The sequence below is a fragment of the Actinophytocola sp. genome, from assembly GCF_035762905.1.
In the GTDB taxonomy this organism is placed as follows: Bacteria; Actinomycetota; Actinomycetes; order Mycobacteriales; family Pseudonocardiaceae; genus DASYTH01.
This window is the reverse complement of record NZ_DASUCC010000159.1, coordinates 1-57,671: the sequence shown is the minus strand read 5'-3', so window position 1 is coordinate 57,671 and position 57,671 is coordinate 1. Positions and strand designations below refer to the sequence as shown.

Genomic DNA, 57,671 nt, shown 5'->3' with positions numbered 1-57,671 from the left:
GCTCCGCGAGCCCGACCCGGACGCCCACCGCACCGATCCCCTGATCAGTGGCGGCAGCGGCCCGAGCGCCGGCCTGATGCAGGGCAAGGCCGGGCAGGCGCTGTTGCTGATGCGGATCTACGACGAGACCGGCGATGACGCGTTCCTCGACGCCGCGGCCGAGGCGCTGCGCCGTGACCTGCGGCGCTGTGTCGTCCGGTCGTCCGGCACGCTCGAGGTCAACGAGGGCTGGCGGACCATGCCCTACCTCGCCGCCGGCAGTGTGGGCATCGGCCTGGCTCTCGACGAGTACCTCATGCGGCGGCCCGACGAGCAGTTCGCCGAGGCGGTCAGCCGGATCGAGCTGACCTGCCAGCTTCCCATGTACATCCTGCCGGGGATGTTCACCGGCCGCGCCGGCATCCTGCAGTACCTGGCCGGGCGGTCGGCGGCACCGGCCACCGACCCACTCGTGACCGTGCAGCTCCGCAACCTCGGCTGGCACGCGCTGCCCTACGCCGACGGGATCGCCTTCCCGGGCACCGGTTTGTTGCGGCTGTCGATGGATCTCGCCACAGGCACGGCCGGCGTGCTGCTCGCGATCGCCGCGGCCCTGCACGACCAGCCGATACACCTTCCGCTGCTCGCGCCGACCCGGAGTCGCGCGGCGGCGGAAGTCCAAGCTCCCGCACCTACCGGTGCGGGTTTGTGAATCACCGATTCAAAGGAGTGACCATGTCGGTTCTCGACCTGCAGGGTATGGAGTCCGCGGCGCCCGAGGCCACCGCCGGTGGCAGCAGCTCGTCCGGGCACAGCTGCCCGAGCAACCTCTCCGTGACCCTGTGCGACGGCACCAGCGGCCTGTCCGTGCTGATCTGCCACTGACGTTCTCGTCGAGTGCGTTGACAAGCAGGCGCGGTCCCGGACGAGTCGCGTTCGTCCGGGGCCGCTGCCCTATTTTTCCATGATAGTTGGGCACTCCACGGGCCACCGGAGTCTTTGTGCTCTGTTAGGGGAGGTCTTGTGACCACGTTCGGCGCGGCCGTCCGCCGGGCCGGCGGCTGGCTGCCGCTGATCGGGCTCGGTGCGCTCGCCGGAACCTTGGGTGCGCTTGCCTTTCCGGCCGTGCTCGGCCGGGCGGTGGACGAGATCGTGGCCGGCGGGGACAGCGGCCGCTGGCTGGCCGTGGCGGCCGCATTGGTGGCCCTCAGCGTGCTGGTCGACCTGACCGGCACGTTCGCCGGGGTCGCGTGCGTGGCAAGTACGACGGCGTGGCTGCGCGATCGCCTGATCCGCCACCTGCTCGCGGTCGGACCGGCCGGCGGCCGGCGGTTCGACACCGGCGACCTGGTGAGCCGGGTGTCCGGCAACGCCGGTGAGGCCGCGCACGCCGGACCGAGCCTGGTGTCCGTCGGCACCGCCCTGCTACCCCCGGTCGGCAGCCTGGTGCTGCTGGCCTACATCGACATCTGGCTGGCGGTGGCGTTTCTGGCCGGCGTCGGGCTGGTGATCCTGGTACTGCGGACGTTCACCCGCCGCACGGCCGCGATCGTCCTTTCCTACCAACAGATCCAGGGCCGGATCGCCGCCCGGCTCAGCGAGTCGCTCGGCGGCGCGCGCACGATCGCCGCGGCCGGCACGGTCGAGCGCGAACAGACGCGGGTGCTCGAACCGCTGCCGGAGCTGCACGCGGAAGGCCGGCGCACCTGGGAGGTGCTGTCCCGCACCAGTGCACAGGCCGGCGTGGTCGGTCCGCTGGTGCTGGTCGCCGTGCTGGCCGCAGGGGGGCTCGCCCTCTCCGCCGGCCGGATCAGTCCCGGTGAGCTGTTCGCGGCCGGCCAGTACGCGGTCCTCGGGGTCGGACTCGGCTCGCTGACCGGGGTGTTCGGCGGGCTGGCCCGGGCCAGGGCGGGCGCGCGCCGGGCCGGGGAGGTGCTGGAGGTCGAGCCGGTCGGCTTCGGCACCCGGACCCTGCCGGACGGTCCCGGCGCGCTGGAGCTGCGCGGGGTCGTGGTACGCGCCGGTGACGTCACCCTGCTGGATGGCGTCGATCTCACCGTTCCGGGTGGTTCGGCGGTCGCGGTCGTGGGGCGGTCCGGCGCCGGCAAGTCGATGCTGGCCGGGGTCGCGGCCCGGCTGCGTGATCCGGACGAGGGCCGGGTGCTGCTCGACGGCGTGCCGCTGGCCGAGCTGACCCGGGACGAGCTGCGCGCCGCCGTGGCCTGTGCGTTCGAGCGCCCGGTGCTGGTCGGCGACTCGATCGCCGACGCGATCGGCCCCGGGCTCGACCCGGACCGGATCCACGCCTGTGCCAAGGCGGTGCACGCACACGAGTTCGTCAGCCGGCTGCCCGAGGGGTACGGCACGGCGTTGGCCGACGCCCCGATGTCCGGCGGCGAGCTGCAACGGCTGGGGCTGGCCCGGGCCTGGCCGGCCGAACGGGTGCTGGTGCTCGACGACGCCACGTCCAGCCTGGACATGGTGACCGAGATGCAGATCGGGCAGGCGCTGACCGGCGGCGACCGGCGCACCCGGCTGATCGTCACGCACCGGGCGGCCACCGCGGCGCGCGCCGATCTGGTGGTGTGGCTGGACGGCGGCGTGGTCCGCGCCACCGGACCGCACGAGCGGCTGTGGGATTCGCCGGACTACCGGGCGGTGTTCCAATGATGCGGGAGATCCGGTACGGGCTGGCCGCGCTGCGCCGCCGGCCGTTGCTGGGCCTGGTCGGGTGGTCGGTGCCGGAGGCGCTGCCCGCCGCGCTGTCCGGGGTGGCCATCGCCCGGGCCGTGGACGACGGGTTCCTTGCCGGGCGGCCGGTGGTTGGCCTGCTGTGGCTGGCCGGGTTCATGGTGGCGTCGGCGATCGGCGCGGTGGGTTCCCGGTTCGTGTTCCGGCGGCTCGGCGAACTGGTCGAGCCGATGCGCGACGACCTGGTCAGCCGGGTGGCCGGCGGTGCGCTGCTCGGCGCGGTCGCCGGGCGGCCGGAGTCCGGCGCGCTGGCCCGGCTGACCCGGCAGGTGGAGACCGTCCGGGACACCTACGCCGGGCTGATCCTGATCGTCCGCGGGTTCCTGGTCGCGGTGGTCGGGGTGGCGATCGGCCTGCTGTCCGTGGCTCCGGTGGTGGCGCTGCTGATCTTGCCGACGTTCCTGCTCGGGTTCGGCCTGTTCCTCGGCACGCTCGGCATGGCCGCGGCCCGGCAACGCGCGGCGGTGCTGGCCGACGAGCGGCTGGCCGCGTCGGCGACCGCGGTGCTCGGCGGGATCCGGGACGTGTTCGCCACCGGCACCGAGGAGCACGCGGCCGGGCTGGTGGCCAGGTCGATCGACGAGCAGGCCGCCGCCGAGCGGGCGCTGGCCTGGGTGTCGGCCCTGCGCACGCTGTGCTTCGCGGTCGGCGGCTGGCTGCCGCTGCTGACCCTGTTGTTTGCCGGTCCGTGGCTGGTCCGGCAGGGGCTGACCGCGGGCGCGATCATGGGCGGGCTGACGTATGTCCTCTTCGGACTCCAGCCCGCGCTGCGCAACGTGATCTCCGGCCTGGGCGGCAGCGGACTGCGGTTCGTGGTCACGCTCGGCCGCATCCTGGACGCCTGCGTTCCGCCGCACACCGCGCCCCGGCCGGCCGAGCCGCCCCGGCGGCACGACCTCGAGCTGCGCGGGGTCACCTTCGCCTACGGCCCGCACGCCGAACCGGTGCTGCACAACCTGAATCTCTCCGTGCCCGAGGGCGATCACCTGGCGATCGTCGGGCCGAGCGGCATCGGCAAGTCCACCCTGGCCGGACTGCTGTGCGGGCTGTTGCGACCGGTCGGGGGAGTGGTCGACGTCGGCGGCGTACCGGCGGCCGACCTCGCCCCCGACCGGTTGGCCGGGATCCGGGTGCTGATCCCGCAGGAGGCGTACGTGTTCGCCGGGACGGTCTGGGACAACCTGACCTACCTGCACCCGTCGGCGAGCCCGGAGCAGGTGCGGGCGGCGGCCGCGGCGGTCGGCGCCGAGGCGCTGGTCGACCGGCTCGGCGGGGACCGGGCCGAGCTGGTGCCGGCCGAGCTGTCCGCGGGTGAGCGCCAACTTCTCGCGCTGGTCCGGGCGTATCTCGCGCCGGCGCCGCTGGCGGTGCTCGACGAGGCGACCTGTCATCTGGACCCGGCGGCCGAGCGGCGCGCCGAGGAGGCGTTCGCCGCCCGGCCGGGCACGTTGATCGTGATCGCGCACCGGGTCAGCTCCGCGCTGCGGGCCCGGCGGGTGCTGGTGCTGGACGGCAGCACCGCGGTGGTCGGCGACCACGCGACGCTGCGCTCCACCTCGCCGCTGTACCGGGAGCTGCTCGGCCACTGGCAGCTGGAGCCGGCCCCCGCCCCGGGCTAGATCCAGCCGGACTCGCGCGCGATCCGGACCGCGTCGACGCGGGTGCGAGCGCAGGTCTTGTTGATCACCTTGGACAGGTAGTTGCGAACGGTGCCGGGGGACAGGTGCAGCCGCTCGGCGATCTCCGGTCCGGACGCTCCGTCGGCCGCCAGCCGGAGCACCTCGAGCTCCCGGGGGGTGAGCGGGTTGGGCTCGACGGCGAGCGCCGCGACGGCCAGGTTGACGTCCACCACCAGCTCGCCCTTGGCCGCACCGCGAATGGCCTCGAGTAACCGGGCGGCGGGGGCGTTCTTGTCCACCGCGCCGAGCACGTCGGCGGCGAGCAGCCGCTGCACAAGGCCGGCCGGTTTGGCGGCGGCGAGCGCGACGATCTGCGTCTCCGGCAGCCGCCTGCGCAGGTCTCGAACGGTGGACAGGCCGTTGGTGCACGGGAGATCGACATCGACCACGATGACGTCCGGCCGCAGCCGCATCGCCACCTGGATCACCTTGTCGTTGCATTTCAGCGCGGCGACCACTTCGATGTCCTGCTCCTCGGACAACAGGCTCACCAGGGCACTTCGCAACAGATCCAGATCCTCCGCGAGCAGCACCTTGATCGTGCCGATCCCGTGGCCTGCCGATGAACTGGTGTGGTCGACGGGGACGATCTGTCCCTCGACCGGCTGCGACCGTGATACGCGCATGGTGCCTCTCTCTGCCGCGGAGCCCCGATCACCGCCTCCCTGCACTGCGGCCGGGCAGATCCGCAGCACGCCCGTCGGACTGACGGGGCGACGCGATTTGCCACGTGCCGATCACTAGATCCCGTATGAGTAGTTGCCCGTTACGGCGCCACGCGGTCGAGTTGGCGAACTGTAATCCCATTGGGTGAATGTCCTTGCTCAAGTACTACTAGTGGGCGTCAACTAGCTAACGCCTCGAGGGCGGAATTGGATACTGATCCGCGGCCCGATCGCTCTGCTGATCTTCGGAACGGCGTGTTCCCAGGTCCGCTGGCACGATCCACCCATCACGATCAAGTCGCCGTGACCGAGCGCGTGCCGCACGATCGGCCCGCCGCCGCGCGGCCGGAGCAGCAACGGACGGGCGGCGCCCACGGACAGGATCGCCACCATGGTGTCCTCCGTCGCGCCCCGCCCGATGCGGTCGCCGTGCCAGGCGACGCTGTCCCGGCCGTCCCGGTAGTAGCACAACCCCGCGGTCCGAAACGGCTCGCCGAGTTCGGCGGCGTAGTGCCGGCTCAATGCGTCCCTGGCCGCGCCGATGATCGGATCGGGCAGCCGCTCACCCTCGCCGTAGAACTTCAACAGTCTTGGCACATCGACCATTCGGTCGTACATGGTGCGCCGTTCGGCGTGCCACGGCACCCCGCGGGCCAGGCGCTGGAACAGCTTGTCGGCGCCGCCGCACCAGGCGGGCAGGACGTCCACCCAGGCGCCGTGCGCGAGCGGGGTCCGGCGCAGCCCGGCCAGCGATCCGAGGCTGGGCGGCGCCCCCTCGTCGCCGGCGAACAGCGAACCCTGCAGTGGCACGGACACGGGACCGAGCATAGCCGGGTATCGCACACCTGTTCCACTCGGCACGCCTGTACGCATTCCGGCGACGCGTGCCCGCGGCTGAATTTTGAGTAATTCAAAATAGGCTCATTGCCTGATGCAATCGAATCCAATATGTGGAATTCAACGGCGAGGGGACGTGTTGATCATTTTGTCATGACGACCGCCAACGGGGCGAATGCCCGGGTCAGAACCCCCTAGGGGGTATGGAACGGCGTGAACGAATTCAGGCAAACGTATGGATCCGGCCGCAGCCGTGCGATGTTGGCTCGCGGTCTCAACCATGTCATTAGGAGCAGGTATTGATCCATGTGTTGGTCTATGCCCCTATACCCAAGTATGGGAAGATAACTGTCAGCGTCCACGCGAGTGGGCATAGTCACGGGCCAACGGGGAACTGGTGTCGGGAGGCCGGGGGAGCAGAGGGCGATGAAGTGCGCACCGGTTCTTGATGATCGTCATGAACCGAGGTTGGGGCATGGAGGGGACCAATTCCGTAACAGTCGTACTGCAGCACCAGAACCGGCTGGTACGGGAGATGCTTGCCGGGCATCTGGTGCGGGAGCCGGGCATCGTCCTGGCCGGGACGGCGCCATCCGGACCTGAGCTGATTCAGCTGTGCAACCTGCGCAAACCAGCGGTGGCGCTGTTCGAGGCCGATACACCGCGGTGGAGCAACGAACGGCTGGTCAGCCTGCTCGCCCAGGCGGGCCGGGACATGCGCTTGGTCGGCGTGCATGACGCACTGCCGACGGCGTATGTCATCCGCGCCTACGACTCCGGGGTGAGCGCGCTGGTCTCCTACACCAGCGGGCTGGAGGCGTTGCTCGACGCGGTCAAGAACCCACTGCTCCCGGTGGAGGCCGCCCGGGCCAAACGGGTGGACGGGCACACGCTCACCGAGCGCGAGCTGCAGGTGCTCTACCTGATCAGCGCCGGGTATCCGCCCAAACAGGTGGCCAGCGAGCTCGGGATCAGCCTGCACACGGTGGAGAACCACAAGCAGCGGATCTTCGCCAAGCTGGACGTGCACAACCAGGCGCACGCGGCGGCCAGCGCCGTCCGGCTCGGGCTGTTGCCGAGGGCGGTTCCGGCGCCCCGCCAGCAGCCGAAGCTGCCGCGCAGGCGCAGGCGGATCCACGTGGTGTTGCGCGACCCGGCCGGCCGGCTCTCCGGGCGAATCCGTGAGGTGCTCGACGAGCAGAACATCACGGTGCTGCAGGACGACCCGGAGAACCGGCCGAGCGCCGGCAGCGACCACGAGGTGGTGATCACCATGCTGGTCGATCCGAGCCAGGAAGACTGGCCGGAGCCGGACGGCCGGCGCACCGACCTGGTGGTGATCGTGACCAGCCGGGAGCCGAAGCGCTCGGACGTCACGAAAGCGCTCTCCGGCGGGATCGCGACGGTGCCGGCGAGCCGGATCGACGACCTGCTCGCGCCGGCCGTCCGGGCCACCGCGAACGGCTACATCATGGTGAACTCCACCTATGTGCGGGCCCTGCTCGGTCCGGCGCACGCCGGCGCCAACGGCGGCTGGCAGCGCTGGGAGCTGGCCCTCACACCGCGGGAGCGGGAGATCCTCACCTCGATCGGCCGCGGCCACGCGACCAAGCAGACGGCTCGGATGCTCGGCATCTCGATCCGGACGGTGGAGAACCTGCAGAGCAACCTGTTCCGGAAGCTGCGGGTGCACAGCCGGGCGGCGGCCCTTGTCGCCGCCCACGACCTCGGCCTGCTCGACGAATGATCAGAGAGTTCATAGTGGACAGTCGCGTTCGGACGGCCGAAGCGCGGGCCGCGGCCGTGCTCGCCATGGTGGCCGGGTTTCTGTTACTGCTCACCGGTTCGGCGTCGGCGCACGCCGAGCTGATCGAGACCAACCCGGCCAACGGGGCGCACCTGGACCGGCCGCCGCCCGAGGTGGTGCTGCGGTTCAGCGAGTCGGTCAACCCGGTGCGCGGCGGGTTCAGCCTGCTCGACGGCGGCGGCCGCAAGCTGGCCCAGCCCACGGCGAGCACCTTCGACGGGGACGGCGCCCGGGTCCGGGTGCCGCTGCCGGACTCGCTCGGCGACGGCGTCTACGTGCTCAACTGGCGGGTGGTGTCGACCGACTCGCATCCGATCCATGGCACGTTCGTGTTCAGCGCGGGCGCCGCGCGGGCCGCACCGCTGGCCGGCGCGGGCGCCCAGGCCGGCGCGGATCCGGTGGTCGGCGTGGCGTTCTGGGTGTTCCGCCTGCTCGGTTACCTCAGCCTGGCCGTGCTGATCGGCGGCGCGTTCTTCGTGCTGGCCTGCTGGCCGGGCGGACGCGGCGACGCCAGGGTGCACCGGCTGATCACCGCCGGCTGGATCGCCGCGGTCGGCTCGGCGGTGCTGGCCCTGCTGTTGCAGGGACCGAACGTGGCCGGATCCGGGCCGCTGACGGTGTTCGACCCCACGCTGCTGCTCGACACGCTGGGGACCAGCTACGGGGTGCTGCTGCTGGCCCGGGTGGTGCTGCTCACGGTGAGCGGCTACGTGCTGATCCGGCTGATCCGCTCCGCGCGGCCGGATGCGCTTTCGGCCGCGTACATCGCCGGCTTCGGCGGGCTCGCCCTCGCGCTGGCGGCGACCTGGAGCGGGGCCGGACACCCGGCCGCGGCCGGCCCGCTGGCCGTGCCGGCGCTGCTGCTCGACGCGACGCACCTGGTGGCCGTGTCGGTCTGGCTGGGCGGCCTGGTGGTGCTCGCCGGGCTGGTGCTCGGGCGGCGCACCCAGGTCGAGGCGGACGAGGCGGCCGGTGTGGTGTCGGCCTACTCCCGGGCGGCCGCCATCGCCGTCGTCGTGCTTGGCGTGAGCGGGCTGCTGCAGGCGGTCCGCGAGGTGGTCGCGTCCGGCGTCGGCACCGAGTACTTCTCGTTGCTGGTCTTCAAGGTCGCCGCGTTCGGACTGGTGGTCTGGGTGGCCGCGATGTCCCGGGCGGCGGTGCGCGCCCGGTTGGCGGGCCGGGGCTCGGCCCGCCGGGACCGCCGGGACCTGCTTGGCCGGCTGCGCCAGTCGGTGCGCTGGGAGGTGGCGATCGCGGCGGTGGTGCTCGGGTTGACCGCCGCGCTGGTGGCCACCCCGCCCGGTGGGCAGGACCTCGGTCCGGTTGCCGCGGCCGAGTCGGCGCCCGCCGGCCCGTACCTGGACGCGCTGGCCGTGCCGGGCGGCGACGTGCAGGTGTGGGTGGACCCGGCCCGCACCGGCAACAACCAGATCGTGGTCAACGTGCGGGACGGGCAGGGGATCAACCGGGACATCCCGGAGGTGCAGGCGCAGCTTCGGTTGCCGGCCAACAACATCGGCCCGCTGGAGGTCGCTCTCGCGCGCACCGCCGCCGGGCAGTTCGTGGCCGACCGGGTGTTGGTTCCGGTCGCCGGGACGTGGCAGCTCAGCCTGCGGGTGCGCAGCTCCGAGTTCGAGGAAACCACGGTGGACACCCAGATCCAAATGCGCTGAGCGGTGGTCGCGCGGCTGCGGGCGGGGAGAACCGCACGACCACCGATCGACGGGTGGATCGCCGTTCTCCCCGCCCGCCGTGCACGGCACGGTGACACCCGTCATTGCCTCGAGATCCTTGGGTGAGCCACGTCAGTCCCGCACGCTACCCCGCGCGAGTCCCGGGCCTGACCTGGGAGAATCCCTAGACGGTGCACCTATCCTGCCGTGTACGTGGAGATATCCGTACCGCCGATCGCAATTCTTTCCGGGGTGTTCCGGATGTCAAAAATATGACATCGTTGATCAGGGCCGGAAATAGGCAGAACTCCCTAGGAGGACACGGACTCACCCAAGTGGCGGATCAGGGCTTGTAGAAAGAAGGATCATATGGCTGACCGAGCGCGGCCCGGCCAATAGTGGCCAAAATGTGGTCGTCATTGTCGTGGCGCACGTAGAACGACAGATCTCGCAGGATTCGCTCGATCGGGCTCGGCTTGACCAGGCAGCGCGCTCCGCAGGCACGCACGCAGTGGTCGACCGTGTCCAGGGCAAGGTGCTCGACCAGATGCCGGGCCCGGGAGCCGGCGATTCTGGCTTCCCTGCGCCGTCCGGCGTCCCACAGGTCGGCGACGTGCCGCAGCCACAGCTCACCGGTCTCCACGGCCACCGACATCGCGCCGATGCGCTGCTGCACGAAGGGATCGGTGCCCTTGTTCTGCCGCATGACGTAGTTCAGCGCGTACTGGTAGGCCGCATCCGCGGCGCCGAGGAAACTCGCCGCATAATGCGGAATGAACACGGTCTGCCATTCCTGCTTCAGGTAGTCGCCGGGTTCGCCGATCCGGTGGGTGTCCGGAATGTAGGTTTGGTCAAAACGGACAAGGTGGCTCGCCGTCGCCCGCATCCCGATCGGGTCCCACCACGACTCGTCCACCGAGACCGACGGGTCGGCCAGCTCGCAGGCCAGCATCAGCACCCGGGAGTCCTTGCCGGCTTCCCGCGCACCGCCGGGGCCGGCCGGGTCGACAAGCAGGATCGCCCAGTCCGCGCCGATCGCGCTGGTGGCGAACACCTTGGTGCCGTCGACCACCCAGCCGTTTCCCTTGCGTTGCACGGTGGTTCCGAACCGCTGTTGCTCGCCCGGCTTGGTCGCCTTCGGTTCGCCGCTCCAGGCCACCCAACGCTGCCCGCGCCGCACGACTGCGCCGAACCAGCGCGCCTTCTGCTCCTCGGTGGCCAGGGCGTCGAGCAGCACCAAGGAGTTCGTATGGCCCTCCCAGCATCTGGCCAGGGACAGATCGGCCGCAGCGAGCTGCCGGGTCATCTGCCACAACCGGTTGGTCTGGCCGTGCAACGGGCCGAGGCCGAGGCCGCCGTGCTCGCGCGGCACGGTCGGTGCGTTCAGTCCGGCGGCAAACAGGTCGTCGAAGTCCTGCCCCGGGAAGGTGGCCGTGCGGTCGTGCACGTCCGCCCGCCGGGCGAACGCCTCGACCAGGATGGACAGGTCGGCGGGAACCGTCGGCCCGAGCGGCTGGCGGTCGAGATCGGTTGTGGTCATCTGGCGAACTCCCTGGACGGTACGGCGGCAAGCGGGCCGCGTTCGTGCATCGAGTCGTTGGCCGGGGGGATGGCCCGGCCGGTCATCAGGCGGAACTGCTGGGCCACCTCCGCCCGCAGCACCGCCCACCCGTCGACGACCGTGAGGCCGCGGCGCCGGGCGGCGGCCACCAGGTCGGTTGGCTCGGGGCCGTAGGCGAGGTCGACCAGGACGGCGTCGGCGGCCACGCGGTCGACCGAGAACGGCGATTCGCCCTTCAGCGGGGTGGCGTGCACGACGAGCGAGTAATCCTCGGGCTGGAACCGGTTCAACGGCATGAAGTCGACGCCGAGCAGCCGAGCGGCGTACCGGCCCCGGGCCGCGCCGCGGTTGACCATCGTCGGCACGGCGCCGGCCCGGAGCAGCCCGGCGGCCGCGCCGCGCCCGGCGCCGCCGCAGCCGACCACGGCGACCCGGCGCCCGACCAGGCCGATCCCGGCATCCCGCACCGCGCCGACCACCCCGGTCGGGTCGGTGGTGTAGGCCCGCCAACCGTTGCGCTTGCGCACCAGGAGGTTCGCCGCTCCGGTGTGGTTGGCGTCGGCGCTGACCGTGTTGGCAAGCACCAACGCGTCCTCTTTGTACGGGGCGACGATCGTGGCGCCCTTGAACGGAACGCCCAGGCGGTCGAACTCGGCGCACATGGACCGCCAGGAGCGGACGAACTCGTTGGCGTGCAGTGGAAGGAACAGGGCCGACAGACCGAGGGTGTGGTAACCGTCGTTGTGCAGCCGGGGCGAGTGCGACTCGCCGACCCGGCGGCCGACGATGCCGTACAGCGTCGAGATTCTCGGCAGGGCGGGGAACGGGTAGTCGCGCAGCAGCCGCTCGACGGTGAGCAGGCCGTGCGCGCCGTTCTGGCCGAGGCCGCCGTACACGACCGGCGCGCCGAGCCAGGGGGCCAGCAACCGGCTGGTGCCGCCCAGTTCCCCGGTGGCGAACGCGGTGACGTCGGTGCGGCCGAGCATCCGCAGCAGGTGCAGCGGTGCCATCGCCTCCTCGACCGTGCCGGCCTCCGGGGCGAGCAGGTACTGCCGGGCCGGCGTGACCGCCATTCCGGCGAACATCCCGGCCAGCCCGGCCCGGTCCCGGCCCGGTCCGGCCCAGCAGATCCGTCTGCGGTGCGCGGGAATGGCTGCGAGCAGCTCCGGAACCAGGTCGCGGTCGTACTCCAGATCGACCAGGTCGTACTTCCGGGCCGCGGCCAGCAGCCGGCGGCGGCGTTCCTCGGCGGTGCCGGTGAACGCTCCGCCGCCGGTCATGCTGCGCAGCGTGTAGATCAGCTCGCCGCCGGCGTGGGCGCGCAGGACGTCCGGGTCGATGTCCCCGGTGAGATCGGCCCGGACCTCGAGGCCGCTCGCTACTCCCCGTAATGCTCGCAGCGCCCGACCCTGCGTCCATACCGTCGTGGTCAGCGTGGCCACGATCGAGCAGGTCCGATCCGGGGAACCATTTCCCAGCGAACAGGGGCTGGACAACTGTCTCATGGCGACGACAATCCCATGGCATGGACGCCTTTCTGTGGAATGGTCTCTTCGCCGTCCTCGGCGCCCGGCACTGCAAACGCGCCTTCACCGACCGGCCGGTCCAGCGCGATCTGCTCGAGCGGGTGCTGCGGGCCGCGGCGCACGCCCCATCTACCCGGAACGGGCAGCCCTGGCAGGTGGCGGTGGTTTCCGGGCAAAACCGAGATTCTTTGGCCCGGCGCCTGTGTGCGGACTTCGACAACGGTGTGGCGGTGAAGCCGGACTACCCGAACCGGCCGGTGCTTCCGGACGAACGGATCGAGGCACGGGCGCGCGAGGCCGGGGCGGGGGTGTTGAGCGCCAAGGGAATCGACCGCGCGGACGCCGCCGGCCGGCGGGCGCATCTGCGGGACAACTACGACTTCTACGGCGCGCCGACGGCGATGATCTTCCACCTGCCCGCGGAGGCGCCGCCCGGAATGTTCCTGGAGATGGGTTTCTTCCTGCAGAATGTCATGCTCGGACTGGTCGCGTGTGGACTGGGCAGCTGCCCGCAGTACAGCGTCGCCGGATACGCCGACAGCATCCGGGCGGAGCTGGGTCTCGGGGCCGACCGTCTCATCGTGTGCGGCCTTGCCGTGGGATATCCGGACGAGACCGTGGCGGTGAACACCTTCCATCCCCGGCGAGCCGAGCTCGAGGACTACGTGCAGTGGCACGATCGGGCCTGACGTGCGCGCGTCAATGTATTCTCCTCCACCTGGCCTTGGAAGAAATCTGAGTTAAACGCGCGGCACGTGCTCACCCAGTCACGTACTCGCGAAGATATGCAGTTGTGTGGCCGCGTAGACATCGGGTCGGAAGATGTCATGCGCAGCCCGTCACAAAGACGTTACCCCATGTTTAGGACGACTCGCTCGCGTAAGGCGCCTGGCAAAATTACCTAGGGGGATTCGGCTGCCCTAGGAAGAACGTCTCATGTCCGGTACTCGAACGGGGGCCTACCGTCGGTGACGAGGAACCCCCGGGAGGCACCTGGTGTGAAAGTGCTCGAGTACGTCCGCGCGGAGGACCAACTTCCGGAACACGTGCCGCCGCCTGGCGGCTCGCTGAATCTGGAACCGCTGGTAGGAACGTGGTTCGCGACGGACGAGCAGACGGCCGGCCTGGTGCGCCTTGAGTTACGTCCGCACGCCGGCCGATTGTTCGTGCGGGCGTTCGGACCGAATGAGCTGGAGCCGTATGAGTGGGGCGAGGCCGAGGCCACGACCTACGGAGCCGACGTCACCGCCGTCGACGCGGTGGCCTTCAATGCCACCTTCGACTTCGGGTTTCTGGTCACGATCCTCGCCGGCCGGGTCGGCGAGGGAATCCTCGTGCTGGACATGTTCAACGCGTTCGTCGACTCCAGCGGGCGGCCGAACTACCTCAGCCGCGAGTTTTTCCATCGCCGAGGGACCGCAATTGCCGATTGATCTTCGGCCACTGCTCGGGAGGTGGGTGAACTACAACAAGAACTCGACCGGCATCAGCCGCGTGGAAATAGACGATTGGGAGGGACTGCCCACCGTCCGCATCACCGGCGCCGGGTGCCCCGATCCGATCGACTGGGGCATGGTCGCCGGAACCGCGTTCGCCGCGGTCGTCGGCGGCAAACGGGCGGCGGGTTTCACCGCCAGTTTCGAGCTCGTCTTCGCCCATGTGCTGCTCACCGGCCGTCTCGATCAGCGCCGGCTGGTCATCGACGCTTACTCGACCTTTCTCGACTCGAGCGGACGAGCCAGCTACTGCCAGCGGGACAGCTTCTATCTCCCCTGACTACGTTCCGTTGACGAACCGCTCTTGGGTGACCGGCCGATTGAACGCCATTGTGGCTCGGTGGAGTACGGGGGTGGCGGCGAGTACGGCGATGATGGCGGCGATGCCGGCGAGCAGGTAGACGAGTTCGGCGGGGAAGCCGCCGAGGGCGAGGCCGGCGATGCAGTAGGCGATGAGGCCGGCGTTGCGGTGCAGGGCGGTGAAGCCGGCGAGTGCGCGGCCGACGGCGGTGTCCGGTGTGCGTAGCAGCAGCAGTGTTCCGACCGCGACGGCGCCGATGCTGCCGCCGATGCCGATCATGATGTAGAGCGGGAAGGTGGCCGGAAGCGATCGGGTGGTGCCGATGAGCAGGATGCCGAAGGACATGGTGGCGGCGGCGACGGGGATGCCGATCAGGATGCCGCGCATGGTGGTGAGTCGGCTGGCGATCGCGGTGCCGACGAGTAGGCCGACGAAGTGGGCTGCTTGGAGGAGGCCGAAGACGAACTCGCTTGCTCCGAGGGTGTCGCGGACGAGGTAGACCTGGGCCACGTAGAGCACGTGTACGACGAGGACGAGCAGGATGGTGAGGATGACGGCAGCGGCGACGGTGCGATCGGCGAGCAACACGGTCATGCCGTCGCGCAGCCGAATTCGGACTCCGCCGTGGTGTGGTCGGCGGCGGGTGCGGATCAGCAGCCCGGCGCCGCTGATGGCGAGGAATCCGGCGGCGGCGAGCAGTAGGGGGATGCGGGCGCTGCCGGTGAGGCCGGTGAGCAGGGCGCTGACCGGTGCTCCACCGAGCTGGGCGAGGATGTGCCCGCTCTGTTGGACGCTGTTGGCCGCGGCGAGGCGGTCGTCGGTCACCATCGCCCTGATCAGCGTGCCGAACACCGGTTGGGCCACCGCGGCGCCGAAGGCGTTGAGGGCGACCAGGGACAGTATCGCGGCCGGATGGCTGACCAGGGTGATCAGCACGCAGGTGGCCGCCTGCCACAGGCCGGTGATGATGATCAGTCCGCGGCCGTCGTACCGGTCGGTCAGCCGACCGATGACGGGGGCGAGCAGCACGATCGGCAGTGTGCCGGCGAACAGCACGCCTGCGACGATCCACGAGCCGGCGTGCTGGTTGTGCAGGTCGAGCAGCAGGGCGGTGACCACGACCACGGTGCCGAGCGTGGACATTCCCCGGGCGACGCCGGTGATGTAGACGTCCCTGGGCAGCGTGGTTGCAGGATCCCGAGCCATAGTACTAAATCCCAGCCCCTTCGACGGATGTAATAGTCACTATAGAGGATTCCGGCTATTCCAATCGGGACAAAATCCATTATGGACAGTCCAATCATGCAGGTGAAGGCCGCAATGTGGACCGAGATGAACCAGGCCATGGAGCGTCTCTCCGTGCAGGTCAGGTCACGGTGATCAACACGAGTTCGGACCCGTCACCTCGGCCAGCCATGGCCAAGATCAAAACCTGACGCCGGATCGGCCCGCGCGCCGCCGCTCGCGTCTGGGCCGGGGCGCGGCACGAATCGCGGGCACGTGGTGTCGACGTCCGCCCCGAGTGCGCTAACCAACACACTTCCGCGTATTACGACCTGGTATCGCCGGTCATCCATGAAATCCCGAGGTTAGGTCCGCCGATCGCGACGCCAAAACGCCACACAAGCGCTAAGTTTGCGAGGCGCTTGTGCGGCGTTGGTACGCGCTGCGGATTGCTACTAAGTATATCTACTAGGCCCGGAGTTTTGCCCCTAGGTAAAATGAATGCGTGAACAGTTGAACTATATTGGTGTAAGTTAGTGGTAAATGTGAGCCGCGAGTGGTATCGGTCACCGGCATCGTCCCATATCGGGAGGAACTGTGGAGCGTACGGTGTACCGCTATTCCTTTGAACAGCCACCGCGCCTGGATCCCGACCCGTTGTATGCCCAGTTACGTTCGGCCGAACCGGTCGCGCGGGTACAGGCGCCCTTCGGGCGGGAAGCCTGGCTGGTCACCCGCTATGACGCGGTCAAGTCGGTGTTCGACGATCCGCGGTTCAGCCGGTCGCTCGCGGCCGGCTCGGACGCCCCACGCCGTTGCCCGGCAATGACCCCGCCGAATGGGATCATCAGCCTGGATCCGCCCGAGCACACCCGGATGCGCAAACTGTTTGCCTCCGCGTTTTCCATGCGCGGCGTCAAGCGGGTGCGCCCGTGGGCGGAGAAGGTCGTCGACGGGCTTGTCGACGAGCTGGTCGGCCACGGGCCGCCCGCGGATATCATTCCGATTCTCACCAAGCGCGTGCCGGTCATGACGATCTGCGAGGTGCTCGGATTTCCCTACAGTGTTAGCGAAGAATTTGGCGGCGCTCCGCAACTGATGGTGTCCATCGGGGCGGACCAGGTCCCCGCGGCGCGTGCTGCCAGAGCGGGGATGCTGGACCGCATTCGCGGTCTGGTCGTCGCGCGCCGCGAGCGCCCGGCTGACGACCTGTTCAGCGCGCTGGTGCGGGAAGCCGACAACGGCGGTCAGATCACCGTCGCCGAGTTGGTGACCATGGCTGAGCTGCTGCTGTCCAACGGCTACGAGACCACGTCGAACGAGCTGGCCAACTTCGTCTTCGCCCTGCTCACCCACCCGGGCCAGGCGGCCTGGTTACGCACGGACCTGTCCCGGGTGCCGGACGCGGTCGAGGAGTTGCTGCGGTTCGTTCCACTGGCGGCCGGCGTGCCGAGCGCCGGTGGGCATTCACGAGTTGCGAGTGTGGACGTCGAACTGGACGGCGTGACCATCGCGGCCGGCGACGCGGTCCTGCCGGCGATCAACTCGGCCAACCGGGACGAGAGTGTGTTTGCCGAGCCGGATCGGCTCGCGCTGGACCGGGCGCCCAACGCGCACCTCGCGTTCGGGCACGGGCCACATCACTGTCTCGGTGCTCAACTGGCCAGGATGCAGGGTCAGGTCATCCTCACCGCGCTGCTGTCCCGCTTTCCCAAGCTGGAGTTGGCCGTGGCCCCGGCGGAAGTGCCGTGGAGAACCGACGGCATTCAGCGCCATCCGACCGAGCTGTTGGTGACGTGGTAGCCACGAACGGATTCGTGGAGAGGCGGTTCAGGTGGGCGGTGAGACAGATCTTGCCAAGCCGGTGATGCCAACCGTCGCAATCGTGGGAGTTGGGCCGAGGGGGCTGTACTGCCTGGAGGCGCTCTGCGCGGCGTATGCCGCCGATCCCCTGCCTACGGGACTCCAGGTAGCGGTCTTCAACAAGTCGACCCACTTCGGTAGCTCGCCGATCTATGACCCCGACCAACCATCATGGTTGCTGTCCAACGGCAGGGCGAAGGAGATCAACGGTTGGGGTCTGGACGCCACGGACGCGACCCGGCCGGCGGGGTCGAGGTTCATCCACTGGAACAACACACAGTTTCGGCCGGCGGCGCCGGTTGACCCGGAAAGCTTCCCGCCGCGGGCCGTTGTCGGTCGATACCTCTGCGACGGGTTTCGACGAGTGGCCGCCAGCATCCCGCGAGGGATGCGACTGTCAAAGTTCACCGCCGAGGTTACGGATATCGTTCCGGGCAACGACGGATACTGTCTGTACTTCGTCGACGCGAAGGGCCGGCGGGACAGGCTCATCGCACACAAGATCGTGCTGACCACCGGTCACTCTTATGTGCGTCTCGGGCGACAAGAACGTCATTACCGCGATTTTGCCGCCCAACATCACCGGGTGTCCTACGTACCATATGCCTACCCGGTGGTGGACAATTTGAGCAGTATCCCGGCCGCGGCATGTGTGGCGATGAAGGGCATCGGACTGACCTTCCTGGATGTGGTGCTCGCACTCACCGAAGGCCGGGGCGGGATCTTCAAACGCGACGCTGACGGACAGCTCCGTTACCTGATGAGCGGACAAGAACCGGAAACGATCTTCCCCTTCTGTCGCACCGGCCTGCCCATGGCACCCAAGTCGTGGGACTATCCGAGCGCCTTGCGGCCGCTGGCATTCGTCACCTCTGACCGGCTGACGGAGTTGCAGCGACATTCGCCAGGGGGACGGCTCGACCTGCAGAAAGACGTCTGGCCGCTTGTCGAGCTCGAGATGGAGCGGCAGTTCTACAGAACAGCCATGTCTGATCCGCGCGACCGGAAAGAGCTTGACGAGTGCGGTGCCGACGCCCGTGCGATGAGGCAGGTCATCGATAGATATGTGGCCCTGCATCCCGACATGGAGCCCTTCAGTTACGGTCGGATATTGGACCCGATCGGTGGGCGCCGATTCAACACCGGAGAGGAGTACAATTCGTTTGTCGAAAACTACCTGAAGCAGGAGATCGACTACGCACGTGCCGGACTGGTTGCCGACCCTGCGCGAGCGGCTGTTTCGATGTGGTACGAGGTTCGCGCCACGCTGAAGCCGTTCGTCGCCTTTGGTGGACTTACGCCGGATTCCCATCGTTTGCTGATCGAATACTACTTTCCGCTCTTCAAGCGGGTGGTTTTCGGTCCGCCCCTTGTCAATATCGAGAAACTTCTCGCCCTGCACAGGGCGGGGCTGATCGACTTCAGTGTCGCACGAAATCCTCGACTGCTCACACGCCGCACCACGGGCCGTTTCGAGCTCAGAACCAGTTCGCCGCCGGCGACGTCGGCGCAGTTCGAGGTACTTGTGGATGCCAGGTATCCAACGGTTGAGATCCTTCGCGATGTAACGCCGCTGTACCAAAGTCTACGCCGGCGAGGAATGATCAGAGAGTTCACGAACGGGTCGGCCGGTGCCGCGGACGGCACATACTGCACCGGTGCGATCGACATGGCCAAGGACTCCCAATATGTGATCGACCAACGTGGCGTCGCGAACGCGGATATCGCCGTGTACGGCACGCCGACCGAGGGAAACCTGATCGCTACCTTCAATGTTAGCCGCGACGGCTATCCAACTGTCTGGGCGGCGAACGTCCTAAAACAACTCAGCATTGGAGCTGAGCAGTTATGACTGACCATAGGCTTCGTGTTCTCGTCTGTGGCACCGGCGCGGCGTCCCATGTTCTGGCCGGCCTGATCTCGTCACAACCCGATGTCGAACTGTGCGTCTACACCCGCAGTCCCGAAAAGGCGCGGGCCTGGACGGACACCCAGCGGCATCATCGCCTGACCGTTGCGATCGCAGGAGGAGGTGACGAGGTCACTTCCCCACCGTTCGTCGTGACGAGCGATCCGGAGCAGGCGGCCCGCGGCTGTGACATGGTCATCGTGTCTCTTCCGGCTTTTGCCCACCACAGCTACCTTTCGGCGCTAGCTCCGTATCTCGAACGCGGCGCCGTGATCGTCGGGCTGCCTGGTCAATGCGGGTTCGACTTCGAGGTGCGAAGGCTGCTCGGTGATCGACAGCACGAGGTTACGCTGATCGACTTCGCCACCCTGCCATGGGCGTGCCGGATCGAGAAGTTCGGCCGGCGCGCCTATGTCTCCGGGGTGAAGCAGTCCATCTCTGGAGCGAAACGGGAGTGCGCAGGGCCCAGCCGGGTCGGAGATCCCGAGTCGATACTGCAGCGACTGCTGGGAAAACGGCCGGCGCTGACGGTGGCCGGGCACCTTCTCGGCATCACATTGGAGTCGATGAACGCCATCGTCCATCCGGCGACCATGTACGGTCGATGGAAGGACTGGGATGGTTCCCCGCTCGACCAGCGGCCGTTGCTCTATGAGGCGATCGACGAGTACGCGGCGTTCCTCATCAGCGAGATCGGCCGGGAAATGATCGCCGTAGCTGAGAAGATCAATGCGACGCATCCCGAAGTGGACTTTTCGAATGTCATCCCGATCCATGATTGGTTCATCAACGCATATGGGCCGGATATCAGGGATAAACGCAACCTGATGACCGCTATCGGCACGAACGCGGCGTACGTGAACATCAGGCATCCTATGGTCGAAGTGCGGCCAGGAGAGTTCGTGCCCAACTTCGAGCATCGGTTCTTGGCCGAAGACCTTCCATTTGGCCTGGTCTGCACGCGCGGTATCTGTGAAATTGTAGGGGTCCCGACGCCGACCATCGACCGGATCGTGCGCTGGGGCCAGGAACAGTTGGGCAAGGAATACCTCAAGCAACATCGCCTGACGGGCCGTGACATCGGCGCGACCCGATGCCCGCAACGGTACGGATTTGGAACGTTGTCCGACCTCCTCGGCCCGGGGGCGAGGCAGACGGTCGCGTCCGGGTACGCGGTCAGCAGAGCGTAGGTGGCGGATACCCGCACGCCACCCGCCGGCCGGCTCCAGGTGCTCCGGCCAGGCCCTCGGTCCCGCCGAGGGGCCTGGCCGGAGCTGACCGTCGGTCGTGCCAGGTGAGCGGTGGCGGTGCTGCCCTGCTTGCCCCATCCTGGGAGGTGCCCCGCGCAGGGGTAGCGTTACGTCGTGTGGTACGTCGTGCTACCACGGTTTGTGGCAGCTACTCCGCAGTAACATGCTTAAGTAGCAATCAACCCGACCACCTGCAGGGGTTTCAGGTGATCGGGTGCCGGAGATTCAGCGGATGCGGGCTGTCGGCCCGCCACGGTGGGTGTCGGCGGGTTCTCTTGGCGCTCGGGGCCGAACGGGATGGGAGAGCGCAGTGCCGATGACCAGCGAATCGGATTCGCGCGTGCCCGCGTCACGATCGCGGTGGCGCCACAGTGACATGCTTTCCTTGGCGTTGGACTGCTGGACCATGGGCCCGGTGGCCGGCATCTCGCTGACCAGGGTGGACGGCGGCAAGCCCGAACAACAACAGCGGTCCACCGACCCCGACCCTGATTTTCCGGTAGCCGTTCAATAGCCCGCACGGTCATTGTCGGCTGTGCGCGAGTATGGAATTGTTGGCGTTGTTTCGGCCGATGGCTCGCCCTCGCTCTCGGGCTCGGATTCCTCGGCCTCGACTGGTCGGCGCCGTACGCCCGGCGCCGTATTCATGCTGTCATGATGATGTTACCCATGGTATGCGTGACTCGCATGTCTATACCGCCTGTCAAAACTACCTAGGGGGGTCCGGTCGTCCTAGGAAGAACGCCTCATGTTGGCCAGGCGAACCGCGGCCTACCGTCGAGGTGGGTTCGTATAGAACTGCGCGAGCAGGAGGGCGCTACTGGTCCGGACCTTCGACGGCGGCTCCGACCCTAGCGGCCGGTCGAGCAATTTCAGCCGCGAGTTCGTGCACAGCTGCGAGGTGTAATGGACAATGTAATGGTGACCAGGACACGCGATCGCGCCGCCTACTTCCAGCCGGAAAACTGCTACCTTCCATGACCGCGCCAAGGCGCGGGTTATCGTCATGTGCACGTTCGGAGCGAACAATGCCAGCCAAAAGTCGACATATGCGCTTTCACTGGAGCCTGCCGGGCTCGGGCGTCGCGAACCGACGCAGAGGTGCCGACCCCAGGAACGAGGTCAACCCGGTCGCGGATCTGGACGGCCAGCGCGACTTCTGCCGGCGGGCCGACGAATTGGGCATCGACTCGCTGCTGCTGCCGATCGGGTTCCAGCGGGCGGACGGGTGCGTCCTGGCCGCCGCGTTCGGGCTGGTGACCAAGCGGGTCAACTTCATGCCGGCGTCTCGGGCCGCGGTCATCTCCCCGACCCACTTCGTGCAGCAGATCAACACCGTGTCCGCCTTCACGAACGGGCGCGTCGAGGTCAACGTCGTGTCCGGCCAGGGCTCCGCGGAACTGCGCTACTACGGCGACTTCTCCACCCACGACGAGCGCTACCAACGCACCGACGAGTTCTGGACGATCTGCCATGCGTTGTGGCGCCGGGAGTTCCCGGTCGACTTCGCCGGGGAGTTCATCAGCGTCGAGGGTGCCCGGGTCAACCAGGCGTTCGTCTCGCCGGATCGGCACCGGCCCTACATCTACATCGGCGGAAGCTCCGAGCAAGCCCAGCAACTCGCGATCAAGCACGCGGACTGCCAGTTGCGCCTGATCGAACCGCCGGAGGAGTTCGCGCCGAAGCTCGAGCCGGCGCTGGCGGGCGGCATCGAGGTCGGGGTCACCTGCAACCTGGTGGTCATGCCGACCCACGAGGAGGCCGTCGACCACGTTTACCGACTGGCCGAGAACGCCGGCGAGGCCGGCAAGGCCGCGGTGGCCGACTGGCGCCGGATGACCAGCGAGTCGGTGGGGTTCGAGTCCATCTACCGGATGGCCGAGGACCGGTCGCCGTGGCTGACCCCCTACCTGTTCTGCGGGCTGGTTCCGTACATGGGCCCCCAGTCGATCTCTCTGGTCGGTAGCCCGGACGAGATCGTCGACGCGATCTTCGAGTACCGGCGGATCGGCGTCACTCAGTTCATGTTCCAGGGCCGACCGGACTTTCCGATGCTCGAGATGTTCGGCTCCGCGGTCCTGCCGAAGATCAGGGAGCGGGAGGCAGCCGAACCACTGGTCGCCACCGGCGACCTCGTCCACGAGGGGCGCTGACCATGAACGGGACATCTCGGCCGGCACGGTTCATGTGGAGCCTTTCTTCGGTGGGCGAACGCCTGCGGCGGTCCCGGACGCTGGCCAGCGTCAGCGGTGTGCCGGACATCGCCGGGCACGTCGACTTCTGCCGGCAGGCCGAGGCCTGCGGGATCGAGTCGCTGCTCATGGCGTTCGGCTTCACCAGGCCGGATCCGGTGGCCTACGCCGCCGCGCTCGGCCGGCACACCGAGAAGATCAAGTTCCTGGTCGCGGTGCGCTCGGGCATCCTGTCGCCGACCTACTTCGTCCAGCAGATCAACACGCTGTCCGTCCTGACCTCGGGTCGGGTGTCCATCAACATCGTGGCCGGGCGGGTTCCGGACGAGCTGCGCTACTACGGCGACTTCCTGCCGCACGACGAACGCTACGAGCGCACCGACGAGTTCTGGTCCGTCTGCCACGCACTGTGGCGCGGGGACGGTCCGGTCGACTTCGCCGGCCGGCACTACCGGGTGGAGAGCGCGCGGCTCAACACGCCGTTCGTGTCCGATGTGGACGGACCGTCGCCGGTGCACGGCCGGCCGGAGATCTACCTGGGCGGCAACTCCGACCAGGCGATCGCGCTGGCGATCCGGCACGCCGACTGCCTGCTCACCTTCCCGGACGTACCGGACCGGTTGGCGCAGCGGATCCGGCCGGTGCTCGACAGCGGGACCGACGTCGGGCTGCTGGTCTCGTTGTTCTGCCGGCCGACGAGGGCCGAGGCGATCGACGCCGCGCACGAGCTGATCGCGTCCGCCGGAGAGCAGGCCAGGCAGCTGCACGGGGCGATGCGCGCCCGGACCGACTCGGTCGGCTACACCGCGACCTACGACATGGCGTCCCGCGAGTCCGACTGGGCCACCCGGTACCTGTGGACCGGGGCGGTGCCCTACCTGGGACCGCCCGGCATCGCGCTGGTGGGCTCGCCCGATGACATCGTCGAGGCACTCGCCGAGTACCAGGCGATCGGCGTGAACCAGTTCCTGTTCATGGGACACCCCGACCTGGAGCAGATGACCTTCTTCGGCGCGGAGGTGCTGCCGATGGTGCGTGCGCGCGAGCGGGCGGGCGTGCGCTGATGCGCGTGCTGTTCTGTCCGTGCCCGGACCGGCGGTGGCTGTACTCGGTGGTCCCATTGGCCTGGGCCTGTCGGGCGGCCGGGCACCAGGTGCGGGTGGCCGCCGCGCCGACCCTTTCGGACGCGATCGTCCACACCGGACTTCCGGTCGTGGTGGTGGAGTCCGGTGTGGACGATGCGATCGCGTTCGCCCGGGACTGGGGGCCGGATCTGGTGGTACACGACCAGTCCGGCTCCGGCGGGGCGGCGGTCGCCTCGGCGCTCGGCGTTCGGAACGTCCGCCACCTCACCGGCTTCGGTCCACCCCCGATGGACACCGGCCCGGACGGGCCGCCCACGATCACCGTGGACCCGGCTCCGCCGAGCCTGCGCGTGCCGGTGCGCACCCCGTGGCGCGAGGTGCGGTACGTCCCGTACCACGGGCCGGGCGCACTGACCGCCTGGCGGGCCAGGTTCACCGGACGCCCGCGGATCTGCGTCACGGCGGGCCGGTCGGTCTGCCGGCTGACCCTCGACGCGCTCGGTGGCGTGGACGCCGAGGTCATCCTGGCCACCACGGACGAGGCGGTGCGGCGGCTCGGCAAGCTTCCGGGCAACGTGACGCCGGTGACCGCCCTTCCGTTGCAGTTGCTGCTGCCGTACTGCGCGCTGGTCGTGCATCCGGGCGACGACGCGACGTCGCTGACCGCCGCCGCGTTCGGCGTCGCACAGTTGATCGTGACCCGCGGTCCCGACTCGGCCTACGTCGGCGACCGGCTCGCCGCCGCCGGTGCCGGGATCCACCTGCGGTACCACGAGTTCGCGGACGAGCCCGGCGCCCGCGCGGTGATTCGCCGGGCTACGCGCACGCTGCTCGCCGGCCCGGCGTACCAAGCCGCGGCCCTGCGCCTGCGTGCCGAGATCATGGCCCAGCCGGCTCCCGCGGCGCTGGTGCCCGCGTTGGAGACACTGGCGCTTCGCCGAAGTCCGGCGACGGTGGCCTGACCGAACGAGAATCAGTCTGAACTCATGGAGGGTGACATGGCACAAGCAATCGGCATGTCCGGGCCGACGATGCGGGCGGACGGCAAGCAGTTGGTTGGCGCCCGGCCGGACCTCGCGTCGGTCCTCGGCACCTGGGAGAACACCAAGCCATACACCGACCACATCGCCATGGCGGAGATCAACGAGCGCGAGGGCCGCCTGTTCGTCCGGATTTATGGTGCGCCGACCGAAGATCCGGTCGACTGGGGTGAGGTGGAGGCCCATCCGTACGCGTTCAGCGGTACGACCAAGTTGGCCGGGTGGGTGGCCAGCTACCAACTCGGTGACGTGCGAACCGAGCTCGCGGCCAACGAGAAGTTCGGCGTCACGGTGATCCAGTCCTTCACGTCGTTCCACGACGGCAGCGACCGGTGCCCCCACTTCGCCCGGGAGTTCTTCGGCCGGCGTGGGCGGGTGGTCGGTCCGGCTCCCGGCCGCCACCCGTTCCAGGGAACCTGGGTCAACACCTATGCGGACACGAAGTGGATCGCCGGGTACACCTTCAAGGAGATCGACGGCCGGTGCTTCGTGCATATCCGGGGGGCGCGCGAGCCGGAGGACTGGGGCGAGGTGGAGGCCGTCGGTTACTGGGACAACATCAACGAACCGGCCTGGCACGCTACCTACGATCTCGGGGAGATCGAGGCGCTGCTCTGCGCGAACTCCAACCACGGTCTGACCATCATCTGCTTGTTCCTGCGGTCCAAGGACAGCGGCAAGACCAATTTCCTGTGCCGGGAGTTCTACTTCCGGAACAGCATCTGAGGGCTCCGTCATGACACAGGTGATTTCGGAGCAGCTGGAACGCTACGAGCGCGACGGCGTCCTCTACCCCCTGCCGGTTCTCGACACCGGGGAGGTCGCCGCCTGCCAGGCGGCGCTGTTGGAGCTGGAGCAGCGGCTGGACGATCCCAAGTGCGTACCGCAGCTGCACCTCGCCTTCCGCTGGGCCGCCGACCTCGTCACCCATCCGGTCCTGCTCGACGCCGTCGAATCGATCCTCGGACCCGACCTGCTGATCTATGCCACCATGGTGCTCACCAAACCGGCCGGTGACCCGGGGGTGGTCACCTGGCACCAGGACGGCACCAGCTCCGGGATCCACCGCACGCCCAACACGACCGCCTGGATCGCCCTCTGGGACAGCACGCCGGAGAACGGCTGCGTGCGGATGGTGCCCGGCTCGCACCGCAATGCCATCCTCCCGCACGTGCAATCGAGCGAAGTGCATGACATGCGGCGTAACAGCGACGAGGTGGCGGTCGAGGTCGACGAGGCTCAGGCCGTGGACGTTGCCCTGCGCGCGGGCGAGATGTCCCTGCACCACAGCAACATCATCCACAGCTCCAAGGCCAACGGCTCGGCGCAGCGGCGCACCGGCCTCATCGTGCGCTTCATCACGCCGGCGATCGAGGCCATCCCCCGGCCGGTGCTGCGGGCGCGCGGCAGCGGCGACTGCTCGCACCTCACGCTGGTCGCGGGACCGCCTCCGGACGACGGGCTGGAGGCCGGGCTGGACCGTCTGACCCGCTTGAGTTAGGGCGGGTTTCGAAGCCGTTCTGGAAAGAGAACCGCCATGACCGCAACAGGGATCGGTTCCAGCTACGATCCGCTCGGCGCGCACCTCGACGACCCGTACTCGTTCTACGCCCAGGCCCGCCGCGAGGAGCCGGTGTTCTACTCGCCGGTGTTCCAGGCCTGGGTCGTCACCAGGTACGAGGACATCCGCCACGTGCTCACGCACCCCGACGTCTTCTCGTCGGCGAACGCCATCCGCCCGCTGACGGCCACCCTGGCGCCCGAATGCATGGCCGAGCTGGAAAAGGGCTACCCGCTGACCCCTGCGTTGCTCAACACCGACGGCGCGGCGCACGATCGGCTGCGCGCCCCGTTCATCAAGGGCCTCGGGGTCAAGGGGGTGCGCCGGATCGAGCCGTTCATCGAAGCGCAGTTCGACGCGCTCGTCGACGAGATGCTGCCCGCCGGAACCGCCGACTTCATGGAGCACTTCGCCCGTCCGGTGCCGTTTCGGGTCCTCGCCCGGCTCCTCGGCATCGACGAGTCCGACTACCAGGTCGTGTACGACGGCAGCCTTGCCGGCTCACCCCTGCTACGCAGCGGCACCCTGTCCCCGCGGGAGCAGGTCGACCACGCCCGCCGGTTCGTCCGCTTCCAGCACATACTGGTCAGCTACGCGCGGGCGCGGCGAACCGAGCCGCGGTCCGATCTGATCAGCAGCGTCGTCGCCGAACTCGCGCCGAAGGACGCGCCGTTCACCGACGAGCGGGCCTGCGAGCTGCTCTGGAGCCTTTCCGGCGTCATCGGATCGACCAACTCCATGGCGTCGATCCTGGGGACCGGCATGTACTACCTGCTCGCCGACTACGACCGGTGGGCGGCCCTGTTGGCCGGACCGGATCTGATCGACAGCGCGGTCGAGGAGATCTGCCGCTACGACCCGCCCGCGCAGACCTTCCCCCGCATCACCACCCGACCGGTCACCATCGGCGGCGTCGACCTGCCGGAGGGCACGGAGCTCATCGTGATGTTCGGCTCGGCGAACCGGGACGACGCACTGGTCGAACGGGCGCACGAGTTCGACATAACCCGGCGGCGGACGCAGCACTTCACCTTCGGGTACGGCAGCCACCTCTGCCTCGGCGCACCGGTGGTCCGCGCCACCCTGCGGATCATGCTCGAAACCTTCGCCCGCCGGGTGCCGGGGCTGCGCCTCGCCGACGGGCAGCCCGTTCGCTTCAAACCGGCGCTCAACCATCGACAACCGGAGCAGCTGTGGATCACTTGGTGATCAGCCCGGACGAGCGGCAGCGGGCCCACCTCGCCGACCTGGCCGACCGGTACACCCGCCGGACGGCGAACTCGAAACGGCTCGCCCAGCGGTACCGGCGGTTTCTCGCCGATCCTCGGGCCGTCGTGGGTTTCCACAGCGCCACCAAGGAGTTGCTGTACCCGATCGCGGCCCGCCGGACCCGGGGCGCCGTCCTGGAGGACGTGGACGGCAACACCTACGTCGACATCACCATGGGCCACGGCACGCTGCTGTTCGGTCACGAGCCGCAGTTCCTGACCGACGCGGTCAACGCCTACCTGGCCGACGGCATGCGGCTCGGGCCGCGCGGGGAGGAGACCGGGCAGGCCGCCGAGCTGCTGTGCGAGATGACCGGGCTGGACCGGGTCACGTTCGTCACGTCGGGCACCGAGGCCAACTCGGGCGCCTTCCGGCTCGCCCGGGCGTTCACCGGCCGCACCGTGATCGTCACCTTCGAGGGTTCGTACCACGGCCACTTCGACCCGGTGCTCGGACGCCCCGTGCCGGACGGCGCGGCACCGCGCACCGTTCCGATCTCGGCGGGCATTCCCGACTCGGCGGTGTCCGAGTCGCTGGTGCTGACCTACGGCGACGAGGCGAGCCTCGAGGTGATCCGCCGCCACGCCGACCGGGTCGCCGCGGTCGTGGTGGAGCCGGTGCCCAGCCGGCACCCGGAGCGCCAACCCGTGGAGTTCGTGCGGGCGCTGCGCGAGCTGTGCGACCGGCACGGCATCGTGCTGATGTTCGACGAGATGCTGACCGGTTTCCGACCCCATCCCCAAGGTGCGCAAGGCGTCTTCGGGGTTCGGGCGGATCTGGCCACGTACGGCAAGGTGATCGGCGGCGGTTACCCGATCGGGGCGATTGCCGGCCGGGCCGACATCATGGACTGGATCGACGGCGGGTTCTGGCAGTACGGCGACGACAGCGCGCCGCGCGACGACACCATCTTCTTCGCCGGAACCTACATCCAGCATCCGGTGTCGATGGTGGCCGCGCGGACGGTGCTCACCTGGCTGCGGGACCAGGGACCCGGGCTCCAGCAACAACTCAACGCCCGGACCGACCGGTTCGCCGGCACGCTCAACGACTTCCTCGCCGCCGAGGAGTTCCCGCTCCGCGTGCAGCACTTCGGCTCGCTGTTCCGCTTGGTGCACAGGGGAGATCTGGAGCTGTTGTTCAAACACATGATCCTGGAGGGTGTGCACGTCTGGGATCGGCGCAACCTCTTCCTGTGCACCGCGCACACCGAAGCCGACGTGGACTTCGTGATCGATGCCGTCCGCAACAGCCTGTCCGACCTGCGCCGGGGCGGGTTCCTGCCCGGCCGCGCGGCCGCCGTTCTGGAACCTGCTGGCGAATGCAATTCCCGTCCGGGTAACCACGGGTGAGTTTACTAGGTGTTCGTGGTCTCCCTAAGTGAATCTGGCCATTCCGGCCGGATCCCCGCCGTGAACTATTCTTATTAGTTAGGTCCGTGGGTGACGGACGATCACTGGCAGGGTAGTCGCGTAACTATAGTCCCATTTCGCCGCAAGTTCAAGGAGGATCTTTAATGACCGACAGTCCAGTGAGCACCTTTACCGAATGGGACCGCCTCCGAGAGGTCATCGTCGGCGATTTTCGGAACTACACAATTCCTAAAAGCTTGGACGACGTGGAACTCTCCTTCCGCTCATTTTACCACGACAACATATTTCTCGGCGTACAGAAACTTCAGAAATACAAGCTGAACGTTTACGCCGAGGACATGCGCACCTATCCGGAGCGAATCGAAGAGGAGCGTGCGGAGGATCTTGACGGCGTCGCCAAGGTGCTTGAATCCTTCGACGTCACCGTCAAGCGGCCCCTGCCGATGACTACTGTCCAGGAGTTCAAGACACCGGACTGGGTGAACGTGACGACACCCTGCGGGAATGTTCGCGACCAATTCCTCGTCATAGGTGACGAGATCATCGAAACCTCACCGATGATGCGCGGTCGCTACTTCGAGAACGACCACGTCAAGCATCTCTTCCTGGATTACTTCAGGCGCGGGGCCCGATGGACCGTGGCGCCCAGGCCCCGGATGCTCGAGGAATCCTTCGATCGGTCATATTTCAACGAAAGCACGCCAGAATCTGATGCGAACAATTTCGAGATCATGTTTGACGGGGCTCAGTGTCTCAAGCTTGGGACCGACATATTGTTCAACGTCTCAACTCAGAACCACATTCTAGGGGCGATTTGGTTGCAGCGTCACCTTGGTGAGCGTTTCACGGTGCACCAGGTGCGGTTCACGGACCACCATATTGATGGGGTACTACTTCCCCTTCGCCCCGGCACCTTCCTCATACATCGGCGCATATACGAAAAGCGCGATCAGTTGATGCCGCCCGCGCTCCAGAAATGGGACATGATCGTCTTCGCCGATGAGCCGCCCGCCACAGCGGTCGACGCAGAAGTCATGTTGGCCAGCAAGAGCATCAGCATGAACGTCTTCTCGATCGACGCGGAGCGGGTCATGATCAACAAGGATGCCGTAAATACCATTCGAGCGCTCGAGCGCGCGGGATTTACGCCGGTGCCTACCCAGCTTCGACACTCACGGCTGTACGCCGGAGCATTTCATTGTTCAACGCTGGACATCCGCCGCGACGGGGGATTGGAAAGCTACCTCTGAATTTCATCCCTGGAACTACCGGTCAGCAGCCGGCTCCTGCGGGGCCGGCTGGGCCTCCGCAACGGCGGCCCGGCGCAGCGCGGGGATGGCGGCGAGCACCATGAGCAGTGCGCCGGCACCGGCCAGTATGAATACCAGCTCGGCGGAGAACAGGTTGAGGGTCAACCCGGCGAAGCCGTAGGCGAGCAGCCCGGCACTGCGGTGCAGGGCGGTGAAGCTGGCCAGCGCCCGGCCGATCGCGGCCTCCGGTGTGCGCAGCAGCAGCAGCGTTCCGACCGACACCGAGAGCACGCTGGTTCCGACGCCGATCAAGAGGTACAGCGGGAAGGTGGCCGCCAGGGACTGGACCACACCGACGAGCAGGATGCTGGCGGACAGCGTGCCCGCCCCGAGCGGGATGGCGATCAGGATGCGTCGCACGGTGGTCATCCGGCTCGCCACCACGACGCCGATGAGCAACCCGACCGTCTCAACCGTCTGGAGCAGTCCGAACACGAACTCGCTGGCGCCGAAGGTATCCCGGATCAGATAGACCTGCGCCACGAAGAGTATGTGCACCACGATGACGAGCAGGATCGCCAGAATGACCGATGCCGCGAGGGCGCGGTCGGCGAACAGCACGGTGATCCCGTCCCGCAGGCGCAGCTTGCCATCTCTGTTGTCCGGCCGGCGGCGGGTGCGGATCAGCAGCCCGGTGACGCTGATCGCGAGGAACGCGGCCGCGGCAAGCAGCAGGGGAATCCGGGCCCCGCCGGTGAGCCCGGTGAGCAGGCTGCCAATGGCCGGACCGCCGAGGAGGGCGAGGATGTGCCCGCCGTTCTGGACGCTGTTCGCCGCGGCCAGCCGATCGTCGGAGACCATCGCCTTGATCAGCGCGCCGATCACGGGTTGGGCCACCGCGGCGCCGAAGGCGTTCAGCGCGACCAGCGACAGCACCGCGAGCGGATGAGTGACGAACGCGATCAGCACGCAGGTGGCGGACTGCCACACGCCGGTGATGATGATCATTGCGCGGCTGTCGTAGCGGTCGGTCAGTAAGCCGATGACCGGAGCGAGCAGCACGATCGGCAGCGTGCCGGCGAACAGGACGCCGGCGACGACCCCCGAGCCCGCGCCACGCTCGTGCAGGTCAAGCAGCAGGGCGGTGACCGTGACCACGGTGCCGAGCGTGGACATTCCCCTGGCGACGGCGGCGATGTAGACGTCTCTCGGCAGCTTGGTCGAAGGATCCCGAGCCATAATGCTAAATCCCATCCCACCCATCCCATCCCATCGCGCCAGGCGGATTATACTAGGTAGTGCTCGGGATCCCTAAGTGATTCTGGCTATTCCAGCCGAAACCCCGACGTCAACTATTCTCGAAGAACCCCGCCCCCGTTACAAAATATTCCCCGACAGGCCCCACGTTACTCGCCCCGTTCGGTGGCCGGCATTCATTCCTGTGTGGTCACCAGTTGCCGGATATCGAGGTGTGTTTCAGATGTGCTCGCCGCGCACCAGGATCGTGCTCGTCGTACTGGCCGCATTGGCATTGGCGGTGGTCGGCGGCGTGCAGCTGTTCGCCGCACCGAACTCCGAGCCGATGGTCGAGGCCGGTCCGGTGGCCACTATGGACAGTCTGACCACGCAGGTGGAGACCGCCACGTGGACCGAGATGGACCACGACATGTCAGGCACCACACCGGGTTACCAGATGCCGGCGGGCATGATGCCCGGCATGCCGGAGGGCGATGACCAGCGCCTAGCCGTGCAGGTCACGGTGACCAACACGAGTTCGGGCACCCGGCCGATGCGTCCGGCCGAGGAGTTCACGCTCCGCGCAGGCAAGGACGGCAGGTCGATCCCGGCCCAGACGGACACGTTCAGTGAACTGCCCAGGTTGCCGGCCGGCAACGCCGTAAAAGGCATCCTCTTCTTCGACCTCCCGCCGGCCGATCTGGCCGAATCGGCATGGATCGAATGGAAGCGCGGCGACAAAATCACCCGACTGGCGCTGCCGATGGATACAGCGAGTGGCGGCCACGGCCATTCGCATGGCCAATGACCTATATCCCCTAGGGGTATCCTGCCACAATTTCGTCGCCGGCGGCGTTAACTTCACGCCGCCGGTAGATGGGAAAGGGGAAAATTGATGAATTCGTCCGACCATAGTGCCCCTAGGGGTGCTATGCCTCACCTAAGCGGCCGGAGACCCGGCCGCCATCCGGCGTTGCCCCGCGACGTCGATCCCGACACGCCGTCCTTCTCCCCCTCGGGGCAGGAGGGCGGCGTCGTTCTCACGCTGATGGTCGCGCTGCTGGTGACGCTGTCCCGGCATGGCGGTGCGATGCTGTCCGGCGGCGTGCAATCCGCTCACCTGCTGGGCGTGCTGCTGGACTTCACGCTGACCGTCCCGCTGGTGGCGGCCGCGGTCTGGCTGGCCGCGCGGAGCGCGGCGAAGCTCGGCCTGACCGCGGGCTGGGCCGCGCCGCTGTCCACGGCGGCGCTGCTTGCGCTGTTCTTCGTCCCGCTGTTCGCGCCGTTGGCCGCGGTGCTCACACCGCTGCATCAGTGGGTAGGCGTGGCCGGGGGCGAGGCGCATGCCGCCCACCACGCGGTCGCGCTCGACCTGGCCGGGCTCGCCTCGCACGGTTTGGCGAACGCGGCCGCGGCACAGCCGGTGGTGCTCCTCGTGGGCCTGGCCGTGCTGGCGATCGTTGGTCGGCCCACTCAGGCATACGTGCCGGCGCCGCGCGAGGGGCGGCGTCGGCCGGTATACCTGGCGACGGCCTTCCTGGCGGTTCCGTTGCTGGTCGCGGGAACCTTCCTCGCGCCGGTGTCGGTCGGCACCGCCTCGGCCGCCCCACCGGACGAGGTGGCCCCGGCCGCCCATGTCGGTGGCTGCGGCACCGTGCCGGTTCGTTCGTTCAACGTGGTGGCGATCAACGTCGACATCACGGTGAACCGGTTCGGCGACCACGACCCGTGGGGCTTCATGTACGTGCAACGGGAAAAGCTCCCCGAGGTTCGGGCGCAGGAGGCCGCGCTGCGGGCGAACGCGGCGGTCGGCTCGGACGGCAGCGGCGCGAAGGTGTCCACCGGCCTCGGCCAGGACCCGATCCAGCCGCTGATCCTGCGGGCCCGGGTGGGCGAGTGCGTGCAGATCTCGCTCGAGAACCAGCTCACCCAGCCACCACGCTGGGGCCCCGGCATCACCGGGAACCCTGTGGTGACCCAACCCGGTGGGGTGCCGTCGGTCTCGATCGACGTCGCCGGTGTGGCCTTCGACGCCGCGGCCGGTGACGGCGGGCAGGCGGTCGGCAACAACCCGACCAACGTGATGGTGCCACCGGGCGGTTCGCACACCTACCGGTTCTTCCTCGACCCGCTGATGGGCGAGGGGGCCAGGGTGTTCCGCAGCGGCGGCGACTCCACGGAGCTGACCCTGCACGGCCTGTTCGGGGCGATCATCGCCGAGCCGGCCGGGTCGACCTTCCTCGACCCGGACACCGGTGCGGACCGGACGAACGACCGGACGTTCAACAGCTTCTCGGCCATCATCCGGCCGGGCAGCGGCACGGCGTTCCGCGAGTTCGCGATCATGTACCACGAGATCGGCAACGAGATGACCAGCCTGCGGCTGCCGCCGCGGGAGTCTGGCGGCGTGCTTCCGGGCTGCCCCATAGCGAGCGACACTTTCGGGGTCGGTGACCCGTTCCCCATGTCGGACGAGAGTCCGGTGGGCAGCTGCGGCGCCGGTACCGAGAGCTACCGGCCGGGCACCCGGGCGCTCAACTACCGCAGTGAGTCGCACTTCCGCCGGCTGCTGCTGCAGGCGAGCCGCGGGCTGCAGGACCAGGCCTCGATCGACGCGGCCGAGTCGCATGCCTACGGCTCGTACACCAACGGCGACCCGGCGACCCCGATGCCGCGGTCGTACCTCGGTGAGCCGACCAAGATGCGGCTCATGCACGCCGGTGCGTCGACGCTGCACGTGCACCACCTGCACGGCGGTGGAGACCGTTGGCCGTTGAACCCCAACGCGGTGGCCAACAACTTCGCCGGTGGCCTACAGAAGAACCCGCCGAACAACGCCTCGTCGGTGATGCTGGACTCGCAGACCCTCGGCCCGGGCGAGAGCTACGACGCCAGGATCGAGTGCGGAGCCGGCGGCTGCCAGCAGGCGGCGGGCGACTTCCTGTGGCACTGCCACATCGCCCACCACTACATCTCGGGCATGTGGTCGTTCTGGCGGGTGTTCGACACCAGACAGTCCAACCTGGCGGTGATCCCCGGCAGATCGGCACCGCCGACCGCGGTCAACTCGCAGGGCCTGGTCGGCCGGACCATCGAGGGTAGAACCGTCATCGCGTCTGGTACCCCGTCGAGCAGCCAGGTGCTGCTGTCCGATCTGGTCGAGCGCCAGATCCCGCCGCGCGGCGTTCGGCTCAACAACAACGACGCGACGGTGTGGGACTGGCAGCGGACCGGCAACGTGTACCAGGGCGAGCCGGAGACGACGCAGGTCTGGCCGAACTACCAGTCGCCGACACCCGGCGCGAGACCGGAAATCCAGTTCAACCCGAACAACGGGAGGCCGGCCTGGCCGATGCTGAGACCCCATCTCGGCATGCGACCACCGTTCTCCGGAGCGGGGCACACCGGCACCGCCTGGCTGGGCGACACCACGTCGTCGACCAGACCCGACGGCCTGTGTCCGGCCGGCGCCCCGGTGAAGACCTACAACGTCACCGGGATCAGCGTTCCGATCAGGATGACCCACCGGGAGACCGATGCCAACGGCACGGTGTTCGTCCTCAACGAGGAAAAGCAGCGGGTGCTCGACGACGCCAGAAACGGTGTGAAGGCGCCGGATCCGCTGACGATCCGGTCCAACACCGGGGACTGCGTCGCGCTCACCCTCACCAGTGAGATGGATCCGGTCCGGCAGCCCAAGGTGAACATGCACACGCACTTCGTGCAGTTCGACCCACAGAGCTCGGACGGCGTGATCACCGGCTTCTCCTACGAGCAGTCGGTGTACCCCAACCAGTTGGAGGCCCGCACCATCACCACGGCGACGGCGGCCAACGCGACCCAGGTCGCGGTCACCAACGTCACCAACCTGCGGACGGGCATCTTCATCGCCGTCGGCAGCGGGCGGGCGAACATCGAGATCCGCAGGATCACGGCGATCAACGGCACCACACTCACCCTCGACCGTGGGCTCGGTTCCACCCACGCGGCGGGCGAGCCGGTGTCCGTCGAGTTCGTACAGTCCCGCTGGTACTCCGATGTGGACAGTGGAACGGTGTTCTGGCATGACCACGTCAACGGCATCCAGTCGTGGGCGCACGGTCTGTTCGCGGCGCACATCATCGAGCCGCGCGGCTCGACGTACCACAACCCGCAGACCGGTGCCGAGGTCCGCAGCGGCACCATCGTCGACATCCGAACCACCAACACCGTCGGTGGGGGGGTGCGCGGCGCGTTCCGGGAGTTCATGGTCTTCCTGCACAACGGTCGCCGCGGTAGAGCAGAGCTGAACAGAACCGACCTCGGCCGCATAACCCGCAACGCCGGGCAGGAATGCGAGGAAGCCTCGATCAACCTGAGAGCGGAGCCGATCGGCGAACGAACACCGCCGGGCACGAACACCATGCAGAGACAGGAGTTCAGCGGCGCGCAGCTGTGCCGCAACGCGACCAGCCGGGTCAACGATCCGACGGCCGCGAACACGGTGACCGCGACGGTGACCGCGGTCGACCCGTACGTGTTCTCCTCGGTCAAGTACGGGGATCCGCGAACGCCGCTGTTCCGGGCGTACGCCGGTGATCCGGTGGTGATCCGTACGATCGGGCTCGGTGAGCGGATCGAAGCGCTGCGGTTCCAGGGTCACCGGTTCGCCAGAGAGCGGTTCAACAACGATGGTGAACTGGTCGACGCCGCGACCACCGGCATATCGGAACGGTTCGACTACGTCCTGGACGGAGGTGCGGGTGGTCCGGCACGCATGGCCGGCGACTACCTGTACTACAGCACCCGCAACTTCGCCTTCGAATCCGGGGGGTGGGGCATCTTCAGGGTGCACGACCGGCGGCGATCGGACCTGCAGCCGCTGCCGGACCGGACCGCACCGCCGAGCGGGACCGGCTTCCCGCTGTTGACCCCGGCCACCGGTGACACGCAGACGACACCCGGCCCGAACCCGCCGGCTCCGTCGTCGAGCAACGTCACGTCGTCGGCGAACCCGTGCCCGAGCACGGCTCCGACGCGCAGCTACGACGTGTCGGTCTTCAACCAGACACTGCCGACGGCCCCCCAGGCCGATACCAACGGCATCATGTACTCGTTGACGTCCGACATGGCTGCCATCAGAGCCGGCACGAAACGGGCCGAACCGTTGGTGCTGCGGGTGAACCAGGGCGACTGCCTACAGGTGACCCTGCGGAACCAGATCGCGGCCGGCACGCTGTACGGAGGTACCAGAGCCGGGTTCGATCTCGGGAAGTTGTTGTACAACCCGCAGACCTCGGCGGGCACCGCGGTCGGGCTCAACCCCGACACCTCGGTGGCCGCGGGTCAGACGATCACGCTGCGGTTCATGGCCGACCGGCAGCTCGGTACATCGGTGTTCCAGAACCTGGGCAGCACGGCGTCCATGCGGCACGGCGGCTACGGCCAGGTGATCGTGGAACCCCGGGGTGCGACGTGGTTCGACAGTGCCACGGGTGCCCAACTCGGCGCGACGAGGACCGCCAGCCAGGCGATCATCCGGGCGTCGAGTGGGAACTTCCGCGAGTTCAACGTGAGCCTCAGCACCAACGCCCAGCACTTCACCCGAAGTATCCACGAGTACCACGACGTGGTTGCTGGGGCTGGTAAGCCCACGGACTTCCCGATATTCAACACGTTCCCGCTGGCCACCGCGCCGGTGTTCACCAACATCAACTACTCCAGCGCGCCGTTGACGACGCGCCTGGGGTTGACGACGTCGCCACCGAACCCGGACCCCGCCTGGGAGTTCGCGTTCAGCTCGACCCAGTTCGGTGACCCGGCAACGCCGATCTTCCGGGCGAACGCCGGCGATCCGATCGTGATGCGGCTGAGCATCGGCGCTTCCGACAGCTTCCACATGTTCTCCGTCGGCGGGCACATCTTCCCGCAGGACCCGAACATGTGGAACGGCGGAAGCGACCGGCGCTCGCAGTTGCTGCCCACCCGGGCGTTCACGGCGGGTGAGACCGGCGAGATCGAGTTGGTCGGCGGTGCCGGTGGCACCACCCGGGCGACCGGCGACTACCTGTACGGCGACATGCGCCAGGCCTTCGCCGAAGCCGGTGCGTGGGGCATCTTCCGGGTGCTTCCGGCCGGGTCGCCAGGCCTCGGCGGACTCTGATGATCAGGCTCTGGTAGCCAGAAAGGAGGTTCGATGCCTCGGCTACTCGCCCGGCTGGGCGTGCTGCTCGCCGTGTCGTTCGGACTGATCGTGGGCACCGGTTCGGTTGCCGGCGCACACGTCACCGTCCACTCCGACGACGCGGTACAGGGTGGTCACGCGGAGATCGCCTTCCGGGTGCCGAACGAGAGCGACACCGCCAGCACGGTGAAGCTACAGGTGGCGTTCCCGACCGATCTGCCGATCGCCTCGGTGTCCGTCCTGCCGCATCCCGGATGGATCTACCGGGTCGGCAAGCGGACCGATGCGGTCAGCGAGATCGAATGGAACGCCGTCGGTCCGGACACGGCCGTCAAGCCGGGCGAGTACGAGGTGTTCCGAATTGTCGCTGGTCCGCTGCCCACGACCGACCGGCTGGTCTTCAAGGTCGTCCAGACCTATGCCGACGGCGAAGTGGTGCGGTGGATCGACGAGCCGGTGACGAACGGGCCGGAGCCGGAGCATCCCGCGCCGGTTCTGGTCATCGCCGCCGGCGGCTCCGCCGATGCGGTTGCACACGCCGGCCACACCGTGGCGGCGTCCGCATCGGCGGGCGGAGCACCTTCGAGCGCCACGTTCTGGGTGCTCGCGGTCACCACCACGGTGGCCGTGCTGGTCGCGCTCTTGGCGGTGGTGCTGGCCATGCGGACCGCTCGGCGTGGAAGGGGTGATGAGGCACCGGCCTAGGTCGGGCACCCCGCCCGAGTTGGGGCCCCGGACCCCGTGCGGTCCGGGGCCCCATTTTCAGCGCAGCGTAACCGACTTACCACATCGGGTAATCGATATTTTTGCTCGACATGCACAAAGCAGTATGCATGATCGCACTTGCGACTCCGGCGGATTATCATATGCGAACCGACGGTTTGTGCGAGGTGCGCTGTGGTGGCTGTTAAGCCAGACTTACCACCGGGTGAGCGGATTCGGTTGTATCGCAGGCGGATCGGGCTGACACAGGAGCAATGTGCGCAGCTCAAGGGCTGCACGGTCTCGGCGTGGCGAAAATGGGAGTCCGGGGAACGGCAGGTGGCCGCGTTCTCCGACTGGATCGAGATCGCGCGCATCCTGCGGGTCCGGGATCTGTACAAGCTGACCGGTCTGCCGGTGGGCGAACTGCCGGAGGAGCCCGCCGGACACGAGACCGTGCCGGCGATCCGGGCGGCCATGGTGTCGTTCGATCCCCGGCTCACCGGGCCTCCCGATGTCGAACGGCTCGGCACCGCGGTACGGACGGCGTGGGGGATCTGGCAGGAGCGCCGGCCGTTCAACCAGGTCGGCGCCATGCTGCCGGATCTGATCACCGAGGTGCGGGCGACGATTCCGGTGGTGGACGGGCCGGAGCGGGCGAGCCTGTTGCGCAGCGCGTCGATGCTGTACTTCCTGACCCGGGCGTTCACCAAGCGGGTGCGCGCGCACGACGTGTCGCTGCTGGCGGCCGATCGCGCGATGGCGGCGGCGATCAAGGCCGACGATCTGGACTTCAAGGCCGCGTCGGCGTGGAACCAGGGGATGATCCTCGCCGAGCAGGGGCATACCGAGGTGGTCGCCGACCTGGCCAGGGGCGCCGCCGCCGAGTTGGAGCCGACCCTGGCGGACGCCCCGATCCAGCGGATGAGCATCTTCGGTGCCCTGCACCTGCTGCGCGCACTGCAGTGCGCGCGGTTGGGCGATGAGCACGGGGTGGCGTGCGCCTTGGAGGTCGCCGATCGGGTGGCGGCGAAGGTGGGGGAGCGCAACGACTTTCGGACCGTGTTCGGCCCGACCAATGTCGGTATCCATCGGGTGCGGCTGGCTGTGGAGCTGTCCCGGCCGGGTGAGGCGATCCGGGCGGGACAGCAGTGTGATGTGAGCAAACTGCCCAGTGTGGAGCGGCGGTTCTCCTACTACGTGGAGCTGGCCCGGGCGTACGGCATCCGCGGCGAGGATGTGGCGGCGGTGCACATGCTGCTGCGTGCGGAGCGCGAGTCCGCTGACGAGCTGCGGTTCAACGTCGAGGTGCGGTCGATGGTGCGGGAGTTGCTGCGCCGGGAGAGCTCGTTGACCCGATCGGACCTACGGCCCTTGGCCGATCGGATGGGTGTGCTCGTACAGTGATTTTTTTTGTACCTAGGAGGTACCCCAGGCAGGGGTAGGGGTACGCCCGGTGGCGCATCGTGCTACCACGGATCGTGGTAGTTACCTTCGAGTAACCTGCTTAGGTAGCAATCATCCGATCATCTGAGGGGGATCAGACGATCGGACCCCGGAAACTCAACGAAGCGGGCGACGAGCACGTATGTGTTGGGTGGCCGTGGTTTCTCCTGGCGCTCGGGGCCGAACGGGATTGGAGAGCGCAGTGCCGATCATCAGCGGTTCGGGTTCCCGTGCGCCTGTTCGGCGAGCGTGGTGGCGTTGTGGTGACACGATGTTGAGCCTGGGTTTCGACTGCTGGACCGTGGGTCCCGTGCCTGGTATCGGGCTGCCGGGTGGGGCTGGGCGTCGGTTCGGCCAGCAGCGATCCGTGGTCGGCAACGGTCCCGACTCTCGATAGCTGTTCAATATCCGCTCTGGTCATAGCCGGTCTCCGTAGGTGTGGGATGGCTGGTGCTGTTCGCGTATGCACATGAGGTAGGGAAGGTGTTGTTTTGATGCGCCGCCGCGGTTTGTCGAGACGGGAGTTTTTGGGTGGCGTGGTGGTGTTGGGGGGTGGCGGTCTGGTTTTGGGGGGATGTTCGTCGCCGGTGGCGCCGCCGGAGTCGGGGCCTGGGGGCGGAGGTGGCCGCGGTGGTGGGCCTCGGGCGGGGTTACCCGATATCGAGGGCGCCGAGGTTGTCCTCGATCCGGCTCGGTTCCCGAAGGCGTTTCGGGAGGCGCCTGAGCTGGCGAAGTTGGTGGCGGAGGGGAAGTTGCCGCCGGTGGACCAGCGGGTCGGTTCGGATCCGTTGGTGTTGAAGCCGGTGCATGGGGTGGGTCGGTACGGGGGGCAGATTCGTCGCGGTTTCATCGGGCAGTCCGATTTTCAGAATGCGGTGCGGTTCTGTTCGGGTCCGGACAGTTTGTTGTACTGGGATTACCGGTTTGAGAAGTTGGTGCCCAATATCGCTCGCGGGTTCGAGTTGAGCGAGGACGGTCGGGTGCTGACGTTGCAGCTGCGCAAGGGGATGAAGTGGTCTGACGGTCAACCGTTGACCGCTGATGACATCGTGTTCTGGTTCACCAGTGTGGCCAGCAGCCGTGAGGTGGGCACCGGGTCGTCGTCGATGAAGATCGGCGGCCAGGACGTCAAGGTGGAGCGGGTCGACGAGTTCACCGTGCGGTATGTCTCGCCGGCGCCCAATCCGTTGTTGCCGCAGCGAATGGCCGGGTCGTCGGATATCGCGGGGATGGCCGGGAACGCGCATCTGGGTGGCGGCGGGTTCATGCCCAAGCACTACCTGTCGCAGTTCCATCCGGAGTACACCTCGATGGACGCGGCGAACAAGTTGGCCGCGGATGCCGGGTTCAAGGGGTGGGCGGCGTACTTCCGCAATCAGGCCTCGTGGCATCGCAACCCGGCGTTGCCGGTGGTGACGCCGTGGGTGCTGACCCGGCCGATCAGCAACCCGCCGTGGGAGTTCGGGCCGAACCCGTACAGCATCTGGGTGGATCACGAGGGCAATCAGCTGCCCTACATCAGCAAGATCACCATGGGCAACATCGAGAACACCGAGGTGCTCGGTCTGCGCGCGGCTGCGGGTGACTACGACGTGCAGGACCGCGGCCTTGGTGTGACGAACCTGCCGGTGCTGTTGGAGAACGAGAAGAAGAGCGCGTACACGATCCACCGGGCGCCGTCCACCGAACTGGACTGTGGGCTGCGGTTGAACCTGGCCTATGAGCAGGACAAGGAGCTCGGTGAGCTGATCCGCACGGTGGAGTTCCGCCGGGCGCTGTCGCTGGGGATCGACCGCGGTCAGGTCAACGAGGCGTTCTTCCTCGGCACCTGCACGCCGTCGGCGACGATGGTGGCCGAGGGCAGCATCTACGATCCCGGCCCGGAGTGGCACACCAAGTGGGCCACCTACGACGTGGCGCAGGCCAACACGCTGCTCGACGGGCTGGGCCTGACCGCCAAGGATGCCGAGGGCTACCGGCTGCGCAAGGACGGTGCCGGCCGGATCCGGCTGGACTTCCAGGCCTTCTCCAACTTCGCCGACTTCGTCGGGGTGGGCGAGATGGTCAAGCGGCAGTGGCAGCAGATCGGGATCGATCTCAACGTGGCCTCGGTGGAGGGCAGCCTGCTCACCCAGCGGGCCAACTCGAACCAGCTGATGCTGTCCTGCCAGCAGGTCGGCAGCGACGACCCGTTCCTGCGGCCCGAGGCCTTCCTGCCCACGGTCACCACCGGCTTCCCCGGCATGATCGGCATCCCCTACGCCCAGTGGTTCGCCTCCGGCGGGGCGCAGGGCAAGGAGCCACCGGAGTCACTGCGCCTCAAAGAGGCCATGGCCCTCTACGACAAGGGCCAGATGGAACCCGACGAGGCCGAGCGGATCCGGATCGGCAAGGAAATCTACAAGCTGCACGCCGACCAGGTCTGGTCCATCGGCCTTGTCGGGTTCGGGCTGTCCGCCAACGGCGTCTACCTCACCAGCAACAAGCTCCGCAACGTCCCGGCCCGCGTCGTCAACTCCCAAACCATGAAGAGCCTCAACAACACCTACCCCATGACGTACTACTACGAATAACGTCCACCAAGGACGGTGACACACACCAGTGCTGAACTACATCGGCCGACGGCTCGCCCTGGGACTGTTCACGGTCTGGGCGGTGTCGGTGCTGAGCTTCCTGATCATCCAACTACCACCGGGCGACTTCGCCACCACCCGGCTCGCCGAGTTGGCCGCGAGCGGCAACACCTCGGCGATCTACGAGGCGGAGCGGCTGCGTGCCGAGTACGGGCTCGACCAGCCGGTGTTCGTGCAGTACTTCACGTGGATAGGCCAGGTCCTGCAGGGTGACTTCGGCATGTCCCTCGATTGGAATCGGCCGGTCGCCGACGTGATCGGCGACCGGCTGGTTCTCACGATGGTGGTCTCCGTCGCGGCGATCATCTTCACCTGGGCCGTGGCGCTGCCGATCGGCATCTACTCCGCCGTGCGGCGGTACTCCTTCGGCGACTACGCGCTGACCTTCTTCGGTTTCCTCGGCCTCGCGATCCCGAACTTCCTGCTCGCGCTCATCCTGATGTACTTCGGGTTCGCCGTGTTCGACGCCAATGTCGGCGGTCTGTTCTCGGCCGAGTACGAGACCGCGGGGTGGAGCTTCGCCAAGGTCTGGGATCTGTTCAAGCACCTGTGGATCCCGGCGATCGTGCTCGGTCTGGCCGGGACCGCGCAGCTGGTCCGCATCATGCGGGCAAACCTGCTGGACGAGCTGAAGAAGCCCTACGTGATCACGGCAACGGCCAAGGGGCTGACCGAGCGCAAGGCGATCAGCAAGTACCCGGTGCGGGTGGCGCTCAACCCGTTCGCGAGCTCCATCGGGTTCCTGTTCCCGCAGATCGTCTCCGGCGCCATCGTGGTGTCGATCGTGCTCAGCCTGCCGACCGTCGGCCCGTTGCTGCTGCGGGCGTTGCAGGCCCAGGACATGTTCCTGGCCGGCGCGATCGTGCTGCTGATCGGAGTGATGACCGTGATCGGCACGCTGATCTCCGACCTGGTGCTCATGTGGCTCGACCCGAGGATCCGGCATGGCCGATAGTGCTACCGCCGTCGCGACCGCGGCGCAGGACGAGGAACGGATCTCCGTCGCCAGCCAGCGCCAGCTCATCTGGTGGCGGTTCCGCAAGCACAAGTTGGCGATGGTGGGCGCCATCGTCGTGTTGCTGTTCTACCTCGTGGCGCTGTTCGCCGACTTCCTGTCCACATCGGACCCACACGCGTCCGAGGGCCAGCGGTCGCTGATGCCGCCGCAGCAGGTGCACTGGTTCGACGGCGGGTTCTCCCCGCACGTCTACGCGGTGCGGGGTGAGCGGGACCCGATCACGCTGCAGCGGACCTACGTGGTCGACCCGACCCAGAAGATCCCGGTCACCCTGTTCGCCAAGGGCTACGAGTACGAGTTCCTCGGCCTGTTCACCACCGACATCCACCTGATCGGAACCGAGGGGGCCAGGGCCGAGGACACCCTGTTCCTGTTCGGCACCGACCAGCAGGGCCGGGACATCTTCTCCAGGCTGATCCACGCCACCCGCACGTCGATGCTGATCGGCCTCGCCGGCGTGGCGCTGTCCATCCTGCTCGGGGTGGTGCTCGGCGGGATCTCCGGATACTACGGCGGAGCGGCGGACACGGTCATCCAGCGCACGATCGAGATTCTGCGCTCGATCCCCACGATTCCCCTGTGGATGGGCCTTGCCGCGGCGATGCCCAAGGACTGGAGTGTGAACCAGGTCTACTTCGCGCTCACCCTCATCCTGTCGGTGATCGGCTGGACCGAGCTCGGCCGGGTGGTGCGCGGCCGGATGATGCAGATCCGCAGCGAGGACTTCGTGACCGCGGCCGAGCTGGTGGGCGGCCGCCCGAGACGGATCATCTTCAAGCACATGGTGCCGTTGTTCGCCAGTCACATCATCGCGGCGACCACGCTGGCACTGCCCCTGATGATCGTGGCGGAGACGTCGCTGTCCTTCCTCGGACTCGGACTGCGTCCGCCCGCGATCTCCTGGGGCGTCATGCTGCAACAGGCCCAGAACGTGCAGGCGGTGGCGCTGTACCCGTGGATGCTGCTGCCCGTGCTGCCGGTGGTCGCGGTGATCCTCGCGTTCAACTTCCTTGGTGACGGTTTACGAGATGCGGCGGACCCTTATGACCTCTAGTGATGTCGCGGTGGTCGAACCCACCAGCACACCCATTGATGACACCACCCTGCTGTCAGTGCGCAACCTGAAGACGCACTTCCTCGCCGACGAGGGCACCACCCGGGCCGTCGACGGGGTCAGCTTCGACGTATCGGCGGGAAAGACGCTCGGCGTGGTCGGCGAGACCGGCTGCGGGAAGAGCATCACGGCCCGGTCGCTGCTCGGCATCGTCTCGCCGCCCGGCAAGATCATCGAGGGCGAGATCCTGCTCCGCAGGGACGAGGGCTGGGTGGATCTTGCCAAGCTGCCGACCAACGGGCCGCAGCTGCGCCAGGTCCGGGGCGGCGACATCGGCCTGGTGTTCCAGGAGCCGATGAGCTCGTTCAGCCCGGTGCACACCATCGGCAACCAGATCACCGAGGCGGTGCGGCTGCACACCGGGCTGCCCAAGCAGCAGGCCGAGCAGCGGACCCTCGAGCTGCTCAAGATGGTCGGCATTCCCCGGCCCCAGGGGGTGACCAACGAGTTCTCCTGGCAGTTGTCCGGCGGCCTGCGGCAGCGCGCGATGATCGCGATGGCGCTGGCCGGCGAGCCCCGGCTGCTGATCGCCGACGAGCCGACGACCGCCCTGGACGTCACCACCCAGGCCCAGATCCTCGAGCTGATCCGCGGCCTGCAGCGGCAGACCGACATGGCGATCATGCTGATCACCCACGATCTCGGTGTGATCGCGGAGATGGCCGACGAGGTGCTGGTGATCTATCTGGGCCGGGTGGTCGAGAAGGGCCCGGTCGAGCAGATCTTCGCCGCGCCGCGCCATCCCTACACCCGCGCGCTGCTCGCCTCGATCCCCGGCGTGCACACGACTGCCCGCGGGACGCTGCCGACGATCTCCGGCTCGATCCCGCACCCGTTCAACCGGCCGGCGGGGTGCGCGTTCCACACCCGCTGCCGGCATTCGCTGATGGACGTGTGCGACGCCCTCGAACCGGCCACCGAAGAGGTCAGCCCGGGTCATGAGGTGACCTGTCACCTGTACGACAACACGATCCCGGGCGCGATACCGCTGCCGATCGTGGAACTGCACACTCCCGAACCGGTTGTCACCGACATTCCGGACCGGACCCGGCTGGAGCTGCCGAAGCTGCTGGAAGTGCGAAAGCTGACCAAGTTCTTCCCGATCCGCGGCGGGATGCTCGGTCGGGTGCGGGCCCGGGTGCGCGCCGTGGACGAGGTCACCTTCGACCTGCGCGAGGGCGAGACGCTCGCGCTGGTCGGCGAGAGCGGATCGGGCAAGACCACGACCGCCCGCGCGATCCTGCGGGCGCTCGATCCCGACTCCGGCCAGATCCTGTTCCGCAAGTCCGACGACTCAATGGTGGATCTGGCGAAACTGTCCCGAAAGCAGGTCCGCCCGCTGCGCTCCGAGCTGCAGATGATCTTCCAGGACCCGTACTCGTCGCTGAACCCGCGGATGACCGTGCTGGACATCATCGCCGAGCCGTTGCTGGTCAACCGGGTCGGCACCAAGTCCGAGCGCGTCGACCGGGTGGCCGAGCTGCTCAAGCTCGTCGGGTTGCGGCACGAGTACATGCGCCGCTTCCCGCACGCCTTCAGCGGCGGCCAGCGCCAGCGCATCGGCATCGCCCGCGCGCTCGCGCTCAACCCGCGTCTGGTGGTGGCCGATGAGCCGGTCTCGGCGCTGGACGTCTCGGTGCGCGCGCAGATCCTCAACCTGTTGATGGAGCTTCAGGACCGGCTCGGCCTGACCTACCTGTTCGTCTCGCACGACCTGTCCGTGGTCAAGCACATCAGCGACCGGATCGCCGTGATGTACGTGGGCCAGGTGGTCGAGCTCGGCGGCCGGGACGAGCTGCTCAGCAACCCGCGTCACCCGTACACCTCGACCCTTCTGGCCGCGGTGCCGCGACCGGACCCGACCGCCCGGATGACGTTCACCCCACCTCGGGGCGAGGTCGCCGACCCCACCAACCCACCAAGTGGCTGTTACTTCCATCCCCGGTGTCCGTTCGCCGTCGACGTCTGTCGCACCGAACGGCCGGTCTGGCAGGAGGTCAGCCCCGGCCGCAGGGTTCGCTGCCACCGGGCCGCCGAGCTCGATCTCCCCGGTATCGGTGCCGCCTGATCCAGCAGCATGGGGTGTCGGACGATCTCGCCCACACCAGCGGGAGGCCCCGGGCGACCCTTCCCGGGGCCTCCCCCTCACCCTGCGGAGGGTCAGGAAGCGGTACAGGAACCGAGGGTCGGAGCCGACCAGGTGCCGTTGGCCATGACCGTGAAGCCGAACGTCGTCGAGGCGCCGGCGGCCAGGTTGCCGTTGCCGTTGGGACGCATGGTCATCACGTTGCCGCTGGTGTCCCAGCTCGGTGAGCCGTTCCAGGTGGCGGAGACCTGCTGCGGGGGCGTCACGGTGACCGTGGTGGTCCAGCCGTTGATCGCGGAGCTGCCGGCGCGGACGGTCACCTGACCGTTGAAGCGGTCGCCCCAGCGCTGGGTCTCGGTGTAGCTGACGGTGCACCCGCCGCCACCGCCACCGCCACCGCCGCCACCGCCGGGGGTGCCGCCGAGCGCGGTGAGCACGGAGTTGTAGGCGGCCTTCTTGTTGTAGTTGCCGTCGAACAGCAACGGGGTGCCGCCGGAGCGCCACGAGTACTTGTCCGTCACGCCCCAGACGGTGATGCCGGTGCACCGGGAGACGGCCAGGCAGGCATCGACGACGGTGCGGTAGTTGTTGGCCTGGCTGGTGCCGGAGCCTTCGATGTCCAACTCGGTGATCTGCACGTCGACGCCGAGGTTGGCGAAGCGCTGCAGGTTCTGCCGGTAGTCGGACGGAACCGGGGACTGGGCGTTGAAGTGGGACTGGAACCCCACGCAGTCGATCGGCACGCCGCGGTTGCGGAAGTCCTGCACCATGGCGAACACCGCGTTGCTCTTCGCGTTGGCGCCGTCGGTGTTGTAGTCGTTGTAACAGAGCTTGGCGGTCGGGTCGGCGGCGCGCGCGGTGCGGAACGCCTCCTCGATGAACCCGTTGCCGAGCCGGTCCTGGAACGGCGAGGAGCGCCGGGCGCCGCTGCCGCCGTCCTGGAACGCCTCGTTGACCACGTCCCACGAGTGGATCCGGCCCTGCCAGTGCCGCATCACGGTGGTGATGTGGTTGTTCATCGCCGAGCGCAGCTGCGTGGTGCCCAGCCCGGAGACCCACCCGGGCAGTTGGGAGTGCCAGACCAGCGTGTGGCCACGGATCCGCATCCCCCGGCTCTGCGCGTGGCTGGTGATCCGGTCGGCGTTGCCGAAGTTGAACGAGCCCTGGGACGGCTCCAGCGCGTCCCACTTCATCTCGTTCTCCGGGGTGACGCTGTTGAACTCGGCGTTCAACGTGTTCACGTAGTCCGATTCGTTGAGCCGGTTGGCGGCGACCGCGGTGCCGAAGTACCGGCCGCGTTCGGCCGCACTGGCACCCAGAGTGGTTGCGGCGCTGGCGGTTCCGGCCAACGCGACCAGGCCGGCGGCCACGAACGCCCCGACCACGCCGAACACGAGCAGGTTTCTGCCGTGCGAGCGCACGCTCCCACGACTGCGGGGGAGGTTGTTGATCATTGCTGCCCTTCCTTGGCAAGGCGCGCGCCGCCGCGACACTGAGCGACGGCGGGTGACATTCGGCAACATTCATTCGGAGTATGCCCGCAGCCGGCGCGTTACGTCAACGACAGACTACCGAAACATTTTCGGTAGCTGGATGCACAATCGGCCGCCCGTACATGGGAACATGCGACGGCTGGTGAATTGATGCGGCTGATCGGCTGCGGTGGTGACCGAAAATTTCGGAAGATATTCCGGAATGTTGGTCTCGAGGCCAGGATCCGGTGCGGCCGGCCGAAACCGTCGGTGGACGCTGCTAGGTTGCGGCCATGGAGTTCAAATTGGAGCTTGTCCTGGTGCCGGTGTCCGATGTGGACAATGCGATCGCGTTCTACCGGGACCAGGCCGGGTTCAACCTCGACCACGACCACACCGTGAGCGACGAGCTGCGCTTCGTCCAGCTGACCCCGCCGGGTTCGCCCTGCTCCATCGCCGTGGGCAAGGGCATCACCGAGGCGCCGCCCGGTACCGCGCCGGGGCTGCAACTGGTGGTCGCCGACATCGACGCGGCCCGGGCCGAGCTGGCCGGCCGGGGCGTCGCGGTCACCGAGGTCACCCGAGGCCCGGGCGGGGCGTTCGTCTACTTCGCCGACCCGGACGGCAACCGCTGGTCGCTGCAGCAGATATCGCGCTGAACACCCATGCCGCTCAACGGGTCTCCTTGAGTCCGTAGGCGCGGACCAGGGTCTGCTCGACGGCATTGCCGGCCGCGTCGGTCGCGCGCACCCGCAGCGACACCGCACCGGCGGTGTCGCTCGCGGCGGGATGCCACACCGAAGCGAGGTAGGAGCCGTTCGGCAGCCCCCGTAGGAGGATCTCCGTCCAGGTCTTGCCGTCGTCGAACGACGCCCACGCCTGCGTCTGGCGGATCGGCGGTCCGGCCGCGCCCGGAACGTGGTCCACGGTGATCGTGAACCCGTACCGGGTCAGATCGGGCGCCTGGTTCAGCAGATCCAGGCCCAGCCGATAGTCCACCTGCAGCAGCGGCGGGCGCTCCTGTTCGCCGTCCGGCGGTGGGGCGGAGGCGAACGTCCACGTGGTGCTGGTCTGCGTGGCGTAGCGCGACCACGGCGTCGCGCGCTTCGCGTCCAGGGACAGCCGGTAGGTGGCCGGGGAGTCCAGCGCCGGGAACGTGCCGATCGGCGGCGCGGTGTTCTCGGTCAGCAGCTCCGATCCGGCGAACAGCCGGGTCCGGTACTCGTCGCCCGCGGTGTGCCAGCCGTAGTGCCCGCCGGAGTCGGAGAACGGGAACAGCGCGATGTCGAACTGGTTGCCGGTGCGGCTCACCTGCGTGTCGGCCAGTGCCGAGGCACCCGGCCGGGACGGCCGGCCGAACCACTGCTCGGTCAACCGTTCGTCGCCCGCATAGCGGACGTAGGAGCTGTCGAACTCACCGTCGAACGGCGCGTGCGCCCAGGTGATGTGCCACCACCGCGTGTCGTTGGCCGACACGTGGTACACGCGGTGCAACGGCCGCGGCACGTCCCGGGCGAACCCGACCGAGAACGTCGGCCACGGCCGGGAGATGTGCCGCACGTCGGACCCGGTCATGCCGGTCGCGTCCGCGGTGTACCGGGTGTCGATCCGCGCCGTGTTCGCCGGCCCGATCGGGTACCGCAGCGACTCCGGGATCCGCTGCTTCTCCGGGAGCAGCAGATCGTAGAAGTACGGGCTGACCGCCGTGCCCGTCACCTCCACCTCGACCGGGCCCCGCCGCAACAGCTCCACCAGCGCCAGACCGGGCTCCTGCTCGATCGTCATCCCGTGGATCGAGACCTCGCCGGGGTTTCCGGCCCCGGCCAGCAGCAGTCCCGGCCGGTTGTTGAAGATCAGCACCCCCCACGCCCCCGCGGCGGTCGCGTTGGCCACCTTCGCGGCGAAGGTCAGCTCACCCCGCGAGATCAGCGCGATCCGGCCGCGCACGTCCTTGCCCGCGTAGTCCTCCGGCGCGCCCAACCCGACATAGACCAGCGGCAGCGTGTGCCGGCCGTCCACCGGCACCGCGTTGGTCATCGGCTCCGGGCGCAGCGCGATCACCTGCGGCGCGGTCACCTTCGCCAGCAGCGGCGGCGCCACCAGATCCCACTTGGAGTAGAACTCGAAGTTTCCCTTGGTCACCGTGGCGGTGGGGGAGGCGTAGCCGCGCCGGATCGGCGGGCTCAGCGTGAACGAGCTGTGGAAGTTCCGGTCGCCCAGATCCCGGTGGTAGGACACGGTGAACGTGGCCGGAGCGGTCGCCAGCGGGGTCTGCGGCAGCACCTCGTTGGCGGCCCGGGCATCCAGCGTGACCGACCGGTCGCCGGTGATCTCCAACTGTGGATCGGCGACCGTGGCCACCTCCAGCGCGAACGTGTTGCCGGTGTCCGCCGTGGCCAGGTAGCCGACCAGGTTGTAGGTGCCCGGCCGGACCCGGAAGGTCACCGTGGAGCTGTCCACCGAGTAGAACTTCTGGGAGAAGGACCCGGTGGCCAGCTCCCACAGCTCGACGAAGCTGATCACCGCCGCCGGCCGGCCGTCCCGGGAGATCCCGGACACGGTCAGGTTGTACATCTCCGGTTCGACGTAGGCGCCAACCGAGGTGGTCACCACCAGGTCGCCCGCGGTCGCCACCAGGTGGCCGCCGAACAGGTTCAGCGCTCCCGCCGCCGGGTCGACGGTCACCGTCACCTCCGCCGAGCCACCGGCCGGTACCGTCACGTTCGGCCGGCTCAGCGTGAACATCCCGGCCGGCGGGGCCGAACCGTCCTTTCCGGACAGTCGCAGCGTCAGGTCGAGGGTGACCTCGGTCGCTGAGTCGTTGGTGTAGGTGACGGTTCGCGGCACCGGCTGCTGACCGGTGTGCGGGAACGGGAAGAAGCCGAGGCTCACCGTGCCGGGACTGGCGTACACCGCCTGCCGGTGGGCGCGCGCCACGTCCAGCCGCCCGGCGCCCTGCTGGTACACCGACTGCCCGGAGTGCGTGCGGGCCGTGCTGATCAGCGTGTTCTTGAGCTGCTGGTTGGTGTAGCCGGGGAACCGCTGCGCCAGGATCGCCGCCGCGCCGGCCACGTGCGGCGTGGCCATCGACGTTCCGGACAGTTCCTGGTAGGTGCCGTCCACGATCGGACCGAGGTTGGTGCCGGCCGCCCGCGCGGCGACGATGCTCACGCCCGGCGCCGTCAGGTCCGGCTTGATCGCGAAGTCGCCGGTCCGCGGGCCCCGGCTGGAGAACCCGGCCAGCGCGTCCCGTTTGTCCACCGCGCCAACGGTGAGCGCCTCGTCGGCCCACCCGGGGCTGGCGATGGTGGACTCGCCGTTGCCCAGGTTCCCGGCCGCCACCACGATGAGCATGCCGGTCGACCGGCTGATCGCGTTCACCGCCTCGATCAGCGGGTCGTTTTCGCCGGTGGCCGGGGAACTGGTGCCCAGGCTCATGTTCGCCACGTCGGCGCCCTGGTCGGCAGCCCACTCCAGACCCTCGATGATCTGGTCGAACGTGCCGGAACCGAAGCTGTTGAGCACCTTCGCGTTGATCAGCGCGGCCCCGGGTGCGACGCCCTTGCGCGCGGTCGGCGCGCCCTCGCCGGTGCCCGCGACGATCGAGGCGACATGCGTGCCGTGCCCGAAATGATCGGCCGCGTCCGCGTCGTCGGAGAAGTTGGCCTCGGCGATCACCTTGCCCTGGTCCAGATCCGCGTGCGTGGCGTCGATCCCGGTATCCAGCACGGCCACCCGGACGCCGGTGCCGTCGTGCCCGGCCGCCCACGCCGCCGGCGCGCCGACCTGCGGCACGCTTTCCGCCAGGTTGACGTTCGCCCTGCGGTTGAGCCAGATCTTCCGCACATCGGCACCGGCGAGCAGGGTCTGCCAGAACGTGCCGGCGCTGTCCTTGTGCGCCAGCACCGATCGGGCGCCGATGCTCTCCAGCGCGAACCGGGCGGAGCTGCCGGCCGGCGCGGCGGCCGCGACCGCACCGGGCGGGTACTGCACGATCAGCGGAATGTCCTTGCTGGCCCCGTCGGCGTAGCCGTTGTCCACCAGCGCGGTCACATTGAACAGCTGTGGGTCGAGCTTTCCGTTGGCCAGCAAGGGCATCGCGTCCGACGGCAGCACATGGAGGTCGCCACCGGCCCGCCGGCTGGCGTAGCTGATGTTCTCCCGCCCGGCGCTCGGCAGCACGGTGGCCGCGGCGTTGCCGTCGGAGTGCCGGCGTAACTCGACCACGTCACCGGTGATCAGCGTGACCCGGTTGCGGGCCACGCTGATCACCGGTTCGGGCCGGTTCTCGGTCTGCGCGCCGACCGGGACGGGGACCGTGAGAGCGGCGGTGACGGAGATTCCCAGCGCGGCCGCGACGAACCTCAGCATTCTTCGACCCTCGCACAGCCGGGCCGGCGACTACAACCCGTCAGGCGGCCGTTACTCCGGCGCCACCCCTAGGTAGGCCGTTGTCGATCTTCCCGGGCAGACCGCGATCGTCGACATCGGACCTAGGGGTTATTGGGGACCTTGGACCCTGCCACGGAACGGCGGGGTGGTGGATTCTCGGTTCGGTCACCCGGGGCGGCCGGATCCGCAGCAGGCCATGGTCAGCCAGCGCGGACGCCGCAGCACCGGTCCGCCTCGGGCGACTGGTTCCTCAGTCCTCCAACGCGCGTCGGGCCGCGGCGGCCCGGATTCGCGCGATCCGGGCACCGGCGAGCAGACCGGCGACGGCGACCAGCCCGATCGTGCCGATCAGCCGGTTGACGTTGACCGCCGGCTCCCAGTGCACGTTCCCGTCCTTGATGACGAACGCTCCGGCCGGCCGGGCGACCACGCCGAACCCGCCGCCGCGGCCCTGCTGCCCGTTCTTGTCCCGGCCGTCACCGCCCCCGCCGCCACCGGTGATGGTCGCCGCGGGGATCACGATGACCCCGTCCTTCTCGTAGGGCTCGGCGAAGACCATCCTGGCCTCCAGCGACTCCTTCGCCTTGGCGATCAACTCATCGAGCGTCATTGGCAGAGCCTATGAGCACGGCGGCCGATCCGGCCGGCCGGGCGAGCCTGATCACCGCAAGTCCGGGGAACTCCGCCGGCCGGTGCGTGACGATCAGCGCGGCCCGGTTCGCGGTCAGCTCCGCGAGGTCGGCGGCCAGCTCGGCGGCGGTGGCCCCGTCCAGATGCGCGGTCGGCTCGTCGAGCACCAGGAACGGGCGGTCGGCGAGCAGCGCCCTGGCCACCCCGATGCGCGCCCGTTCGCCGCCGGAGACCGCGGTGCCGTGCGCGCCGAGCGCGGTGTCCAAGCCGTGCGGCAGGCTGTCCAGCCAGCCGCCGAGCCGGGCCCGGTGCAGCGCCGCGCGCAGTTCGCCGTCGCCGGCGTCGGGCCGGGCCAGCCGCAGGTTCTCCCGCAGTGTGCTGTCGAACAGGTGCGTGTCCGGGCCGCACCAGGCGATCCGGGCCCGCACCGCGTCCGGCGCGGCGTGCCGGGTGTCCACCGTGTCCAGCGTGATCCGCCCGGCGGACGGGTCGAGGTTGCGCAGTACGGCGGCGATCGCGGTGCTCTTGCCGGAGCCGGACGGGCCGGTGAGCACCGCGCCCCGGTGGGCGTCGAGCCGAAAGCCCAGTCCGGTCAGGGCGTCGGTGGGCGCGCCGGGCCAGCGCACCGCGAGGCCGGCCGCGGCCAGCCGGCTGGCTCCGGAGACGTCCCGGGGGACCGCGGGTTCGGCCACCGGGGTGGCGGTGGCGTCCAGCTCGGCCAGCCGGCGCGCGGACCGGCTGGCGCCGAGCAGCCGGGCCGCGGCCTCCGGCAGCCCGGCGACCAGCTCGGCGGCGGCCAGCGGGGTGAGCGCGAGCACGGCCAGCTCCGGCCCGGCGATCCGGCCGGCGCGCAGTGCGGCGATGCCGAGCACCAGGCAGCCGACCGTGCTGGCGCCGATGGCCATGGTGGCCACCGCGCTGCCGGCGCCGCGAGCGGTCGCCGACCGGCGCAGCGCCCGGGTCAGCGCGGTTCCGGCGGCCCGCACGGCCGCGTGCCGGCGGCCGGTGGCGCCGAAGGCGATCAGGTCGGGCGCGGCGGCGAGCAGCTCGAGGGTGCCGGCCGAGACCTCGGCCCGCAAGGACGCGGTGCGCCGCTCGGCGTCCCGGGCGGTCAGCGCCGACAGCGCCGGGGCGAGCAGCCCCGCGAGCAGCAGCCCGGCGGCGACGACCAGCCCGGCCGCGGGCAGCAGCAGCCCGATGCCCACCGTGATGCCGGCCGCGACGGCGGCGGCCGACGCGGCCGGGACCAGCGCGCGCACCAGGACGTCCTGCTGGCTGTCCACATCGGACACCAGCCGGTTGAGCAGGTCGCCCCGGCGCATCCGGGCGGTGACCGCCGGTCCGATCCGGACCAGCGTGGTCCACACCCGGACCCGCAGGTCGGCCAGCGCGCGCAGCGCCACGTCGTGCGAGAGCAGCCGTTCGGCGTACCGCAGCACACCCTTGGCCAGGCCGAAGGTGCGCACCGCGACGATCGCGACCATCAGGGTGAGCACCGGCGGGTGCAGTGCGGCGGCGGAGATCAGCCAGGCCGAGGTCGCGGTCAGCGCCACCCCGCTGCCCAGCGCCGCGGCGCCCGCCAGGCACGCGAGCGCCAGCCGCACCCGATACGGCCGCACCGCCGCGCGCAGCCACCCCACCCGCCCCGCGGTCGCGGCGGCGTGTCCCGGCTCCGGTGCCGGGGACGCTTCCGGAGGAACGGCCCGCGTGCCGCGCGGCCGAACGTGACGTTCCCCGGTGACCGGAGTGCCGAGGTGCACCACCCGGTCGCAGACTCCGAGCACGGCGGGGCGGTGCGAGACGATCACCGCGGTGCGGCCGAACAGCAAGCCGGGCAACCGGTCCACGATCGCGGCCTCGGTGTCGGCGTCCACCCCCTCGGTGGGTTCGTCGAGCAGCAGCAGCGGGCGGTCCAGCAGCAGCGCCCTGGCCAGGGCGACCCGGCGCTGCTGCCCGGTGGACAGGCCGGCGCCCAGCTCGCCGACGCTGGTGTCCAGCGGGATGTCCAGGCCGGCGGCGGCCGCGGCGGCGACCACCTGGCCGGTGGTCGCGTCCGGGCGACCGAGCCGGATGTTGCCGACGACCGTGCCGGACACCAGCCGGGGGTGCTGCGGCACCCAGGCGACCCTGGCCTGCCAGGCGTCCCGGTCGAGGTCGGCCAGGTCCACGCCGTCGACCCGGACCTGTCCCGCGTCCGGCGGGTACCAGCCGAGCAGCAGGTCGAGCAGGGTCGACTTGCCGGCTCCGGAGGGGCCGGTCACGCCGAGGATCTCGCCGGGCCCGACCCGCAGGTCCAGCCCGTCCAGCACCGGTGCGGACCGGCCGGCCACGCGCACGCCGCACAGCCGAACGGCGACGGCCGACGGGTCGGGAGCCGGCGCCCGCCGGCCGGCCGGGTCTCCTCGCTCGCCGAGCAGCTCCAGGATCTCCTCGGCGGCGGCCACCCCCTCGGCACTGTCATGGAACCTGGCCCCCACGGCGCGCAGCGGCAGGTACACCTCGGGCGCCAGGATCAGCACCACCAGCGCGGTGTGCAGGTCCAGGCCGCCGGTGACCAGCCGCAGCCCGATGGACACCGCGACCAGCGCGACCGAAAGCGTGGCCAGCAGCTCCAGCACCAGCGCGGACAGGAACGCCACCCGCAGCGTGCCCATGGTCCGTGCCCGGTACCGGTCGGTGATCTCGGCGAGGGCCTGCCGCTGTGCCCGGGCCCGGCCGAACGCGGTGAGCACCGCGAGCCCGGCCACCAGGTCGAGAAAGTGGTTGCCGAGCACGGCAAGACTCCGCCACTGCCGGCGCACGCCGCGCGCGGTCCAGCGCCCGATCAGGATCATGAACGCCGGGATCAGCGGGACGGTCACCCCGATGATCAGCGCGGCCACCCAGTCGGCGAGCAGGATGCGCAGCCCGACGACCAGCGGGACCACCGCGGCGATCAGCAGCTGCGGCAGGTACCGGGCGAAGTAGCCGTCCAGCCGGTCCACGCCGCTGGTGGCCAGGGTGGCCAGCTCGGCGGGCGAGCGCCCGGCCCGCCGGCCCGGTCCGATGCACAGCGCCGCGTCCACCACCGCCGCGCGCAGCTGGGCCAGCACGCCGGCCGACGCCCGGTGCGCCGTGGTCTCGGTTACCCAGGCCACGGCCGCGCGGCCGAGCACCGCAAGACCGAGCAGTCCGATCGGGACGGCCAGCGCGGCGAGGGCGGCACCGTCCAGGAATGCCCGGGAGATCGCCGTGGCCAGCGCCTCGGCCTGGAGCAGCACCAGCCCGGCGGACAGCGTGCCGAGCCCGGCGCAGGCCAGCACGAACGGCCGGGCCGCGCGGGCGTGTCGCAGCAGCCGCGGGTCCAGCGGCCTCACCGCCGAGTCACTGGCAGGCCGCCGCCTTCCGGGATCGCGGCGCGGCTCACCCGCTTGCGGAAGACCCAGTAGGTCCAACCCTGGTAGGCCAGCACGATCGGGGTGAAGAACACCGCGACCCAGGTCATGATCTTCAGGGTGTACGGGGTGGATGCCGCGTTGGTGGTGGTGAGGCTGTTCGCCGGGTCCGTCGTGGACGGTAGGACGTCGGGGTAGAGCGAGCCGAACAGGGTGACCGTGGTGGCCACGATCGCGACGGCGGTGAACGTGAACGCCCAGCCCTCCAGCCCGGTGCGGGCGGCGGCGACAGCCGAGCCGAGGGCAAGTGCCGCACCGATCACCGCGGCCCAGGTCCACCCGGTGCCGTACGCGAGCTGGGTCCACAGCAGGAAGGCGCCGGCGACCGGCACCGCGATCAGACCCAGCGGCCAGGCCAGCGCCCGCGCCCTTGCCCGGACCTCGTCGGTGGTCCGCAGCGCCAGGAACACCGCGCCGTGCAGCGCGAAGACCAGCAGCGTGGTCACCCCGCCGAGCAGCGCGTACGGGTTGAGCAGCGTGAACAGGTCACCGGTGTAGTGGTGCTCCGCGTCGAGCGGGACCCCGCGCACGATGTTGCCGAACGCCACGCCCCAGAGCAGCGCGGGCACCAGCGACCCGACCACGATCGCGAGGTCCCAGCCCCGGCGCCACCGGTCGCTGTCGATCTTGCCGCGGAACTCGAAGGCCACGCCGCGCACGATCAGCGCCACCAGGATGATCAGCAGCGCCAGGTAGAACCCGGAGAACAGGTTGGCGTACCAGAGCGGGAACGCGGCGAACGTGGCGCCGCCGGCGACCAGCAGCCATACCTCGTTGCCGTCCCACACCGGGCCGATGGTGTTGATCAGCACCCGGCGGTCGGTGTTGTCCCGGCCGAGCACGGGCAGCAGCATCCCGACGCCGAAGTCGAACCCCTCGAGGAACAGGTAGCCGAACCACAGCGCCGCGATCGCGACGAACCAGAAGATCTCCACCGCACACTCCTCAGTACGCGAACGTCAGGTCGTCGCTGGTGCCATCGTTGGTCTCATCGTTGGTGCCGTCGTTGGTCTCGTCGGCCGGTCGCTCCGGTTCGATCCCGGCGCGGACGTAC

At 68.8% G+C, this 57,671-nt stretch carries 40 protein-coding genes (1 of these 40 running past the window's edge); 29 read left to right on the top strand and 11 right to left on the bottom strand.

Annotation, left to right across the window (positions count from 1 at the left end):
- The 4 genes from lanKC to VFV67_RS35500 all read left to right on the top strand — a co-directional run.
- A protein-coding gene (gene lanKC, locus VFV67_RS35515) for a class III lanthionine synthetase LanKC (RefSeq protein WP_326475109.1) crosses the window boundary here: on the top strand, positions 1-691 show its end. It extends 1,925 nt beyond the left edge of the window; only the last 691 of its 2,616 coding nucleotides appear in the window; its start codon lies beyond the left edge, outside the window; its stop codon occupies positions 689-691.
- A 23-nt stretch (positions 692-714) separates the two neighbouring features.
- Positions 715-864: a SapB/AmfS family lanthipeptide gene (locus VFV67_RS35510; RefSeq protein WP_326475108.1), complete on the top strand. Its 150-nt coding sequence runs from the start codon at positions 715-717 to the stop codon at positions 862-864.
- Between the two features lie 138 nt (positions 865-1,002).
- Complete coding sequence (locus VFV67_RS35505; RefSeq protein WP_326475107.1) at positions 1,003-2,649, top strand: ABC transporter ATP-binding protein; 1,647 nt, start codon at positions 1,003-1,005, stop codon at positions 2,647-2,649.
- Positions 2,646-4,349, top strand: a complete 1,704-nt coding sequence (locus tag VFV67_RS35500; RefSeq protein ID WP_326475106.1) for an ABC transporter ATP-binding protein — start codon at positions 2,646-2,648, stop codon at positions 4,347-4,349. The genes VFV67_RS35505 and VFV67_RS35500 overlap by 4 nt, the downstream gene beginning before the upstream one ends.
- Here VFV67_RS35500 and VFV67_RS35495 read toward each other — a convergent pair.
- Complete coding sequence (locus VFV67_RS35495) at positions 4,346-5,035, bottom strand: response regulator transcription factor (RefSeq protein ID WP_326475105.1); 690 nt, start codon at positions 5,033-5,035, stop codon at positions 4,346-4,348. The genes VFV67_RS35500 and VFV67_RS35495 overlap by 4 nt on opposite strands.
- Positions 5,036-5,257: 222 nt before the next feature.
- Complete coding sequence (locus tag VFV67_RS35490) at positions 5,258-5,890, bottom strand: alpha-ketoglutarate-dependent dioxygenase AlkB (protein WP_326475104.1); 633 nt, start codon at positions 5,888-5,890, stop codon at positions 5,258-5,260.
- Positions 5,891-6,386: 496 nt separating this feature from the next.
- Between VFV67_RS35490 and VFV67_RS35485 the strand changes: the two genes are divergently transcribed.
- Positions 6,387-7,658, top strand: coding sequence for a response regulator transcription factor (locus VFV67_RS35485; protein WP_326475103.1), 1,272 nt, complete (start codon positions 6,387-6,389; stop codon positions 7,656-7,658).
- Between the two features lie 14 nt (positions 7,659-7,672).
- Complete coding sequence (locus VFV67_RS35480; protein WP_326475102.1) at positions 7,673-9,391, top strand: copper resistance CopC/CopD family protein; 1,719 nt, start codon at positions 7,673-7,675, stop codon at positions 9,389-9,391.
- A gap of 343 nt (positions 9,392-9,734) precedes the next feature.
- Here the strand turns inward: VFV67_RS35480 and VFV67_RS35475 are convergent, their stop codons facing one another.
- A complete protein-coding gene (locus tag VFV67_RS35475) occupies positions 9,735-10,931 on the bottom strand; it encodes an acyl-CoA dehydrogenase family protein (protein ID WP_326475101.1) in 1,197 nt (398 codons plus the stop codon).
- Positions 10,928-12,457, bottom strand: a complete 1,530-nt coding sequence (locus VFV67_RS35470; protein WP_326475100.1) for a type I 3-dehydroquinate dehydratase — start codon at positions 12,455-12,457, stop codon at positions 10,928-10,930. The genes VFV67_RS35475 and VFV67_RS35470 overlap by 4 nt, the downstream gene beginning before the upstream one ends.
- Before the next feature lie 20 nt (positions 12,458-12,477).
- Between VFV67_RS35470 and VFV67_RS35465 the strand changes: the two genes are divergently transcribed.
- From VFV67_RS35465 to VFV67_RS35455, 3 genes are all read left to right on the top strand, one after another.
- A complete protein-coding gene (locus tag VFV67_RS35465; protein ID WP_326475099.1) occupies positions 12,478-13,167 on the top strand; it encodes a nitroreductase in 690 nt (229 codons plus the stop codon).
- A 357-nt stretch (positions 13,168-13,524) separates the two neighbouring features.
- Positions 13,525-13,911: a hypothetical protein gene (locus VFV67_RS35460; RefSeq protein ID WP_326475098.1), complete on the top strand. Its 387-nt coding sequence runs from the start codon at positions 13,525-13,527 to the stop codon at positions 13,909-13,911.
- A gap of 25 nt (positions 13,912-13,936) precedes the next feature.
- A complete protein-coding gene (locus VFV67_RS35455; RefSeq protein WP_326475097.1) occupies positions 13,937-14,254 on the top strand; it encodes a hypothetical protein in 318 nt (105 codons plus the stop codon).
- On the opposite strand, the gene VFV67_RS35450 is transcribed toward VFV67_RS35455, so the two are convergent.
- The gene (locus VFV67_RS35450) at positions 14,255-15,481 is read right to left on the bottom strand and encodes an MFS transporter (RefSeq protein WP_326475096.1); all 1,227 of its coding nucleotides are present in this window, start codon (positions 15,479-15,481) and stop codon (positions 14,255-14,257) included.
- Between the two features lie 615 nt (positions 15,482-16,096).
- Between VFV67_RS35450 and VFV67_RS35445 the strand changes: the two genes are divergently transcribed.
- The 11 genes from VFV67_RS35445 to VFV67_RS35395 all read left to right on the top strand — a co-directional run bounded on the left by VFV67_RS35445 (position 16,097) and on the right by VFV67_RS35395 (position 30,291).
- Positions 16,097-17,302 (top strand): cytochrome P450, encoded by a 1,206-nt coding sequence (locus tag VFV67_RS35445; protein WP_326475095.1) that lies wholly within the window; start codon positions 16,097-16,099, stop codon positions 17,300-17,302.
- Positions 17,303-17,333: 31 nt separating this feature from the next.
- Complete coding sequence (locus VFV67_RS35440; protein ID WP_326475094.1) at positions 17,334-19,214, top strand: FAD/NAD(P)-binding protein; 1,881 nt, start codon at positions 17,334-17,336, stop codon at positions 19,212-19,214.
- Complete coding sequence (locus VFV67_RS35435; protein ID WP_326475093.1) at positions 19,211-20,461, top strand: NAD/NADP octopine/nopaline dehydrogenase family protein; 1,251 nt, start codon at positions 19,211-19,213, stop codon at positions 20,459-20,461. Before VFV67_RS35440 ends, VFV67_RS35435 begins: the two co-directional genes overlap by 4 nt.
- Positions 20,462-21,570: 1,109 nt before the next feature.
- Positions 21,571-22,674, top strand: coding sequence for an LLM class flavin-dependent oxidoreductase (locus VFV67_RS35430; RefSeq protein ID WP_326475092.1), 1,104 nt, complete (start codon positions 21,571-21,573; stop codon positions 22,672-22,674).
- 50 nt (positions 22,675-22,724) lie between these two features.
- Positions 22,725-23,777 (top strand): LLM class flavin-dependent oxidoreductase, encoded by a 1,053-nt coding sequence (locus VFV67_RS35425; protein ID WP_326475091.1) that lies wholly within the window; start codon positions 22,725-22,727, stop codon positions 23,775-23,777.
- On the top strand, positions 23,777-24,760 hold the full coding sequence (locus VFV67_RS35420) for a nucleotide disphospho-sugar-binding domain-containing protein (RefSeq protein ID WP_326475090.1): 984 nt from the start codon (positions 23,777-23,779) through the stop codon (positions 24,758-24,760). The genes VFV67_RS35425 and VFV67_RS35420 overlap by 1 nt, the downstream gene beginning before the upstream one ends.
- A gap of 36 nt (positions 24,761-24,796) precedes the next feature.
- Positions 24,797-25,564 (top strand): hypothetical protein, encoded by a 768-nt coding sequence (locus VFV67_RS35415; RefSeq protein ID WP_326475089.1) that lies wholly within the window; start codon positions 24,797-24,799, stop codon positions 25,562-25,564.
- A gap of 10 nt (positions 25,565-25,574) precedes the next feature.
- The gene (locus VFV67_RS35410) at positions 25,575-26,339 is read left to right on the top strand and encodes a phytanoyl-CoA dioxygenase family protein (RefSeq protein ID WP_326475088.1); all 765 of its coding nucleotides are present in this window, start codon (positions 25,575-25,577) and stop codon (positions 26,337-26,339) included.
- Positions 26,340-26,375: 36 nt separating this feature from the next.
- Entirely contained in the window at positions 26,376-27,608 is a 1,233-nt protein-coding gene (locus VFV67_RS35405) for a cytochrome P450 (protein WP_326475087.1), read from the top strand.
- Positions 27,593-29,020, top strand: coding sequence for an aspartate aminotransferase family protein (locus VFV67_RS35400; protein ID WP_326475086.1), 1,428 nt, complete (start codon positions 27,593-27,595; stop codon positions 29,018-29,020). Before VFV67_RS35405 ends, VFV67_RS35400 begins: the two co-directional genes overlap by 16 nt.
- A gap of 164 nt (positions 29,021-29,184) precedes the next feature.
- A complete protein-coding gene (locus tag VFV67_RS35395; protein WP_326475085.1) occupies positions 29,185-30,291 on the top strand; it encodes a glycine amidinotransferase in 1,107 nt (368 codons plus the stop codon).
- Between the two features lie 15 nt (positions 30,292-30,306).
- Here the strand turns inward: VFV67_RS35395 and VFV67_RS35390 are convergent, their stop codons facing one another.
- A complete protein-coding gene (locus VFV67_RS35390; RefSeq protein ID WP_326475084.1) occupies positions 30,307-31,530 on the bottom strand; it encodes an MFS transporter in 1,224 nt (407 codons plus the stop codon).
- 241 nt (positions 31,531-31,771) lie between these two features.
- On the opposite strand from VFV67_RS35390, the gene VFV67_RS35385 reads away from it, so the two are divergent.
- The 8 genes from VFV67_RS35385 to VFV67_RS35350 all read left to right on the top strand — a co-directional run bounded on the left by VFV67_RS35385 (position 31,772) and on the right by VFV67_RS35350 (position 46,671).
- The gene (locus tag VFV67_RS35385) at positions 31,772-32,335 is read left to right on the top strand and encodes a hypothetical protein (RefSeq protein WP_326475083.1); all 564 of its coding nucleotides are present in this window, start codon (positions 31,772-31,774) and stop codon (positions 32,333-32,335) included.
- A gap of 165 nt (positions 32,336-32,500) precedes the next feature.
- The gene (locus VFV67_RS35380) at positions 32,501-37,669 is read left to right on the top strand and encodes a hypothetical protein (RefSeq protein ID WP_326475082.1); all 5,169 of its coding nucleotides are present in this window, start codon (positions 32,501-32,503) and stop codon (positions 37,667-37,669) included.
- Between the two features lie 33 nt (positions 37,670-37,702).
- Positions 37,703-38,395, top strand: coding sequence for a YcnI family protein (locus tag VFV67_RS35375; protein ID WP_326475081.1), 693 nt, complete (start codon positions 37,703-37,705; stop codon positions 38,393-38,395).
- 192 nt (positions 38,396-38,587) lie between these two features.
- A complete protein-coding gene (locus tag VFV67_RS35370; RefSeq protein ID WP_326475080.1) occupies positions 38,588-39,799 on the top strand; it encodes a helix-turn-helix transcriptional regulator in 1,212 nt (403 codons plus the stop codon).
- 533 nt (positions 39,800-40,332) lie between these two features.
- The gene (locus tag VFV67_RS35365; protein ID WP_326475079.1) at positions 40,333-42,411 is read left to right on the top strand and encodes an ABC transporter substrate-binding protein; all 2,079 of its coding nucleotides are present in this window, start codon (positions 40,333-40,335) and stop codon (positions 42,409-42,411) included.
- 28 nt (positions 42,412-42,439) lie between these two features.
- Entirely contained in the window at positions 42,440-43,426 is a 987-nt protein-coding gene (locus VFV67_RS35360; protein ID WP_326475078.1) for an ABC transporter permease, read from the top strand.
- Positions 43,416-44,543 carry an ABC transporter permease gene (locus tag VFV67_RS35355; RefSeq protein WP_326475077.1) on the top strand — a complete coding sequence of 376 codons (1,128 nt, stop codon included), beginning with the start codon at positions 43,416-43,418 and terminating at the stop codon, positions 44,541-44,543. Before VFV67_RS35360 ends, VFV67_RS35355 begins: the two co-directional genes overlap by 11 nt.
- A 58-nt stretch (positions 44,544-44,601) precedes the next feature.
- Entirely contained in the window at positions 44,602-46,671 is a 2,070-nt protein-coding gene (locus VFV67_RS35350; protein ID WP_326475076.1) for an ABC transporter ATP-binding protein, read from the top strand.
- Between the two features lie 92 nt (positions 46,672-46,763).
- Here VFV67_RS35350 and VFV67_RS35345 read toward each other — a convergent pair whose 3' ends face one another.
- Positions 46,764-48,143 carry an endo-1,4-beta-xylanase gene (locus tag VFV67_RS35345; RefSeq protein ID WP_326475075.1) on the bottom strand — a complete coding sequence of 460 codons (1,380 nt, stop codon included), beginning with the start codon at positions 48,141-48,143 and terminating at the stop codon, positions 46,764-46,766.
- A 311-nt stretch (positions 48,144-48,454) separates the two neighbouring features.
- On the opposite strand from VFV67_RS35345, the gene VFV67_RS35340 reads away from it, so the two are divergent.
- Positions 48,455-48,820 (top strand): VOC family protein, encoded by a 366-nt coding sequence (locus VFV67_RS35340; protein WP_326475074.1) that lies wholly within the window; start codon positions 48,455-48,457, stop codon positions 48,818-48,820.
- 13 nt (positions 48,821-48,833) lie between these two features.
- Here VFV67_RS35340 and VFV67_RS35335 read toward each other — a convergent pair whose 3' ends face one another.
- The 4 genes from VFV67_RS35335 to cydB all read right to left on the bottom strand — a co-directional run bounded on the left by VFV67_RS35335 (position 48,834) and on the right by cydB (position 57,552).
- Positions 48,834-52,532 carry a S8 family serine peptidase gene (locus VFV67_RS35335; RefSeq protein ID WP_326475073.1) on the bottom strand — a complete coding sequence of 1,233 codons (3,699 nt, stop codon included), beginning with the start codon at positions 52,530-52,532 and terminating at the stop codon, positions 48,834-48,836.
- A 271-nt stretch (positions 52,533-52,803) separates the two neighbouring features.
- Entirely contained in the window at positions 52,804-53,163 is a 360-nt protein-coding gene (locus tag VFV67_RS35330; RefSeq protein ID WP_326475072.1) for a spore germination protein GerW family protein, read from the bottom strand.
- The gene (gene cydD, locus VFV67_RS35325; protein WP_326475071.1) at positions 53,150-56,539 is read right to left on the bottom strand and encodes a thiol reductant ABC exporter subunit CydD; all 3,390 of its coding nucleotides are present in this window, start codon (positions 56,537-56,539) and stop codon (positions 53,150-53,152) included. Before cydD ends, VFV67_RS35330 begins: the two co-directional genes overlap by 14 nt.
- A complete protein-coding gene (gene cydB / locus VFV67_RS35320; protein WP_326475070.1) occupies positions 56,536-57,552 on the bottom strand; it encodes a cytochrome d ubiquinol oxidase subunit II in 1,017 nt (338 codons plus the stop codon). The genes cydD and cydB overlap by 4 nt, the downstream gene beginning before the upstream one ends.
- Between the last annotated feature and the right edge of the window lie 119 nt (positions 57,553-57,671).

Coding starts and splice junctions, on each gene's coding strand:
- VFV67_RS35410 (WP_326475088.1), top strand. CDS start 25,575: ATGACACAGGTGATTTCGGAGCAGCTGGAACGCTACGAGCGCGACGGC.
- VFV67_RS35465 (WP_326475099.1), top strand. CDS start 12,478: ATGGACGCCTTTCTGTGGAATGGTCTCTTCGCCGTCCTCGGCGCCCGG.
- VFV67_RS35475 (WP_326475101.1), bottom strand. CDS start 10,931: ATGACCACAACCGATCTCGACCGCCAGCCGCTCGGGCCGACGGTTCCC.
- VFV67_RS35365 (WP_326475079.1), top strand. CDS start 40,333: ATGCGCCGCCGCGGTTTGTCGAGACGGGAGTTTTTGGGTGGCGTGGTG.
- VFV67_RS35330 (WP_326475072.1), bottom strand. CDS start 53,163: ATGACGCTCGATGAGTTGATCGCCAAGGCGAAGGAGTCGCTGGAGGCC.
- VFV67_RS35450 (WP_326475096.1), bottom strand. CDS start 15,481: ATGGCTCGGGATCCTGCAACCACGCTGCCCAGGGACGTCTACATCACC.
- VFV67_RS35335 (WP_326475073.1), bottom strand. CDS start 52,532: ATGCTGAGGTTCGTCGCGGCCGCGCTGGGAATCTCCGTCACCGCCGCT.
- VFV67_RS35510 (WP_326475108.1), top strand. CDS start 715: ATGTCGGTTCTCGACCTGCAGGGTATGGAGTCCGCGGCGCCCGAGGCC.
- VFV67_RS35435 (WP_326475093.1), top strand. CDS start 19,211: ATGACTGACCATAGGCTTCGTGTTCTCGTCTGTGGCACCGGCGCGGCG.
- VFV67_RS35415 (WP_326475089.1), top strand. CDS start 24,797: ATGGCACAAGCAATCGGCATGTCCGGGCCGACGATGCGGGCGGACGGC.
- VFV67_RS35470 (WP_326475100.1), bottom strand. CDS start 12,457: ATGAGACAGTTGTCCAGCCCCTGTTCGCTGGGAAATGGTTCCCCGGAT.
- VFV67_RS35345 (WP_326475075.1), bottom strand. CDS start 48,143: ATGATCAACAACCTCCCCCGCAGTCGTGGGAGCGTGCGCTCGCACGGC.
- VFV67_RS35340 (WP_326475074.1), top strand. CDS start 48,455: ATGGAGTTCAAATTGGAGCTTGTCCTGGTGCCGGTGTCCGATGTGGAC.
- VFV67_RS35420 (WP_326475090.1), top strand. CDS start 23,777: ATGCGCGTGCTGTTCTGTCCGTGCCCGGACCGGCGGTGGCTGTACTCG.
- VFV67_RS35495 (WP_326475105.1), bottom strand. CDS start 5,035: ATGCGCGTATCACGGTCGCAGCCGGTCGAGGGACAGATCGTCCCCGTC.
- VFV67_RS35385 (WP_326475083.1), top strand. CDS start 31,772: ATGTGCTCGCCGCGCACCAGGATCGTGCTCGTCGTACTGGCCGCATTG.
- VFV67_RS35355 (WP_326475077.1), top strand. CDS start 43,416: ATGGCCGATAGTGCTACCGCCGTCGCGACCGCGGCGCAGGACGAGGAA.
- VFV67_RS35485 (WP_326475103.1), top strand. CDS start 6,387: ATGGAGGGGACCAATTCCGTAACAGTCGTACTGCAGCACCAGAACCGG.
- VFV67_RS35390 (WP_326475084.1), bottom strand. CDS start 31,530: ATGGCTCGGGATCCTTCGACCAAGCTGCCGAGAGACGTCTACATCGCC.
- VFV67_RS35405 (WP_326475087.1), top strand. CDS start 26,376: ATGACCGCAACAGGGATCGGTTCCAGCTACGATCCGCTCGGCGCGCAC.
- VFV67_RS35430 (WP_326475092.1), top strand. CDS start 21,571: ATGCGCTTTCACTGGAGCCTGCCGGGCTCGGGCGTCGCGAACCGACGC.
- VFV67_RS35500 (WP_326475106.1), top strand. CDS start 2,646: ATGATGCGGGAGATCCGGTACGGGCTGGCCGCGCTGCGCCGCCGGCCG.
- VFV67_RS35375 (WP_326475081.1), top strand. CDS start 37,703: ATGCCTCGGCTACTCGCCCGGCTGGGCGTGCTGCTCGCCGTGTCGTTC.
- VFV67_RS35395 (WP_326475085.1), top strand. CDS start 29,185: ATGACCGACAGTCCAGTGAGCACCTTTACCGAATGGGACCGCCTCCGA.